The sequence below is a fragment of the Snodgrassella sp. ESL0324 genome (assembly GCF_013344955.1).
Classification (GTDB): Bacteria; Pseudomonadota; Gammaproteobacteria; order Burkholderiales; family Neisseriaceae; genus Snodgrassella; species Snodgrassella alvi.
Genome location: NZ_JAAEDS010000014.1, coordinates 344,793 through 402,463, shown reverse-complemented (window position 1 = coordinate 402,463; position 57,671 = coordinate 344,793). Strand labels below are relative to the sequence as shown.

Below are 57,671 nucleotides of genomic sequence, written 5' to 3'. Positions count from 1 at the left end.
AACGGTGCTCGGAATTCCTATTGGTACCAAAATAGGGGAATTAGTCGGTTGGCGTGTCACGTTTTTATGTATTGGTGGCATTGCTTTTGGTATTTTAGTTTTATTGATTTACTTACTTCCTAAAGTCCCCAGTATTAATACCATTTCAATCAAAAATCTGCCAAAAGTGTTAAAACGACCGGCCTTACTCAATATTTACTTATTAACAGCTATTATTATCACAGGACATTTTACTGCCTATACATACATCACGCCATTTATGATGAAAGTGGGCGGATTCAGTCAGGAAGTTGTTGTCCATCTCTTATTGGTTATTGGATTTTCGGGCATGATTGGTAGTGTTATTTTTACTCGATACGCAAGTAAATATCCGACAGCGATATTAGTTGTCCCCGTAATATTATTGATGGCGTGCTTATTATCACTCTATTTTAGCTCCTTTAGTCTCTACACCGCGATGATACAAGGCGTGATATGGGGATTAGCCATTACCATTATTGGTATGGTAATGCAAAGTAAAGTGATCGATGCAGCCCCTGATGCGACTGACATTGCCACATCTGTTTATTCAGGCATTTATAATATAGGTATCGGTGGAGGAGCCTTTGTCGGCAGCCAGGTATTAGTGAAACTGTCAACTCATTATATTGGATTGGTTGGTGCTATTTTTGTTCTCCTCGCGTTAATACTTTTTTTCTTGTTATCCAGAAAAGCTTGGTAAAAAAAACAAATAAGCGCAGGTATAACCAGCGCTTATTAATTTTGTTTATTGATTATAAGAATGTTTGAATCTATGCCGAAATTTGTTCTTGGAAATATTAGTAGATTGATCATACACAGTATTGGCAACAAAAGTACTGCGGATGGTGTGCGGCTGTGTGATAAATTAAGTAATTATGAAAATGTGGAAGAAACACTTAATAAATTGATTACTTCCAATTTTAAATTTGATGAGTTGTATCAGTTTCATTTTTTTCCTGATTTAGAGCTCAATCCGGTTTATTCCATTATCAAAGCCATGTTTGAGCATACAGATATTGATGATTTTATTAATCAGTCTAAAAATATGGGGCGTTATCTGTATGATAAAAGTAACCATCCGCAAATTAAGCCCGGAGAATTGGGCGTATTTTATCTTGCCGACTGTACAGTAGATGATGAAATAGTGGATTGTATTGGCATCTTTAAATCAGAAAACAAGCAAAAAATTCTGAAAGTTGAAGACCGGCAGAATGGTTATGATTTGGCTGATATTGAAGGATTAAGTATTCAGAAGCTGGATAAAGGCTGTCTGATTTTTAATCTGCATTCAGAGCAGGGTTATCTGGTTGCTGTTGTGGATAATACCAACAAACATGCAGAGGCCAAATACTGGACTGAGGATTTTTTAAGTATCAGACCAGTTAATAATGAATATCATCAGACTACTCAGATTATGGAAACAGCCAAGCAATTTATTGCTCAGACCATGGACGCTGATGATGAGGAGAGTAAATCAGAAAAAATCGGTTTGCTGAATAGGTCTGTTGATTACTTTAAAAATAATGAGCAGTTTGATTTGCAGGAGTTTGAGCAGCGGGTTTTTGCAAATGATGATCTGATTCAGCAATATCAAGATTTCAGCCAGAATTATGCTCAGGAAAATCAATTAGAACCGGTTAAAAGCTTTGCTATTTCTCCCAAAGCGGTAAAAAAGCAGGAGAAGTATTTTAAAAGCGTGGTGAAGCTGGATAAAAATTTTCATATCTATATTCACGGTGGTAAAGATATGATTGAAAAAGGACGGGATGAAGACGGACGTAAGTTTTATAAGATTTATTATCAGGAAGAAAACTGATGATTAAAAGCTTGCGCAGTTAAGTCTGATAAGTGGTCCCGCCGACAGGAATCGAACCTGTATCGCACGCTTAGGAGGCATGTGTTCTATCCGTTGAACTACGGCGAGACTTTTTAAAAACAGGGCTATGGCTGAAATCTGCCATAGCCCGCTATTTTAAGAGATTCGGGCTAAAGATGCCAAGGCTAAATCTCGCATAGCCTGGGTGGTTTCATTAACCGGTAACTCATTCAGGCAGTTAATTGCGGCATCTACGGCTTTTTTTGCCTGCATAGTGCAATAAGCCAGTGCATCAGAGTTGATTACGTGATCGTGAATTTTGTTGAAATAGCTGCGGTCGGCGTGTTCCAGAGCATGGCGTACATCGGCTTTGGCCGCAGCACTGCCCTGATTAAGCAGGTAAATTAGTGGCAGGGTAGGTTTGCCCTCAGCCAGATCGTCGCCGACATTTTTACCAATGGTTTCTACATCACCGGCATAATCCAGTACATCATCGATAATCTGGAAAGCTGAGCCCAGATATGTACCGTAATATTTTAAAGCCAGTTCCTGTTGTTCTGTAGCCTTGGCAAGTATGGCACCTACTTGTGCCGCTGCCTGAAAGAGTTTGGCGGTTTTGTATTCGATTACCTGTAAATACTGTTCTTCAGTGACATCAATATTACCAATATTCATCAGCTGCATGACTTCACCTTCAGCAATGATATTGGTGGCTTCTGCCATCACTTCGAGAATACGCAGGCTGCCGGAGCCAACCATCAGCTGGAAGGCTCGTGTGTAGAGAAAATCGCCCACCAGTACAGCAGCGGCATTGCCAAACAGATTGTTCGCAGTTTCCCGGCCGCGGCGCAGGTCGCTTTCATCCACTACATCGTCGTGCAGCAATGTGGAGGTATGGATAAATTCCACCATGGCGGCCAGTGAAAAAAGCGGGTCTTCTGTATAGCCCAGAGCTTTGCCGGCAAGAATGGTAATTATCGGGCGCAGGCGTTTACCGCCGGCACTGATAATATACTGGCCTATTTGTGAAATCAGGACAACTTCGGATTCAACAGCACGGTTGATTACCGCATTAACACGGTTTAAGTCTTCAGGCAGGTGTTTCTGGAAATAAGGCAGGTTCTCAAGCATGTGTTTAGTGTTTCTGCAACTGGTAATGATGATGTGTTTTAGCCATGTGTCCCCGAAACTGCCGGGCACTTTTGTGTATTATTATACTTGAAATTCATTTGGGAAATGAGAAAAGTTAGATTGGGTTAATAAAGATGCAATTGTGAATCGGACAGGTAAATTATGCTGGTGTATACACAAGCCGGAGCAGAAATTCTATGCTCAAAGCGGTGCATTCGTCACAAATGGTGGTATATCTGGCAGCCGGTTAACAGTTATGCTGTAATACTTGTAAAGTTTTTTTGCGTGTTTGTACGGTAGACCAGAGAGCAAATTTTATGACACTGAATAATTCAGCTTAAGTCTGAGTATGGTAAATTATTAATATAAATCAGTTATGTAGTACTTCGCCATTTTATCCATTAATTTACCGGAACTTAAAGCATTACTTGAAGAAGTTTATGCTAAAATAAATTGCATAAAATCAGGTGCATTACTAATCATGCCGGAACTGCCTGAAGGATAGGTTTCAGGATTAAATATGCGTTTCGGATTATTATAAGATAAAATCCCGTTATTCCAAGATTCATCTAATTGCATGCAATAAGGGCTTGGCATGGGTAATGGCTGCGATAAAGCATCATGATAGTGAGTATCTGGTTGGTGATTATCCGGTAAGGTAAAACCGGTATTTGTCATATTTAAGGGAATGGTCATGGTGCTTTTTATTATTTCCTCTAATGACTGTTGAGTGACAGCAGTTAATACGCCATCTAAGACATCTAATGCCATAGTTTGAGTGGGCTTGCTTTGGCTGTGACTAGTCTGTGAATGTAACGGGTCTTGCATATGCCTGGCAACACTATAAATAGCTTTCGGTAGGGCTTAATTTTTAATTGACTTAACTAATCTGAGCTATATATGCCATGAGATATTTATATGCCATGAGATATTTATTATTGTTTTGACAGTAAAATCATGCGTTGATATAATCGCGAATTCCGTTTTTTGCGGAAATTTAATTTTTGTTTTTAATTGAATTCCTATTGGAGTTGAGTATGTACGCGGTCGTAAAAACCGGCGGTAAACAATATAAAGTTGCCGTTGGCGAAAAATTAAAAGTAGAACAGATACCAGCAGAACTCGACAGCCAGATCGAACTGAATGAAGTTTTGATGATTGCTGACGGTGAAGCGGTGAAAGTGGGCACGCCTTTTATTGAGGGCGCTAAAGTAACCGCTAAAGTGGTTGCACATGGCCGTCACGATAAAGTACGTATTTTCAAAATGCGTCGTCGTAAACACTATCAGAAACGTCAGGGTCACCGCCAGAATTTTACCCAGATTGAAATCGTGGCGATTGCCTAATTGAGTGAAGGAATAACAGAATGGCACACAAAAAAGCAGGCGGTAGCTCCCGCAACGGTCGTGATTCAGAAGCCAAACGCCTGGGCGTTAAAGCCTTTGGTAATGAGCTGATTCCGGCTGGTTCAATTATTGTTCGTCAGCGCGGTACCCGTTTTCACGCAGGTGAAAATGTAGGTATGGGTAAAGACCACACTCTGTTCGCTAAAGTGGATGGTTATGTGGAATTTGCCGTTAAGGGCGCTCTGAACCGTAAAACCGTAAGTGTGCGTCCGTATACCGGCGCAGACGAGTAAGTTTTTACTGATGTTAAGCCCTGCCTTGTCTGGCAGGGCTTTTTTGTTATCAGGTCAGCTGGTGTGAAGAGGCAGCACAGATATTCTGTACTTTGGCTATAATCATGCTATGAGGTGTTCACAAGGGTATTACTGAGACTGGTTGCCCGGCATAAATATTGCAAACTGAGAATGATATGAAGTTTATTGATGAAGCAAAAATCGAGGTAGTTGCCGGCCGCGGCGGCAATGGTGCGGCCAGCTTCCGCCGCGAAAAATTTGTGCCTAAGGGCGGCCCCGATGGCGGTGATGGCGGCAGAGGCGGCAGTGTCTGGGCTGTAGCCGATGAAAATATTAATACTCTGGTGGAATATCGTTTTGTTAAACGCTATCAGGCCAAAAACGGTGAAAAAGGTCATGGTTCAGACCGTTATGGTCGCGGGGCTGATGATATTGAGTTGAGAATGCCGGTAGGTACGCTGATTCGTGATGTTGATACGGAACTGGTTGTGGCGGATTTAACTCATCATGGTCAGAGGGTATGTCTGGCTAAAGGCGGTAAGGGCGGCTTAGGTAATATTCATTTTAAATCATCAGTCAACCGTGCTCCTAAGCAGGCTACACCCGGTGAAGAAGGTGAAGCGCGCAGTTTGTTGCTGGAGTTAAAAGTACTGGCGGATGTGGGTTTGCTCGGTATGCCGAATGCAGGGAAATCTACGCTGATTAGTGCAATTTCGGCTGCACGGCCAAAAGTGGCTGATTATCCGTTTACGACGCTGCATCCTAATCTGGGGGTAGTACGCAGTGATGACAATCACAGTTTTGTGATGGCTGATATCCCCGGTTTGATTGAAGGTGCTGCTGAAGGTGCCGGTTTGGGGCACCGGTTTCTGAAACATTTGTCGCGTACCGGTTTGCTGCTGCATGTGGTGGATCTGGCTCCTTTCGATGAAGGTGTGGAACCGGCAGCAGAGGCGCTGGCGATTATTGAAGAGTTACGCCGTTATGATGAGGCTTTGCACGATAAGCCGCGTTGGCTGGTGTTGAATAAAATTGATATGCTGGCTGATGATGAGCGTGCCGAACGTGTGGCTCAGTTTCTGGCAGATATTGGCTGGGATCACCCGCAGCCGGATGACCAGTTTGAATTTGATCTGACAACCCCGCGGGTATTTCAAATCAGTGCACTGGCGCGTGAGGGTACGCAGGAGCTGGTACAGACCATACAGCGTTATTTGGATGCAAAGCATGAATTACTGGCAAAACAGCAGGCTGAACAACCTGTTGTGGCGGAGGTGCCGACTACAAACGGGCTGATACAGCCGGAATAATTCTGCTATCCGGATAACAGATACAGCCACCTGTTGCAGGTGGCTTTTTTGTATTGGAATGAATCAGAAAATTGATGGTACTGAGAAATTAGTTTGTCTTATTTCTGAAAGAACGGCGGCGGATAAAACGATATATCAATTGCAGGAGCAAGACGCTGACTAAGGCCAGAACGGCAGCCATTGATATCTGGTCTATTGCATATACCGTTGATTTTATCGGTGTGACTGTGCCGGCGGTAGCCTGATAGGTGGCAATGGTAATGCTGCGTGATGTACGCAGGCTGGTTCGTATCAGCTGTTGTTGTGCGGTTTGTTCGATAACTTTATAACTAAAGGTATCGTTATCATTTTTCTGTTTGCTGCCGTCAGGCTTTTTAGCCAGAAAAGTGGTATTGGCCAGTGTGTGCTGCTGAACGTAGGAATAGGGCAGGGCAAGAAAGGAGCCGTCCGGTTCAAAGGCTGCAATAGTCAGATCGGGGTGCCATGGTTTGTGATTGGCCGCAGTTCTGCTGTCCTGACCGGCTAGCAGGAAAATAAATAAAATAAAGAAGCCGCAAAATAAAATCAGTTTAAGCAGTCGCTGTTTAAACTGACCGGAACGCTTCTGAGGCTGACTGGCTGCCGGATTATGCTGAGTACCCATGTAACTAACCACTGCTGATTGATTAAATTCAGCCTGAATAATGGCTGAAAGGTAATTTTACCTAATTTTTGGCCTGTGAAAGCTTATTATATTGTTATTAATACTCTGATACAGGTAAATCATTACCGATTTTATTGATTTTAATGGCATTCTGATTTGATGATTTATTTGTGCTCATCTTTTTTTCTGTGCCCGGTATGTTTGATAATGATGCCTCGCCGATGATAAATAATGGTATGACGGTCAAATGGAATTTGAATTTTCAGATGGAAATTATTATCATTAATTTTGGTTATTGTTAATCTGATACAGGAATGAGTGTATGAGTGAGCAACAGAATGTCGCTGAGCTTCAGGCTGCTGTAACACGTTTACAGCAATTAAATTCTCTGGTTCTGGCTACTGTAGCACAGGATGGTACCCCTCAGGCAAGCTATGCGCCTTTTGCTGAATATGATGGTTGTCTGTATATCTTATTATCCGGTCTGGCACCACATACACAGAATTTGCAGCAACAGGAGCAGGCCAGTGTGATGCTGATTGAAGATGAAGCTTCGGCACGCAATATTTTTGCCCGTGCCCGGCTGAATTATACTATATCGGTTACGGTAATTGAAAAAAACACAGCTGATGGCATTGCCGCTTTGCAAGCAATGAAAACAAAACTGGGCAATACAGTAGATGTGCTGTCTGAATTGCCGGATTTCATGCTGTTTCGTCTGCAACTGGAAAAGGCTCGCCTTGTAACCGGCTTCGGCCGCGCTTATGTCTTTATGCCGGGTAAGGTTGATGGTGCAATACAGCTGACTGAAAAGAATGCTAAAACAGTGTGATGCCGCTGTGCGCAGCGATTGCTCGGTAAAGGTGGTTAAAATCCCGTACAATAGTCGTTTTATTCGGACAAACCGGAGCTGCGTGCATGTGGTGTTGGCCTAAACGAATTTGGGTAATTATCCATACGGTGTATGTATATGGTCTGCTGGATCTGGTTCAGCAGCATGTACATCCGTCATGGCTGCAAAGGCTGATACGTTTACTTCCGCGCGGACGCAAATACCGGCAGCTGGATGCAGCGGTACGGTTGCGTCTGGCTTTGGAAAGTCTGGGGCCGATTTTTGTTAAATTTGGTCAGGTATTATCCACCCGGCCGGATTTAATCCCTGCTGATTACGCGCGTGAGCTGGCCTTGCTGCAGGACAGGGTGCCGCCGTTTGCCAGTGATGTGGCAATCCGGGTGATTGAAACTGAGCTGGGCAGGCCGCTGGCAGAAATTTACGCCCGCTTTAATCCGCAGCCGGTAGCCAGTGCGTCTATCGCTCAGGTTCATGAAGCCTATTTATTCAATGAGGCCGGTGGTATCGGTCAAAAGGTTGCAGTAAAAGTTCTTCGTCCTGACATCGCGCCGGTTATTGATCAGGATTTAGCTCTGATGGCTGTAGGAGCGCGCTGGGTAGAATGGCTGTTTGCAGATGGCAAACGCTTAAAGCCACGCGAAGTAGTCGCAGAGTTTAAGAATTATCTGCATGATGAGCTTGATCTGATGCGGGAAGCCGCTAATGCCAGCCTGCTCGGGCGGCAGTTCAGTAAAAGCACTATGCTGATTATTCCGGCTGTTTACTATAATTATTGTGCGCGTCGGGTGCTGACAATTGAATGGATGGACGGTACTCCGGTTGCCAGTACCGATAAGTTGCGTGAAAAGAATATAGATTTGCACCAGCTGGCACGCTATGGGGTAGAAATATTCTTTACTCAGGTATTTGACAACGGCTTTTTCCATGCGGATATGCATCCGGGCAATATTATGGTCGCAGATGACGGCAGGTATATTGCACTGGATTTTGGTATTGTCGGTACGTTAACAGATTATGATAAGCGCTATCTGGCAATTAATTTTCTGGCGTTTTTCAATCGTGATTATCATCGGGTGGCTGCTGCGCATGTGGAATCCGGCTGGGTACCGGCAGATACGCGGGTAGAGGAGCTGGAAGCAGCAGTGCGTGCTGTATGTGAACCGATTTTCAATAAACCGCTGGCAGAAATTTCTTTTGGTATGGTGCTGATGCGGTTGTTTGAAACCAGTCGTCGTTTTAATGTGGAAATTCAGCCGCAGCTGGTGCTGCTGCAAAAAACATTACTTAATATAGAGGGACTGGGAAGACAGCTGGATCCTCAGCTGGATTTATGGGCAACTGCCAAACCGTTTCTCACCCGCTGGATGCATAATCAGATTGGTCTGAAAGCGCTATGGAAAACGCTAAAGCAGGAAGCACCGGACTGGGCGCAAATGCTGCCTGCACTGCCACGTAAGCTTAATGCCCTTGTAGATGAAAAGCGTCAGCTTGAATGGCGTGATGCCTATATTCATCTGCTGCGTACACAGCGGCAGCAGAATTTCTGGCTGGCGGTAATTGCTCTGGTGATGCTGGCAGTTTTTCTCTTTAAATAAAATTTAACTGTGTTTTCAATGTGAAATTATTGGATATCAGCTTGCGGTACTGAGATGGTAACCGTTATGGTTCAGCTGGTCTTTGTTTAATAATTGTACTGTTTTTATATTGTTCTTATGCTGAAATCTGCTTATAGTTATATACGGTGCTTTAAGGTACGGATTTCGGGTTATAATTTTGTCATTGTTTTAGCTCGCGGTTCATCCGCAGTATCTCATCTGTAAAGGAGTAGCCTTGTGTCGCGTGTGTATCCTTATCCTTTGATTGCTAAGGAAGGCTGGCCGTTTATTATTGGCAGTCTGGTGCTGAGCATATTAACTTTTTTCTGGTGCGGATGGTGGTCGCTGCCTTTATGGGTGCTGACAGCATTTGTGGTGCAGTTTTTTCGTGATCCTGCACGTGATATTCCTGCAAATCCCGAAGATGTGCTGAGTCCGGCAGACGGACGTATTGTGGTTGTGGAAAAAACTACCGATCCGTACCGTGGTGTGAATGCTCTTAAAATCAGTGTATTTATGAATGTATTCAATGTGCATTCTAACCGCAGCCCTATTGATGGCAAAGTGGAGCGTGTTGATTATTTTAAAGGCAGCTTTCTGAACGCTGCGCTGGATAAAGCCAGTGCACAAAATGAACGTAATGCAGTTCTTGCGGTAACCAAAACCGGCCGGCCGGTAACATTTGTACAGGTTGCAGGTCTGGTAGCACGGCGTATTCTGTGCTACGTAAATGCGCATGATTTATTACATCGCGGTGACCGCTATGGTTTTATCCGCTTTGGTTCGCGGGTAGATGTTTATTTGCCGGAAGATGCTACTGCGCTGGTGGCTATTGGTGATAAGGTCAGTGCCAGCAGTACAGTACTGGCAACTTTACCATTGCAGGCTCCTGATATCAGTGCTCAACCGCAAAGTAATACTGAAGAACATGCAAATCTGGTCACAGAAGCTGCTAATCGGGCAGCAGCTGCCGCACGGCATGTACTGTCTCAGGAATAAAGGCTATTAATTGTTATACAGGCTGTTTGCCCTTTATAAGGTCAGGCAGCCTGTTGTCGTTCAAACCGGTAAATGATGAGCAGATTCGATAAGACCAATTTATCTGAGCAGCAGCCAGAGCGGGTGCTGCTGGTAGGGGTATTGCTGGATAAGGATTTTCCGGTTGCTGCCGGGCGCCGGACAGTACTGTTTGAGTCGGCACTGGCTGAAGCTGAGGAGCTGGTACGTGCTACCGGAGCAGATTTAGTGGAAGTTGTTCCGTGTAAACGTCAGCAGCCGGACAGTGCATTGTTTGTGGGTAAAGGCAAAGCAGAAGAACTGGCACAAACAGTAGCTGAAGCCGGAATTGATCTGGTGGTCTTTAACCATGCGCTGACGCCTACGCAGGAGCGTAATCTTGAAAGGCTGCTCCAGTGCCGGGTATTGGATCGGGTTGGTCTGATTCTCGCTATCTTTGCCCGCCGTGCACAAAGTCAGGAGGGGCGCTTGCAGGTGGAGCTGGCTCAGCTGGTTCATTTATCCAGCCGGCTGGTGCGTGGTTATGGTCATTTGCAGAGCCAGAGAGGCGGTATCGGTTTACGCGGCCCGGGTGAGACACGTCTGGAAACTGACCGCCGTCTGATCAGGCAGAAAATTACCCGTCTGCGCCAGCAATTGCAGCAGGTGCGCCGGCAGCGGGCAACTCAGCGTAAAAGCCGGTATCAGGGTACACTGCCGGCCTTTGCGCTGGTGGGCTATACCAATGTAGGCAAATCCAGTCTGTTTAACCGTTTAACCAAAGCTCAGGTTATGGCAGAAGACCAGCTGTTTGCCACCCTGGATAATACAGTGCGCCGTTTGTATCTGAATGACCAGACCAGTGTTTTATTATCCGATACTGTGGGTTTTATTCGCGATTTACCGCACGGACTGGTAGCTGCTTTTGCGGCGACGCTGGAGGAAACTGCGCTGGCTGATGTGCTGCTGCATGTGGTGGATATTACCCATCCGGAATTTGAGCGGCAAATAGATGCTGTGAATACGGTATTACAGGAAATTGATGCAGAAAACATACCTCAGCTGATTATTTATAATAAAATTGATAAATTGTCTGCTGAACAAAGAATGCAGGGGATTGTGCGTGATATACATGGTCGTCCGCAGGCTGTTTATATATCGGTACAGGATGGCAGCGGACTGGATGATTTACGTACAGCTATGATAGAAATGGCAGGTATGAAATATGCACAACATAATAAACAGGATGAATATTAATATTGCCTGTTGAGGATTTAGCTGAATATGACTCAAGAAAAAAATGATGTAATTAAACCAAATCGCCCCCATCGTCCGAACCGGCGCCGCCGGCTGCGAGATAACAGTATTTACTTGCTGCCTAATGCATTTACGCTGGCGGCACTGTTTGCCGCTTTTTATGCCATTACTCAGTCGATGCATGGTCATTATGAAGTTGCAGCGATTGCGGTATTTATTTCTATGCTGCTGGACGGTATGGACGGGCGGGTTGCCCGTCTGACTAACAGTCAGAGTGCTTTTGGTGAACAGCTTGACAGTCTGGCTGATATGGTAAGTTTCGGGGTGGCACCAGCCTTGATTGCGTATAAATGGCAGTTATTTCATTTTGGTAAAATCGGTTATTCGGTAGCATTTATTTATTGTGCCTGTGCGGCCTTGCGGCTGGCATTGTTCAATACTCTGATTGGTAAAGTCAGTAAGAAATGGTTTATCGGAATTCCCAGCCCGACGGCAGCTGCACTGGTAATCGGCTTAATCTGGGTAAGCCATACTTTTCAGGGTTTACCTCATGTAGACTGGCTATGCCTGATTATTACTCTGTTTGGCGGTTTATCCATGGTGGTTCAGATACCTTTCTGGTCATTCAAGGAAATCAATGCTTATCGTAAAGTACCTTTTTTTGTAATGATTCTGGCTGTTATTGGCTTACTGGTAGTGACATGGGAACCATCAGTAGTACTGTTTGCCTTTTTCCTGCTCTATAGTTTGTCCGGTTATGTGATGTTTATCTGGCGCGTGCTGACTAAACGCAAATTTCAGCCGGAATAATGATGAGCACTTTCTATTGCTGAAAAAAATAAGCTGATATATTGATTAAAGGAGAATAGTAATGGCAGTTAATTTGTCCGTGCCTGGTGATGAGCAGATTTTAGCCATTGACGGCGTGCAGGTATTTGTTGGACAGGCCGGAATCAAAAAACCGGAACACGATGATTTAACGCTTATTGTGCTTAACGGGATAAACAGTATCGGCGCTGTATTTACCCAAAACCGTTTTTGTGCTGCACCGGTGCAGATTGCTAAACAGCATCTGGCTACAGACGCCGGAGTGCGTGCACTGGTAATCAATACAGGTAATGCCAATGCCGGTACAGGCAAACAAGGGCTGGATGATGCGCAGTTGATATGTGACAAGGTTGCACAGCAGATTGGTTGCAGTGCATCAGAGGTTTTACCGTTTTCTACCGGTGTGATTCTCGAACCCTTGCCGGTAGATAAAATTGTGGCCGCTTTGCCGAAAGTGAAAGTTGTACACTGGCCGCGGGCTGCTGCTGCCATTATGACTACGGATACTGTTCCTAAAATGGCCAGCCGTACGGTTTATATTGACGGGCATAAAGTACGTTTCACCGGTATTGCCAAAGGTTCCGGCATGATTCATCCGAATATGGCTACTATGCTCGGATTTGTGTTTACTGATGCGGCTATAGCCCAGCCATTGTTGCAGCAAATGGTAGCTGAAGTAGCAGCCACATCTTTTAATGCGATTACTGTTGACGGAGATACTTCTACTAATGACAGTTTTGTGGTGGTAGCCACAGGTAAGTCTCAGCTGGGGCGGATAGAGTCAGTAGCCGGAAAAGATTACTTAGCCGTCAAAACTGTACTGGCTGATCTGGCACTGGAACTGGCACAGGCGATTGTACGTGACGGTGAGGGCGCAACCAAGTTTATTACTATTGATGTACGCAATGCTCTGACTGAAGCAGAGGCCAGACAGGTAGGCTATGCTGTTGCCCGTTCACCATTGGTAAAAACAGCTTTTTATGCCAGTGACCCGAATCTGGGGCGTATTTTATGCGCAATCGGTTATGCAGGTATTGCTGATTTGGATGTGGCAGCAATTAAGGTATATCTGGGTGAAGTGCTGGTGGCAGAAAATGGAGGACGGGTTGCCAGCTATACAGAAGAGGCTGGTCAGCAGGTAATGGCACAGAATGAAATTACAGTAACCATTGATCTGGCACGTGCGGAAGCACGGGCAAAGATTTACACTTGTGATTTATCCAGAGAGTATGTGACGATTAATGCCGATTATCGCAGCTAAGCTGTACTGAATCAGCAATTACTGAACCCGCGTTTAACGCGGGTTCAGTGCTTTAAAGGATTTCTTTTTGTACAGCTGTTAGTTTGATTTCTACTTTCCAGTTTGAGTTAGCCAGAGCAGCCTGTATACAGGCTCGTGCCGGCGCTCTTCCTGGTGTAACCCAGTTATCCCATGCCTGATTCATGCCTTCATATTCCTGCATATTGTTCAGGTAAATTACAGCTTCACAAATATGCTGCTTATCACTGCCACATGCTTCCAGAATAGTATCTATCTGTGCCAGAACATTGGCAGTTTGCGCAGTGATGTCGGCATCTTCATTAGTCGGAACTTGTCCTGCAAGAAATATCAGGCCGTTAACAATGGTGGCTTCTGCCAGGCGGTTACCGCTCTCGTAAAATTTAATACTCATAAAATTCAATACCCATATACTGGTTCTTGTGGAAATAGCCTGAGCTACAATGTTATTTGTTACTGCAAGAATTTATTTTGTGGCCGGGCAATACTGGCCTGAAAAAAACAGACAGCAAAAGAATATAAGCAATGCCTTTTTATATCAATACTATCTTCTGAATCTATCGAGATATCGCTATATGATAACCATCATTTTTCACTAAGTAGTAAAATAATAATCCTTTATCTTTGCCTGAGTTGATGAGAATAATTGATGAGTAAAAGTAAATTTCCGGTTACTCCTGCTATCCGTTTTTTGCGTGCTCACCAGATACCGTTTGAACCGCGTGAGTATGCTTATGTTGAGCATGGCGGAACAGCACAGTCAGCATTAGCGCTGGGCGTAGACGAGCATGCAGTGATTAAAACCATTGTGCTGCAAAATGAGCATAAGCAAGGTTTGATTGTGCTGATGCATGGCGACCGGCATATATCTACCCGTCAGCTGGCACGTGAACTGAGTATGAAGCATATAGAACCAGCCAGCCCTCAGCAGGCTAATAAATGGACTGGTTATCTGGTTGGTGGAACCAGTCCTTTTGGCAACAAGGCCGGATTACCGGTGTATATTGAAAAAAGTATTTATTCTTTGCCACTGATTTATATTAATGGGGGTAAGCGTGGATTTCTGGTACAGATGCAGCCAGAATATCTGGCCTGCCTGCAGCCGCAATCAGTGCAGGTGGCAACAGAGACGGAATAATATTGACTAATGAACACAGGCCGGACGTGAAAGTCTGGCCTGTTTGTTTGCCGGCTAATAAAAATTTTTATTTAATTAGTCCGCGCTGATAAGAGTTATTAAAAGGCTGATAATTATGATCATGCAGCAGCTGGGCTGCTTCGGTTAACCAGTTGGTATTACGTAATAACACCCTTCCTTCCATAATCAAATCTGCCTGACCGGTTTGTAAAATATATTCAGCCAGATCAGGGCTGTCCAGCAGGCCAACGGTCGCTACCGGAATATTGACTACTTGCTTCATGGCAGTCGCAAAAGGTGTCTGATAACCGCCATGCACCGGGATATCCGGAGCGTAATCCATAACACCTCCGGTGGATACATCGATAACATCTATGCCGTCACGTTCTAGCCACTGACATATTTCCTGCCAGTCGGCAATACTGTTTTGCTGACCGGTTTTATCATAGTCGGATAGAGACATGCGTACCCATAATGAACCGGAAAATACTGCACGCATTTCGAGAGTAATTTCGTGCAGCAAACGATAACGATTCACTAAAGAACCGCCATATTCATCGGTACGCTGATTGCTCAGCGGTGAAAGAAATTCACTGATTAAATAACCATGTGCAGCATGGATTTCAATTACATCCACACCGGCTTGCCGGGCTCGTCTGGCTGCAGCAATAAAATCTTCTTTGATTTGTGTGATTTCCGGTTTACTCAATGCTTTTGGCGTTTTCGAGCTGCTATTAAAAGGAATAGCACTGGGTGCAACCGGCTGCAATGCATCTGAAGCTTTGCGTCCGGCATGTGCCAGCTGCACACCTACTTTGCTGTTCAGATAATGTAGTGAATCAACCAGCTGAGAGAATTTTTCTGTCTGACTATCATCCCATAAACCTAAATCGTGTTTGGTAATCCGTCCGTCCGGCTGTACGGCAGTGGCTTCTATAATAATCAGACCGACATTGGCAATGGCACGTGCGCCATAATGTGCAAAATGAAAAGGTGTAACGATGCCGTCTTCCTTTTTTACTTCATACATGCACATTGGTGCCATAACTACCCGGTTTTTCAGATTTAAATTACCAATGGTTATAGGAGATAATAATAATGACATTGATTGTTCCTTTTGATTATCTGATTCCTGATTGGGTGCAGTAAGTAATGAATAAAAACAATATCCAGATTATTTTTATTGATTTATTACTTCTTATCCAGTTCTCTGAATGATATCTGACAGGCAGATACAGCTTGCTATCAGCAGATATTTCATCAAGTCCATCATATAATAGTATCTTGTTTGATAAACATAATTAATTATTATTTACTTACAAATAAAACTTATTTGTAATTTAAATTATCTATAATTTGTGACACAAATCCCCATACATGAATCCCTGCCAGTCTACGTCAATATCTTTTCCAAATGCGATGACTTTAAATAATTCGCCCATTTCATGTGCATCCAGCAGGGTATGACAGGCTGATGCAGTCTGAATGTATGCATTTTCTTCCGGTTTGCCGGTTTTTGCGAGTAATTCGGTTATACCCAGATTAAGCAGAAATGTTGCCTGATTGGTATAACCAATTAAGTCCAGATGATTATCAATGCCGGCATCAGCAATACGGGTGAAATTAACATGAGCGGTTAAGTCAGTGAGTCCGGGATAAAAGAACGGATCATGGACGGTATGATGCCGGTAGTGTCCGATTAACGTACCCTGATGGCGCTGAACATGATAATACTGTGCTGCGTCAAAACCATAATCAATCCATATCATTGCTCCGCGTTTCAGCTTTTGTGCCAGTGTTGCTACAAAGGCATATTGTTGCGGATGCAGCTCAGACTGATAAGGTTCTGCTGTATCAGGGAAAGTTTCCATGACCTGTTGTATTGCTGCGCTGCTAGCAGGTTTATCCTGCCAGACAAACTGGTTATCCAGCCAGCTAACGCCCATTACTGTTATCTGATTTGCCTGACGGCGATAGACAGGAACAGGCATGGCATCCAGAACTTCGTTGCCTATCAGGATACCGTCAAACTGTTCAGGTAACTGAGTCAGGTGTGTAACTTTATGTATCTGATCAGGTGCATGAGTCTGAATATATTCTCTCTGACGCTGCGCCAGTTCTGCAGAAAGTTCAATAATGTAATAGTGCTGAAAGTACTGGCTGTGCAGAGCTGGCAAAACAGATGCTGCCAGATGACCGGTTCCGGCACCGAATTCATAAATATTGCCTGCTGTTTGTGGCAATAGTGCATCTAATTGATGCGCCAGCGTCTGCCCGAACAAAGGAGTCAGAACAGGTGCAGTAATAAAGTCGCCATCACGACCGAATTTTTGTGCTCCGCCGGTGTAATAACCATAGTCAGGCGTATACAGTGCCATTTGCATGTAGTCGGCAAAAGAAAGCCAGTTATTTTGCTGCCGGATTTTCTGCTGAATAAGTTCAGACAATTTCTGCGAACTGATTAATGCGGCTTTTTCAGGAGTGGGTAAATTATCCATAGGATAGATGATGGAAATTGTAAAGAAGATGGTCATTATAAACGCTGATTTTGGCTTATGTTGACCCTGGTCAAGTATCTGAAAAGGCACATAGGGACTGGATTGGATGATTAGTAAAATAATGATTTGATTTAAATATATTTTTGTATTTTAGATTGCTTTTATTCGGCTTCGGAATTTGACTGGATTACATTGACCCTGTATGCAAAATTGCCTTATAGTGTGAATAAGTGTGTAAAGGTGTGGTGAAGTGGGGGATAATCCCGTTATATTGAATAGGAGCTGAACAGTGTTTGGCGGCGCGTATGAATTAAGTATAGACAGTAAAGGACGATTGGCGATTCCGGCCAAGTTTCGTGATTTGCTGGCGCGTCATTTCACTCCGGTACTGGTTGCCACACTGGAAAAGCGCACACATTTGTTACTGTATCCCGAGTCATCATGGCGCAGTGTGGAAGCTCAGCTGTTACAGCTTCCTGTGGCAGGCAACAGAGTATTGCAGGCTTATCAGAATTTACTGTTGCATAATGCGGATACTTTGGATTTAGACAGTGCCGGCAGAGTATTGCTACCGGCACATTTGCGCCGTCTGGTGAATTTTGAACGTGAAGTTTATGTTGTGGGTCGTGCCAACCGCATTGAAGTGTGGGGCAGGGCGCTATGGGAAGAACAGAATAATGCTGCACTGGATATGGATGAAGATATGCTGGCGGCAGAGTTGGGTAAGACTCAACTGCAATTATGAGTGAACAGATAAATAATGGCGGTCATGTTACCGTTTTACTGAATGAAGCAGTTGCCGGTTTACAGGTACAGCCGGCTGGCGTGTATGTTGACGGAACTTTTGGCCGTGGCGGCCATTCGCGTTTGATTCTGTCTCAGCTCGGGAAAGACGGGCGGCTGGTTGTTTTTGATAAGGATCCGCAGGCGATTGCTGTAGCACAGGAACTGGCAAGGCAGGATGCACGGGTACAGGTTGTACATGAAGGTTTTTCTGCATTAAAGCGGTCGTTACAACAGCTGGGTATCAGCCGGATAAATGGCGCCTTATTTGATCTGGGTATTTCCTCTCCTCAGATTGATGATGCAGGTCGCGGTTTCAGCTTCCGCTTTGATGCACCGCTGGATATGCGTATGGATACTACGCGCGGACAGTCAGCAGCCCAATGGCTGGCTGTGGCAGAAGAGCAGGATATACACGAGGTAATTAAAAATTATGGTGAAGAGCGGTTTAGTCGCCAGATTGCACGGACAATTGTGGCGCAGCGGGAACAAAGCCCGATTACCACAACCGGCCAGCTGGCGCGCCTCGTCGCACAGGTCGTCCGTACTCGTGAACGCGGACAGGATCCGGCCACACGTACCTTCCAGGCCATTCGCATCTTTATTAACCGTGAACTGGAAGAAATAACTGTGGTACTGCCGCAAGTGATGGAATGTCTGGTTGCCGGCGGACGGATGGCGGTGATTTCATTTCATTCACTGGAAGACCGGATTGTAAAAAGATTTATGCAGCAGCACAGCAAGCCGGCTCCTTTACCGCGCTGGGCAGTAGTTAAAGAAGCAGAACGTGAGCAGCCGCCGTTGCGCCTGATAGGCAAGGCGCAAAAACCTGCTCCGGCAGAAATTGAAGTTAATCCGCGAGCCCGTTCAGCAGTATTACGGGTAGCAGAACGCAGTTATTAAATAAAGACTAATAGTTGATTAATTATGAATAAAATCAACATTATTTTGCTTATATTGGTACTGGCTTCAGCTTTTGCTGTTGTAACAGTACAGGATCGTTCGCGTCAGTTTTTTATTGCGCTGGATAAAGCGCAAAAAGGGGAAAGTCTTTTGAACGAAGACTTTAGTCGCTTAAAGTTAGCGCAGGCAAAGCTATCTAATCATCAGTTGATTCAGGATGCTTCAGCCCGGCAGAATCTGCATTCGCCGTCATTGGCTGAAACGCAGATGCTGGCTGCGCCGCGCCCGGTTAAGTAATGAAGTGAAGGGTCAGGGATTAATGGAGTACTGCTTCAGGCAGTATTTCCGGCAGTGGAACAAACTACTATGTTAATTAAAAACGATTATAAGCCACGCATGCTGCCCCGTGAGGTAAAACAGGCTAAGCCTGTAACCACTAACGGGCGGATTGTATTGGTATTAGGTGCTCTGGCTATAGCTTTTGCTATGCTAATCGGACGTGGTATCTACTTGCAGACTGAGAAACATGAATTTCTGAAAGAGCAGGGTGATCAGCGTTTTGTCCGTACTCTGCCGCTTACTGCTACCCGTGGCACAATTACTGACCGCAACGGAGCCGCACTGGCCATCAGTGCACCCGCAGATTCTTTATATGCTGTACCCTCTGCCATGGAGCAGATGCCGACAGATACTCAGATTCAACAGTTATCTGCATTAATTGATGTACCGGCGGCAACCATTAAAAGCCGCCTTAGCCGTAATAAAGACTTCATTTATCTGAAAAGACAATTGTCGCCGGAGATTGCAGAAAAAGTTGCTGCGCTGAATATTAAAGGTCTTGCCTTTCAGCATGAAAGTAAACGCCATTATCCGATGGGACCGATTTTTTCCCATATTATCGGTTTTACTAATATTGACGGTAAGGGGCAGGAAGGACTGGAATTATCGCGTGAAGACAGTCTGCATGGTATTGATGGTGCTAAAGTTGTTTTGCGCGACAATAAAGGTAATATTGTTGATAGTCTGGATTCTCCGCGTAACCGTCTTCCTCAGAATGGTACGGATATGGTGCTGTCTCTGGATCAGCGGATTCAGTCAATTGCATATGAATCGTTAAATAAAGCAATGCAGTATCACACTGCATCAGCCGGTTCAGTTGTGGTTCTGGATGGTAAAACCGGTGAAATTCTTGCTCTGGTAAATTCACCGGGATATGACCCTAATAATCCGGGTGCCACCGATAGTGATGCACGCCGTAACCGTGCGGTAACTGATATGATTGAACCGGGTAGTGCGATGAAGCCGTTTACCATTGCAAAAGGGCTGGATAGCGGAAAAATCAAACCAGGAAGCGGTTTTAATACTTTACCGTATAAAATCGGACCGGCGACAGTACGGGACACGCATAATTATCCTTATCTGGATGTGGGCGGCATTATTCAGAAATCATCTAATGTTGGTACAAGTAAAATTTCTGCAATGTTTACGCCCGAAGAAATGTACAACATGTATACTTCTGTCGGTTTCGGACATCGGATGCATTCCGGTTTTCCGGGTGAAACACCGGGAGTAGTACGTGACTGGCATAACTGGCGGCCGATTGAGCAGGCTACTATGTCTTTTGGTTATGGTATACAGATGAGTCTGCTCCAGCTGGCACGGGCATATACTATCTTTACCAATGACGGTGCGCTACTGCCAGTGAGTTTTCTTAAGCTGAACAGCGCCCCGCAGGGTGAGCAGATTATCCAGCCAAAGACTGCAAAGGCAGTACGCCATATGATGATTGCTGTAACGCAGCCCGGTGGTACCGGTTTGCAGGGGGCAATTGACGGGTATGATGTAGCCGCTAAAACAGGTACTGCGCGAATGCTGGTCGACGGACACTATTCTGATTCCAAGCATATGGCTACATTTATTGGCTTTGCACCGGCAGACAATCCGCGAGTTATTGTGGCAGTCAATATTCAGAATCCTACTACTAACGGTTATTACGGAGGACCGGTTGCCGGTCCGGTATTCCATGATGTAATGGTTGGTACTCTGAATGTGCTTGGTGTTTCTCCGAGCAGACCGGTAAAATCCGCGCCACATTCTGAAACGCATTAATCTGAAGACAATCTGTGTGTTTGCACAGATTGTCTGTCTGTTTGTACCCGATAAAAATGTTTGAATCGACAGTATTATGTTTTCCCTGAAAAAAATTTTGCCTGAATATCATTTAAGTGCTGAAACAAGCCGGCTGATTGCCGGTCGTACACTGCGGGTGGATAGCAGAAAGGTGCAGCCCGGAGATGTATTTGTAGCCTGTCAGGGTGAGTATAGTGATGGCCGTGATTTTATACAGGCTGCTATTGATAATGGTGCAGAATTTGTTTTCTGGGATGATGATGGTCAGTTTGTATGGCAGACCGGCTGGAAAGTAGCGAATGAGGCTGTAAAAGATTTACGTCAGCGTGCCGGACTGGTGGCTGCTGCCTGTTATGACTATCCGGGCAGAAAGCTGAATGTCTGGGGAGTAACCGGAACTAATGGTAAAACGTCAGTGTCACAATGGCTGGCGCAGGCTTCAGATATTCTTGGCAAAAAATGTGCCATTATGGGTACGGTAGGGAATGGATACTGGCAACAGCTGCATGATACTACCAATACTACTATGGATGCGGTATCCAATCAGACATGGTTACGTGATTTTGCTGAAGATAATGCTGCAGCCGTTGCCATGGAAGTGTCCAGTCATGGTCTGGATCAGAGCCGTGTCGTTGGTGTCCCTTTTACAAGTGCTGTTTTTACCAATCTGACCCGGGATCATCTGGATTATCATCATAGCATGCAAAGTTACGGTGATTGCAAGGCTTCATTGTTTTACTGGCAGGGGCTGAAACACGCCATTATTAATATTGATGATGAGTTCGGCTATCGGTTATGGCAGGATTTATGCCGTGATTGTCCGCAGTTAACTGTACTGGCTTATGGTTTTCATGCTGATGCAGATATTCATATTAGTCAGTTTCACGCTTCAGCAAGTGGTATGCAGGTGCATTTGCGTACGCCGTGGGGAAACGAAGTAGTACATACACGTTTACTGGGTCGGTTTAATGCTCAGAATCTGGCAGCCTGTATAGGTGTATTGTGTGCTAATGGTTTTACTTTTAATGAGGTAATTGCTGTCTGGCCGCAGATTAATCCTGCTACCGGACGTATGGATTGTCTGATGGGAAGTAATCAGCCGCTAGTGGTGGTTGATTATGCTCATACACCGGATGCACTGGAAAAAGCATTATCGACTTTGCAGGAAATTAAACCTGACGGAGCGCATTTGTGGTGTGTTTTTGGCTGTGGCGGAGACCGTGATGCAGGTAAAAGACCATTAATGGGTGCCGCAGCCGCTGCAGGAGCGGATTATGTTGTCGTAACCAGCGATAATCCGCGTACAGAAAATCCGCAGGCAATTATTAATGATATTTTGCCGGCTGTTGCTGAACCGGCGCTGGTAGAAGCAGACCGTAAAACTGCGATTAATTATGCTGTAAATCATGCAGCAGTTGACGATATCGTTCTTATTGCAGGAAAAGGTCATGAAACCTATCAGGATATCGGTGGTCAGAAACAGCATTTTTCAGACTTTGAAATAGCACGGTCAGCTTTGCAACAGCGAGTCTAAAATTTTGTAATTGCTTAATAATATGCCAAATTTGGATCTTAATTTTATTTATCAGACTTTTGGACAAGTGTTACCTGATAATAATCAGCCGGTCACACGGGTAGTTATTGATAGTCGTCAGATTCAGCCTGGTGATGTATTTGTAGCCATTCAGGGTGAACGCTTTGATGGTCATGATTTTGTTGATGAAGTACTTGCTCAGGGAGCACAGTTGTGTATTGTCAGTCGCACAGAGTGGCAAAATAAGGCGAAATGTCTGGTAGTTGCAGACACAGAAAAAGCGTTGGGAGAGCTGGCAAAGACATGGCGAATGCAGGTCAATCCGGCATTGCAGGTGTTTGGTATTACCGGTTCAGCCGGTAAAACCACGGTAAAAGAAATGCTGGCTGCAATTTTGCGGCATCATGCAGGTACTAGTGCGGTTCTGGCTACTGCCGGTAATTTTAATAATCATATTGGTTTACCGCTGACATTATTACAGTTAAAGCCGCAGCATCGCTATGCTGTGATTGAAATGGGTATGAATCATACCGGAGAACTGAGTTATTTAACTGGTCTGACTAAACCGGACTATGCTCTGGTTAATAACGCACTGCGTGCTCATATCGGCTGCGGCTTCTCAGATGTTGCTGATATTGCCCGCGCTAAAAGTGAAATTTATCAGGGTCTGAATGCGAATGGAACTGGTTTTGTTCCTACTGATGATGATCAGTCAGATATTTATATTTCAGCTTTGCAAGGTAAGCAATGTGTCCGCTTTGGTACAGAACAGGGTGATGTATATGCCAGCAATATTGTACTGCAGCCATTAAGTATCAGTTTTGATTTGTGCAGCCCGCAAGGAGTGGTTAATTTACAAATCCCGGTGCCGGGATTGCATATGGTACATAATGCTGTGGCCGCCTGTGCACTTGCTCTGAGTGCCGGCTTGCCCTTGGCAGCATTACAGGGATTGAATTCATTTGAGAATGCTAAAGGCAGATTGCAACAAAAGCGCAGTGTGCATGGCGCTTTGGTAATTGATGACACTTATAATGCTAACCCGGATGCATTTAAGGCAGCTATCGATGTTCTGGCGGCTTTTCCTGCGCCACGAATTATTGTGATGGGTGCTATTGGTGAGCTAGGCACTAATGCTTCTGCTCTGCATGCAGAGGTAGGTGCTTATATACGGGCACGCGGTATTGATGCGGCATTTTTTATTGGTGACGAAGCACGGTTTGCAGCAGAAGCTTATGGTGTACCAGATGCATTTTATACGGATCGAAACAAACTAATTGATGATTTACGTGCATGGGATCAGCAGACAGCTACCATTCTGGTAAAAGGTTCAAGGTTTATGCATATGGAAGATGTAGTACAAGCAATAACACAGAAATAAATTATTGCTAACTCTCGTCAAGTAGTGCTGAACGACTTAAAATAGCCGTTTTTATCCGGCTCAGGCTATCTGGGTGATTATGCATCATTCATATAGCAATAAATTATTTAATAACGGTTATGGCTTTGGCTGTGACAAGGGAAAACAACCATGCTGTTGTGGTTAGCAGAAATTTTTCACTATTGGATAAATGGTTTCCATTTATTTCAATACACTACTTTTCGTGCCGTAATGGCGGCACTGACTTCCATGGGGCTGAGTCTGGCATTCGGTCCGTGGATGATTCGCAAATTAACTCAGCTCAAAGTAGGGCAGGCTGTTCGCGATGACGGTCCCAAAACCCATCTGGTGAAAACCGGTACACCAACTATGGGCGGTACACTTATTTTACTGGCTATCACTGTTACAACATTATTATGGGCTAATCTGGCCAACATTTATATCTGGATACTTTTGCTGGTTATGCTGAGTACCGGAGCTCTGGGTTTTTATGATGACTGGAAAAAGGTAGTTTACAAAGATCCGCACGGGGTTTCAGCCAGATTTAAAATGATCTGGCAGTCTGTAGTGGCTCTGGTAGCCGGTCTGGTGCTGTTTTATGTGGCACACTTAAGCTCTACAAATACTTTTATTGTACCTTTTTTCAAGGAAATTACTTACCCGCTGGGTGGCATTGGTTTTGTTATTCTGACGTATTTTGTCATTGTCGGTACTTCTAATGCAGTAAATCTGACTGACGGACTGGACGGGCTGGCTGCTTTTCCTATTGTGCTGGTTGCTGCCGGTCTGTCAATTTTTGCTTATGTCAGCGGTCATGCTGAATTTGCTCATTATCTGCAGCTGCCGCATGTCCCCGGTGCGAATGAAGTTATGATTTTCTGCGCCGCTATTTGTGGTTCTTGCCTGGGATTCCTGTGGTTTAATGCTTATCCGGCACAGGTATTTATGGGGGATGTCGGTGCGCTGGCTTTAGGTGCAGCTTTGGGTACGATAGCTGTGATTGTGCGTCAGGAAATTGTGCTGGTAATTATGGGCGGCTTATTTGTTGTTGAGGCAATGTCTGTCATGCTGCAGGTAGGTTCATATAAATTACGGCGTAAACGTATTTTTCTGATGGCACCGATTCATCATCATTTTGAACAAAAAGGCTGGAAAGAAACTCAGGTTGTAGTACGTTTCTGGATTATTACCATGATTCTGGTACTGGTTGGTTTAGCTTCCCTGAAAATCCGTTAGTAGTCAGATAAGCAGGATCAGACGATATACATTTGGGTTAAATTTAATGTAGGACTTAACCATGATTGACTGGCGTAATCAAAAGGTTTTAGTTGCAGGGCTGGGGCGTACCGGAATTTCAATGCTGGAGTTTTTAACTCAGGCAGGTGCTGATGTAGCTATTTATGATGCCCGGCCTGATGCAGAACAATTGCAGTCTTTAACTGAGCGTCATCAGGTTGCCGTATATACCGGAGAGCTGGCAACAGTGTTTGAACAGCACCAGTTTGATATTCTGGCTTTAAGCCCGGGAATCAGTCAGCGTCAGCCTGCTATTGTTGATTTTAAACGTGCCGGCGGTGTCGTACTGGGTGATGTGGCTATTCTGGCTGATTTACTTGAAAGCAGTAACAGTAAAATTATTGCAATTACCGGTTCAAACGGTAAAACCACTACTACCAGTCTGGTGGGTTTTTTATGTGCGCAATGCGGACTTGATACAGTGGTGGCAGGTAATATTGGCACCACTGTACTGGAAGCCTATCTGAAGCGCGCAGGTAAAGCAGCAGATGTCTGGGTTCTGGAATTATCGAGTTTTCAGCTGGAGACTACTCCCTGCCTGAATGCGACTGCTGCCACAGTACTGAACGTATCAGAAGACCATCTGGATCGCTATGATGATTTTCTGGATTACGCGCATAGCAAAGACAGGATTTTTCGTGGTCAGTCCATACAAGTGTTAAATGCCGATGATGTTTTTTGTCGCGCTATGGTACGGCATAACCGGCCGGTGAAATGGTTTTCTTTACAGCAAAATACTGATTTCTGGCTGAATAAAGATATGTTGTGTGCCGGTAATGAACCATTGCTGGCCTGTGATGCCCTGTCTTTACAGGGTACACATAATGCGGCCAATGTTTTAGCTGCATTTGCTTTATGTGAAGCCATTGGCTTGCCGCGTGCACAATTGCTTCAATATGTGCCCACTTTCAAAGGTTTACCGCATCGTGTGGAAAAAGTAGCCGAAGTGAAAGGTGTGACATTTATTGATGATTCCAAAGGTACTAATGTTGGTGCTACCTGTGCTGCATTGCTCGGGCTGGATAAACCTATTGTGCTGATTGCGGGCGGACAGGGTAAAGGTCAGGATTTTACTCCGTTGCAGGCTGCATTACAGGATAAGGCACGTGCAGTTTTACTGATTGGTGTGGATGGTCATCAGCTTGGAGCAGTTCTCGGACAAGCCTCCTATCCGGTAGAGTACTATGACGATTTGCCGCACGCTACTGAACGTGCTTTTGAACTGGCTCATCCGGGAGATATTGTGCTGCTTAGTCCTGCTTGTGCCAGCTATGATATGTTTAAGGGTTATGCACATCGCAGTGAGGTATTTATTGCCAGCGTCCGTCAATTGCAGGGTAGCGCAGCATGATTACTGAATCACGTCTGCTGGATCGCAAGCTATTGCGACGCGGATATACTTTTGATCAGTCACTGTTATGGATGGTGGTATTGATGGCCAGTTTCAGCCTGATCATGGTTTACTCGGCCTCAATTGCATATGCAAAGCATGATGGTGGCAGTACTTATTTTTATCTGATTCGTCAGGCTATTTTTCTATTGTGTGGTGGCGTACTTGGTTGTGTGGCTGCACGTATTCCTTTGCGAACATGGAAAAAGCTGACACCACTGGTGTTGCTGTTCAGTATCGTGCTGCTGATTCTGGTGCTGGTAATGGGAAGAGAAATTAACGGTGCCAAACGCTGGATTAATGTAGGGATGGTTAATATCCAGCCTACCGAAGTTTTTAAACTGGCGATAATTTTGTATTTATCCAGTTTTTTTACCAGACGTGCTGAAATCTTGAAAGAATTCAAAAAAGTCTGGTTTGCAGGTATTCCGGTAGGACTTGGTCTCGGGCTGATTATGCTGGAACCGGACTTTGGTTCATTTGTAGTGGTTTCTGTTATTGCGGTAGGCTTGCTTTTTCTGGCTGGTTTACCGTTTCGCTGGTTTATGGCCGTAGTAGGTTTTGGTTTGCTGGCCATGGTTATGCTGGTGCTGTTTGAGCCTTACCGTATGGCACGTGTAGCCGGTTTTCTTGATCCGTGGGCAGATCCTCTGGGTAAAGGTTATCAGCTTACACATTCATTAATGGCAATTGGGCGCGGTGGCTGGTTTGGTGTCGGACTGGGAGCCAGTCTGGAAAAACGTTTTTATTTACCTGAGGCTCATACGGATTTCATTCTTGCGGTCATTGGAGAAGAATTCGGTTTTACCGGTATTCTGGTATTAATGTTTTGTTATATCTGGCTGGTAGTCCGTGCTTTTTCCATTGGTAAACAGGCCCGGGATTTAGAGTTGTTTTATGGTTCTTTCGTCGCCAAGGGTATTGGTATCTGGCTGGGTATTCAGAGCTTTTTTAATATTGGTGTTAATATCGGCCTGTTACCCACTAAGGGGCTGACTCTGCCTTTACTGTCATATGGTGGTTCAGCTGTTATGATTATTTTAATCAGTGTGGGTTTGCTGTTGCGAGTGGATTATGAGAACCGGCGTGTGATGCGTGGATTCAAAGTATAAATAATCACAGAACTCTGATAGTTTTGACGGGAAAATAATGAGTGTAAAAACTTTCATGGTCATGGCCGGCGGAACAGGCGGTCATATTTTTCCTGCGCTTGCAGTTGCTCAGGCATTACAGGCACAGGGTCATCGTATTATCTGGCTGGGTAGTGACGGGGCGATGGAAACCCGTCTGATTCCGCAGTACGACATACCACTGGAAACCCTGGCTATCAAAGGAATACGCGGTAACGGGCTAAAGCGTAAGCTAATGCTACCTTTTACCTTATTAAAGACCATTGCGGCAGCACGTCAGATTATTCGCAGGCATCAGGTAGATGCAGTCATCGGTTTTGGTGGTTTTGTTACTTTTCCGGGCGGTATAGCTGCAAAGCTATGCGGTTTACCATTAATTGTCCATGAACAGAATGCGATTGCTGGTTTATCCAATAAAGTGCTGGCTCATTTTGCCAATCAGGTAATGTATGCATTTCCACAAGTATTCGCAAATGAAAACGGACTGGTAGGTAATCCGGTACGTGCTGATATTGCTGCATTACCACCACCGCCACAGCGCTTTAACGGTAGAAATGGTGAGCTGAATATTCTGGTAGTTGGCGGAAGTCTGGGCGCTGATGTATTAAATCAGATTGTGCCGCAGGCTGTGGCTTTGTTACCGGCTGAACAGCGTCCGCGACTGCTGCATCAGTCCGGACGAAATAAACTGGCACAGTTAGAGCAGAATTATGCTCAGTGCGCAGTAGAGGCGCAATGTGTTGAATTTATCACAGATATGGTATCAGCTTATCGTAACGCCGATTTGGTGATTTGCCGGGCCGGTGCACTGACAATTGCTGAATTAACCGCTGCCGGAGTCGGGGCAATTCTGGTGCCTTATCCGCATGCGGTAGATGACCATCAGACAGCTAATGCACAGTTTATGGTTAAAGATGGTGCGGCAATATTATTACCGCAGACGAATCTGAATACGCAGACATTAATGACTACGCTGGCCGATTTATCGCGCGAACGCTGTTTAGACATGGCGATTAAAGCACGTGCGCTGGCTCAGCCTGACAGTGCGGCTAAGGTTGCGGCAGCAGCGCTAGCGAGTATCCGTTAAATTTTGATTGAGCCGGATGAATTGTTGCAGACTCGAGCTGTCAATCACAATTCAGACTGGCAGGAAAAGTTATAAAGTATGAAAGAAAACATGAAAGACCGTATACGCCATATTCATTTTGTAGGGATTGGCGGAACCGGTATGTGCGGTATTGCAGAAGTTTTACATAATGAAGGTTATCAGATAAGTGGATCTGATTTGGCTGATAATGCCGCAACCCGGCATTTACGGGCAATCGGAGTACATATTTGTTCTGGACACAGTGCTGAAAATATTACTGGTGCAGATGTAGTAGTGACATCAACAGCCGTTAAAAAAGATAATCCGGAAGTGGTAGCGGCGCAAGAACAAAAAATTCCGGTAATTCCGCGAGCCATGATGCTGGCTGAAATCATGCGCTTTGGTCGCGGTATTGCCATTGCCGGTACACATGGTAAAACCACAACAACCAGTTTAACTGCTTCTGTACTGGCAGCAGCGGGGCTGGATCCGACTTTTGTTATTGGCGGTCGGTTAACTGCAGCCGGAACCAATGCCAAGCTGGGTAAAGGTGAATATATTGTTGCGGAAGCAGATGAATCAGATGCTTCGTTTCTATATCTGACACCTTTATTTACGGTCGTTACCAATATTGATACCGATCATATGGATACATATGATCATGATGTAGAAAAACTACATCAGGCGTTTGTGGATTTTGTGCATCGTATGCCGTTTTACGGCAAAGCCTTTTTATGTATTGACAGTGAGCATGTGCGCCAGATTTTACCGTTGATTCAGAAACCTTTTGTTACCTATGGTCTGGATGAAAGTGCTGATTTATATGCAACTAATATTGTTGCCGATGGTGCACAAATGCATTTTGATGTCCATACGCGTAAAAAAGGCATAAAACCGTTTAGTGTGACGGTCAATATGCCGGGGCGGCATAATGTTCTGAATGCACTGGCTGTCATCGGGATTGCCCTGGAAATTGGTGTCTCAGTACCGGCAATTCAGCTTGGGCTGGAAAGTTTTGCAGGTGTGGGTCGCCGTTTTCAGCAGTACGGTGAGATTGCATTACCGAATGGTGGCGAAGCATTACTGATTGATGACTATGGTCATCATCCTGTTGAAATGTCTGCAACCATAGCTGCTGCACGAGGAGCCTACCCTCAGCGTCGTCTGGTCGTAGCATTCCAGCCACACCGCTATACACGTACACGGGACTTGTTTGAAGATTTTGTTCAGGTTTTGAGTAAAGCTGATGGCGTGGTTTTAACGGAAGTGTATTCTGCTGGTGAAGACCCGATTGTGGCGGCTGACAGTAAGGCATTAATGCGTGCGATCAGAGTGCTGGGTAAAGTTGAGCCGATTTATGTAGCAAACGTAGACGAAATGGCGCCCACGTTATTAAATGTCTTGCAAGATGGTGATGTTTTGCTCAATATGGGTGCCGGCAGTATTAACAAAGTACCTGCCATGCTTACCGGAATGTCTGCTGCAGTATAATTACTGCAGTTTAATTATTTTACATACTGTTCTTATTAAAAGAAAAACAGGATTAATGACAAACAATGAGTGATTTTGGTAAAGTTGCCGTACTGATGGGCGGTTTCTCCAGTGAGCGTAAAGTTTCACTGGCTAGTGGTGCATCAATTCTTACTGCATTGAAAAGCCGTGGTATAGATGCACATGCATTTGATCCGTCTGAGCGGCCATTGTCTGAACTGGTCAGTGCCGGCTTTGACCGGGCTTTTAATATTCTGCATGGCTCTTATGGAGAAGACGGAGTCGTACAGGGGGCATTGGAAGCATTTGGTATTCCTTACACCGGTTGTGGTGTTGCGGCCAGTGCGCTGGGTATGGATAAATTCCGTAGTCGTCTGGTCTGGCAGGGAGTTGGTTTGCCTTGCGTACCATTTATTGTGCTGCATGATGATAGTGATTTTGCTGCAGTAGAAGAAGAACTGGGTTTACCTTTATTTGTTAAACCTGCAGCAGAAGGCAGTAGTGTGGGTGTAGTGAAAATCAGGCAGGCTGGTGAGCTGGCACGAGTTTATCTGCAACTGAAACAGTACCATGGTGAAATTCTGGCTGAACGTGCAATCGAAGGTGGTGAGTATACGTGTGGTATTCTTGGTGAACAGGTATTGCCCAGTATTCGCATCGTACCGGCAACGGAGTTTTATGATTATGAAGCTAAATACCATCGCGATGATACCGAGTATCTGTGTCCGGCTGATCTGACACCAGCGGATGAGCAGTATATGCGTGATTTGACAGCCCGTGCTTTTAAAGCATTGGGTGGTCGAGGCTGGGGGCGTGTAGATTTTCTGCGTGATGCGGACGGTACAATCTATATTCTGGAAGTTAATACTGTACCCGGTATGACCGGACACAGTCTGGTGCCTAAAGCTGCACGTGAAATTGGCTTGAGTTTTGAAGATTTGTGTGTTGAAATTTTAAGTCATGCGACTTTGGGATAATGCACAAGCCTTAAAACGGCTTTACCGGTGGTTATATGTATGTGTATTGTTCTGCCTGCTGGCAGCAGGCGGATCGTGGCTGGTGCATTCGCCATATTTTCCTGTCCGGCAAATTCAGGTAATACATCCGTTGAAGCATTTGCAGTCGGCCGAAATTGAACAAATCAGCAGACAGTATTTGCAGGGTAATATTTTTACTGCAGATGTGAGTGCGGCACAATCTGCACTGGCTAAACTACCCTGGGTATATAAAGTACAGGTAAAACGAATCTGGCCGGATACGGTACAGCTTGATATCAGGGAACGGGACCCTGTTGCACGCTGGAATGACCAGCAGCTGGTGGATACTGACGGACAGATATTTAATGCAGTAGTTCATGAGCAGCTGCCGGTATTTGTTGGAAGCAGCGGTTCTGCTCGCTACATGACCGTACATTTGTTAACATTCGAAAATTTGTTGCAATCAACAGGTCTGCATATTCAGCAGTTGCAGTTAAGTAATCGTTCTGCCTGGCAGCTGACCTTAAGCAACGGAATAACCCTGAAACTGGGGCGGGAAAAGGTAGAACAGCGTTTGGCTCATTTTGTCTGGGCATGGCCACAGGTTTTACAGAAACAGGCCAGTAATATCGATTATGTAGATTTGCGTTATCCGGATGGTTTTGCGTTACGGTACAAAAATAAGGCTAATTCAGCTGTAAGTACCAGAGCAGTAAATGCATCTGAAGTGGCGGATCAGTATGAAGCAAATCTGGATTGATCCGGACAGACCGATTGATTATTTGATTTTAAAGTGATGACCATGGTTAAAGGTAAAAAATACATCAGTGCACTGGATATCGGCACTTCAAAAGTAATCGCTCTTATTGGTGAGGTTCAGGAAGATAATGAAATCCACATTGTTGGTTTAGGACAGGCTCCGTCGCGCGGTTTGAAAGCAGGTATGGTGACCAACATTGAAACCACTGCACAAGCAATCAAGCAGGCCATGGAAGAAGCGCAGATGATGGCTGATGTACAGGTAGACTGTGTAACAACCGGTATTGCAGGTAATCATATTCGCAGTTTCAATTCACAGGGTGTGGTTAAAATCAAGGACGGAGAAGTTAGTCAGGCCGATATTGATCGTGCAATTGAAACGGCAAAAGCTGTCAATATTCCGCCGGATCACGATATTTTACATACAGTGGTACAGGAATTTATTATTGATAATCAGCCGGGTGTGCGTGAACCCATTGGCATGAGCGGGGTTCGTCTGGACACGCGCATACATATTATTACCGGTGCGGTAACAGCAATGCAGAATATCCAGAAGTGTGTCAATCGCTGTGGTTTGCAAATCAATAAAATGATATTACAGCCACTGGCCAGTGGTCAGGCAGTACTGACTGAAGATGAAAAAGATCTGGGTGTCTGTGTTATTGATATCGGCGGCGGCACGACAGATATTGCCGTATATACTAACGGAGCTATCAGGCATACAGCCGTTATTCCGGTGGCAGGGGATTTGATTACCAAAGATCTGGCACAAGCGTTGCGTACACCCCACAGTGCAGCTGAATACATCAAAATCAATCATGGAGTGGCACTGGCAACCATGGATGGTCTTGATGATATGATTGAAGTACCCAGTGTGGGCGACCGTAATCCACGCCAGATTTCGCGCCGGACACTGGCAAGTGTAATTGGTCCGCGCGTGGAAGAGATTCTGGAACTGACATTGAATGAATTGCGCCGTTCCGGTTTTCCTGAGGATGTGCTGACTTCAGGCATAGTTCTTACCGGCGGAGCATCATTATTACCCGGAATGGTTGAGCTGGCAGAGGATGTATTTAATCTACCAGCCCGAATTGGTGTGCCGCAGGAAATGGGTGGTGTCTCAGAACGGATTCGCAATCCACGTTATGCTACTGCTATTGGTCTGTTACAGTCTGCCTGTGAAGAAGAGAACAAAACAGACATGCCCGTGGCAGCAGCTTCTGAACCGAAAGATTCATGGCTTAAAAAATTACAGACTTGGTTTAAGAACAATTTTTAACTCAACTAAAACATTAAATGACAGAACTTTTGCGCATTGTATATAACTGTCTATATAATGATAGCTATACAAGGGCAGATGACGTTTATGCATAGGTTTTGTCAGGAGACATAAATGCAATTGGTATATGATGTTGTGGAGACGGTAGTCGGTGCTGCAGTTATCAAAGTCATTGGTATCGGCGGTGGTGGCTGTAATGCTATTAACAATATGGTGGAAAATGCGGTTGCCGGTATTGAGTTTATCAGTGCCAATACTGATGCACAGTCTTTACAAAACAGTAAAGCATCTAAACGCATTCAGCTGGGCAATAATCTCACCCGTGGTCTCGGCGCAGGAGCCGATCCAGAAATTGGCCGTAACGCCGCAATGGAAGACCGCGAAGCATTATCTGATGCTATTCGCGGAGCGAATATGCTGTTTATCACCACCGGCATGGGTGGTGGTACAGGTACAGGTGCGGCGCCGGTAGTAGCTGAGCTGGCAAAAGAGATGGGTATTCTGACTGTTGCTGTTGTTACCCGTCCATTTGAATATGAAGGAAAACGTATTCACGTTGCTAATAACGGGATTGAGATTCTTAAAAATACCGTTGATTCACTCATTGTGATTCCGAATGACAAATTAATGTCGGCACTGGGTGAAGATGTGAGTATGCGTGAGGCTTTTCGTGCGGCAGACAATGTATTGCGTAATGCAGTAGCCGGAATTGCTGAAGTCATTACTAATCCGGGTATTATTAATCTGGATTTTGCCGATGTGAAAAATGTCATGAGTATTATGGGTATGGCTATGATGGGTTCAGGCAGTGCACATGGTGTTGACCGTGCCCGTATTGCTACTGAACAGGCTATTGCCAGCCCGCTTCTGGATGACGTGACTCTGGATGGCGCACAGGGTGTGCTGGTTAATATTACTACCGCACCAGGCTGCCTGAAAATGTCTGAATACAAAGAAATTATGTGCATGATTGATGAATATGCACATGATGATGCCGCCCTGAAATACGGTACTTCTGAAGATGCCAGTATGGAAGAAGGCGAAATCCGCGTAACCATTATTGCTACCGGATTGCAGGAACACAAAGCTTTACATCACCAGCAACCAAGCAGTTTGCGTGTTTTGCAAACCGTACAAGCCACTGGTACTGAAGATGCCTATCCGGATATCGGAAGTGTGGTACGTTCAGGACGCAGTGCACGCGGGATGAATCTGGCTGCTGCTGATTTCTCAAATCAGTCTGTGCTGGATGACTTCGAAATTCCGGCAGTCATTCGCCGACAAGCTGATTAATTGATTAAAGTTATTAAAGCTGTCCGGGCTAAGCTCCGGACAGCTTTTTTATTTTTAAAATCAATATATATAATTTAAATACGATATATTGCCGGCATAAGAAAATTTTTTTAAAAAATTAGATAAAAAGTTTATTCTTTAGAAAAAAGTGCAATTTCTGCAAAGTTTGTGTTGTATTAAAACCAACAATATTTTACTGAAATGATAATGGTTTTTATAACATGCATTTCTGTTTTGTTATTTCATCAAACCAAAAGCAGTAGTTTTGGGTATAAAAGCAAAATCCTTTACAATAGGTAGCTTAGATAATCTGTTCCACAGAAGAATTTAATTAAGTCAGAATAAGTATGAGTGAATCTATTCAACAATCAGACCGCAGTGATGATCATCTGTTACTTGGTCAGTATGCAGAACGTGCTTACCTTGCCTATGCCATGAGTGTGGTAAAAGGGCGGGCATTACCGGATGTGGCTGACGGGCAGAAGCCGGTTCAGCGACGCATTCTGTATGCTATGAAAGATATGGGATTGGCTCATGGTGCCAAACCGGTAAAATCTGCCCGTGTGGTTGGTGAGATACTAGGTAAATATCATCCGCATGGTGATTCATCTGCTTATGACGCTATGGTTCGGATGGCGCAGGATTTTACCTTGCGTTACCCTCTGATTAACGGTATTGGCAATTTTGGTTCACGTGATGGAGACAGTGCGGCAGCTATGCGCTATACCGAAGCTCGTTTAGCACCAATTGCTGAATTGCTGTTATCGGAAATCGATATGGGGACTGTGGATTTTGTGCCCAATTATGATGCCAGCTCTGCTGAACCCTCTGTATTACCGGCACGCCTGCCAATGATATTGCTTAATGGCGCCTCAGGTATTGCAGTAGGTCTGGCAACTGAAATTCCTTCACATAACTTGCGCGAAGTCAGCGCAGCTGTTGTGGCTCTGTTGAAACAGCCTGAGCTGGATTCGGCAGCTTTAATGCAGTATTTACCTGGTCCTGATTTTGCCGGTGGTGGTCAGATTATTACTGCACCAGAGGATATTCAGGCAATTTATGCACAGGGTAAAGGCAGTATACGTGTACGTGCCCGTTATGAAATTGAAAAACTGGCACGCGGACACTGGCGGGCTATTGTCACGGAATTACCTCCCGGTACTTCTGCGCAAAAAATTCTGGCTGAGATAGAAGAACAGACTAATCCCAAACCGAAAGCTGGTAAAAAAAATCTGACTCAGGAACAGCAGAATACGCGCACATTAATGCTATCACTGCTTGAGCGGGTGCGTGATGAATCAGATAGTCAGGCACCGGTGCGTCTGGTGTTTGAACCGAAATCCAGTCGTCTTCAACCTGAAGAATTTATGAATACTTTGCTGGCACAAACCAGTCTGGAAGGGAATGTGCCGGTCAATCTGGTTATGATGGGGCGGGATAATAAACCGGCACAAAAGAATTTATATCAGATTCTGCGTGAATGGCTGGATTTTCGGATACTTACTGTAACCCGGCGTTTGCAATACCGCCTGGCACAGGTGGAAAAACGTATTCATATTCTGCATGGGCGGCAAACGGCATTTCTTCATATTGATGAAGTCATCAGGGTTATCCGTGAATCAGATGAACCCAAAAATGAATTGATGTCTGTATTCGGTTTAAGTGAGATACAGGCGGATGATATTCTTGAAATCCGTTTACGTCAGCTGGCCAGACTGGAATGGATTAAACTGGAAACAGAACTGAATAAACTACAGCAGGAACGTGATCAGTTAACAACCCTTCTGGAAGATGATAAAGCTAAAAAACGACTGATTATCAAAGAAATTGAGTCAGATACCAAAATCTATGGAGATGACCGGCGTACACTGATACAGCCGGCAGAGCGGGCGACGCTTACACGAACTACTGCAGATGAACCAGTTACGCTGATATTGTCACAGAAGGGCTGGCTGAAAACGCGTGTCGGACACAATCTGGATTTAAGCCAGACTACTTTCAAGGAAGGTGACGGTCTGCTTCAGGCAGTAGAGGGACGTACAGTCTGGCCGGTAATTTTACTTGATTCGCACGGGCGAGCATATAGTGTGGACGCCGCCAGTATTCCGGGCGGACGCGGTGATGGTGTGCCTGCAGGTTCATTGGTTGATTTAGATAAAGATGCCAGAATTGTAGCTATGCTCAGTGCCTTGCCGCAACAGCATTATGTACTGAGTAACAGTGGCGGATATGGATTTGTGGTTGCATTTAAAGATATGGTCAGCCGTACTAAAAACGGTAAAGTTGTTATGACGGTTAATAGTGATGAGACATTGCTGCCGCCACTTCCTGTACCGTCTGCCTGTCTGTCTGTAAACGGGCAGACTCAGCTTATAGCCATCTCCAGTGCCAATCGCCTGCTGGCCTTTCCATTACATGAATTGAAAGTAATGGCTAAAGGCCGTGGTCTGCAAATTATGAGTTTACCGGCTAATGAGAAACTGCTTTATTTTACTCTGACAAATAAATCGGAATTTAAACTGGAGACTCAGGGTAAACGTGGCGGACGCTATCAGGAAACCTTACGCGTTCAGGATATTCTTAATAAACGCGGACATAAAGGTAAGGAATTAAGCGTTTCGGGTGATATCGTTGCCGTCTATGGTGATCTGGATAACGGAAACTAAGCCGGTATGAAAACGCATATAAATGGCTGGCCGCAATATCTGGACAGGCTTTCAGCTTTGCTGAATATTGCGCGTATAAGTCTGCTGTTTTCAATTATGACGTTTTATTTGCTGACCCGCAGCATGGATGAACCCGGTCTGGCTGTACCTATATTCAATAAAATTGAACTGTATAGCTGGGCAGCGCTCTACGGTATTCTGATTGTCTTTTCCATGCTGGTACCACGCTGGCAGAATCAGCCGGATGCACTACCAAATGTTAATTCTGCTGTAGACATTACCATGATTGCCTGGCTGATGAATATGGGTGGAGGAGTGGATAGCGGTTTTGGTATTTTACTCCTGCCATTTGTCGGTTCGGCCTGTTTGTTCAGCCGTGGCCGGTATCCGATGATTTATGCCGGTTATGTAACTTTACTGATTGTCATCATTACCTGGTTACAGCTAAGCCGTAATGGTTTTGCTAATCACAGTATGCGGATATGCATTATTGCCATTATGCTGATTGCCGCTGTCTTTCTTGTGGCCGGTCTGACTGCCTATGCCGCTACTTTACTGGCGCGTTCACAAAGTTTGCAAGATCAGCAGTCAAAAATGCTGGACAGTTACCGGAATCTGCTCGTCCGTGCTTTTAATTATGTACAGGAAGGGGTAGTTGTACTGGATGAAAGCGGTCTGGTGTGGCTGATTAACCGGAAGGCGCAGAATTATTTCCCGATGCTGCTGGTTGATAAACAAACTGCTTTATTTCGTCAGGTTATGCATTACTGGCATACTGAACAGAAAAATATTTTCGAAATAAACTGTACACTGAATAATTGGCCGATGAGGGTGCATGCACGCTTGTTACAGGAAGCAAATACGCCTTTACTGATGTTATCAATGCGTTCGCGTACTGAAATTGATAAGGAGGCTATGTCCATTAAACTGGCCTCATTAGGCCAGTTAACGGCTAATCTGGCTCATGAAATTCGCAATCCGATGTCTGCAATAAGACAGGCCAATGAATTGTTACAGGAAGAAGAATATGATTCGACACGACTGCGGCTGTTTAATATTATAGAAAACAATATCAGTCGTATTGATAAAATGCTTGAAGATATCAGTATGCTGAATAAGCGGGATAAAAAAAATAAACAGGCAATTGATTTGCGGGTATTCTGGACTGCCTTTATGCAGGAATTTATACTGATCAGGCAGCAGGCTGTGGATTGTATTGAACTACAAGCCGATAAAGGGGATTTAATCGTCTGGTGTGATTCGGTACACTTGCAGCAGATTATATGGAATCTGATGAATAATGCCTGGCGTCATAGTTTGCAGAATAAAAATGCTATTCGTGTTATTTTTTGTATAGAAGAGCAAAATGAAATTTCCATTACCGTAATTGATAATGGTGCTGGTGTCAGTGCGGAAAATCAGTTGTATTTGTTTGAACCATTTTTTACGACTGAACCCAGCGGCACCGGTCTTGGATTGTATGTGGCGCGCGAGCTGGCTCAGGCTAATCATGGTCAGTTAATTTATCGCCCTGAAGTTAATGGATTTGAATTAACCTTGCCAAGGATGGTTGATGAATAATAATAATCAGATGGACTTAGAAAAGCCGGTACTGATAATAGATGATGAAGCCGATATTCGTGATTTAATGGAGTTAACCCTGATTAAAATGGGTTTGTCCGTAAAAACTGCCGCTGGCGTAGCTGAGGCAAAAAAAGCTTTACGTACGCATGCTTTCTCTCTGGTGCTAACGGATATGCGTATGCCTGATGGCTCCGGGCTGGAGATTGTTGATTATATTACTGCCCATAATCTGGATATTCCGATTGCAGTTATTACTGCTTACGGAAATGCAGCGCAGGCTGTACAGGCATTGAAAAATGGTGCTTTCGATTACTTACAAAAACCTATTACACTGGCGCAGCTACGTACTCTGGTTAAATCTGTTATTACAATCAATAATACTGCCGAAACCGAAATAGATAATAAAATGGTAACCGCATTTAAACAGTCTGAAAATAAACAAAAAAATGAAGATGTTTCCGTAATGGTTAACGAACAGCAGGTACGTGAACGTTTATTGGGTAATTCTCCGTTAATAACAGAAGTACGTCAGTTGATCAGCAAGCTGGCTAAAAGTAACGTGCCGGTATACATCGCCGGAGAATCAGGCAGTGGTAAAGAGCAGGCAGCGCGCAGTATTCATGAACAGTCAGAACGCAGAGACAAGGCATTTGTTGCTGTAAATTGTGGTGCCATACCTGAAGCATTGATGGAAAGTGAGTTTTTTGGTTATAAAAAAGGCAGTTTTACCGGAGCAGAATCAGACAGGGCCGGTTTTTTCCAGCATGCGGACGGCGGAACATTATTTCTGGATGAGGTAGCTGATTTACCACTATCGATGCAGGTTAAATTATTGCGGGCCATTCAGGAACGTGCTGTACGCCGGATTGGCGAAATGGAAGAAAAGCAGGTTGATGTCCGTATTATCTGTGCAACCCATAAAGATTTGAATGCTCTGGTTGAATCAGGTCAGTTTCGTCAGGACTTGTTTTATCGTTTGAATGTTGTATCTATTACCATGCCGCCATTACGTGAATTACGTGATGATTTGCCGCAGTTAATTCGGGTTTTACTGCAACGAATTTTGCATGATGAAACCATGACATTAACACCGGAAGCAAAAAAAGCACTGTTGCAATACAGTTATCCCGGTAATTTCCGTGAATTGGAGAATATTCTGGAACGTGCTATCGCACTGTCGAAAAATCATATTATTGAGGTAGATGATTTACAGATTCATAGCTATCACCTGGATAATCCGCGTACTGAATCTGCAGAGAATGACGGCAGTAATCTATCCGCAGATAGTAATGAGGAAATTGAGGATTACCAGTTCGGAAAAACTCAGATACAGGATTATCTGGATGAAATAGAGAGAAAAATCCTGGAACAGGCTTTAGCGCAAACCCGATATAACCGAACACAGGCTGCCAAATTACTGGGTATAAGTTTTCGTTCTATGCGTTACCGGATGGAACGGTTAGGGATTGTCTGATGGTAAAGCCTCTGATTTTAACCGGTCAGATAGCAGATAAAACTGATCTGATCACTCCTTTACAGAAATTGCTGGCCAGTAAAAAACTCTGTTATCAGCAACAACCACCAGAACAGGGATTATATCTGATATACGAAAATGACAGTCTTGCTTTAGCTAAAGCCGGGCAAAAAGGGGTCGTGCGGGTTGATTTTGTAGAAGGTACTGCACGACACCGGCGGCTTTTTGGCGGGAGAGAATTACTGGCACGTGCTATTCAGGCCAAAAACCGGCCGCTTGTCTGGGATGCTACCGGAGGTTTAGGTCGGGACGCTTTTGTAATGGCATCATTGGGACTGAAAGTTGTGGTATTTGAACAGAATCCTTATGTATATGTCTTATTTGCGGATGGACTGAAACGTGCGATGGTTGATGAACAGACTGCGCATATAGCACAGCAGATTCATCTGCATTATGGCAGTATCACTTTACCGGACGCGGAACAAAAGCAGATACCATTGCCTGATGTGGTCTATCTGGATCCGATGTATCCGCAAAAGCAAAAAGCGGCGGCAGTAAAAAAAGAAATGGCTTATTTTCATGAATTGCTGGGTAATGCAGATATAGATAATGATTTGGCTTTATTACTTGCAGCACAGAAACTAGCCCGAAAACGGGTTGTGGTAAAAAGACCGGCGAATGGGGCAGTTTTAGCAGGAAAGACGCCGGCATTTCAGTATTTTGGTAAAACGACTCGATTTGACGGGTATATGCCTTTGTAACTTTAAAAAGAAGTCAATTTTGTGAATCTGAATTATTCTGTTTAAATTTAATACAGGGGAGAATAACAAATGGCTAGAAAAATCTGGGCATATGCTAAAGATAAAAATCAATGTTTTATTTGCGAAAATCAATCTTTGCAACCAAAAATTTTTTATATCTGGGATGTTCTGAGATTAAAAGAACAAAATTTTAAAAAATATCAGGAATTAACGTTTTACTCAACGGAATACGATGAAATTAATCGTCTGGAGTTAATTCCAACAGAACATGGCTTTTTTCGGTATAAATCCGACGAAATTGATGAAAACAATAAAGAGTCTATTTATCATTCTGCAGCGACAGTGATATTACTGGAAATGCCTGTAATTAAATTTACTATTGATAAAAATAAATATGTTTTAAATTTTTCAAAATTTTTAGTTGAGCCGTGTCTTCGATTTAAGCATTTTGATCAAGATGAGGAAAAATATTATCCTGACCTTGTTGGCTATTTTTCTTCTGAGTGTGAATTACAGGAAAAATGGAAAGGATGTCTGGCTATAGAGGTTGTTTATACTAATGCTTGTTATTCTAAAAAAATACACTCTTTTGAAAAGAATCATATACCGATCATTGAAGTGAGTATTTCAAAAAAATTAAAACTAGAGACAGAATTTGGCGGTGAAATAAAATTTACAGTTGCAGATGTTGAAAACTATTATTTCTCACTAAAGAAGATTTTTGAAAAAAACGTATATGGCAAAATACGTTCAGATCCGGTGAATCATAAATTTTATACGGATAAGATTATTTCTCTTGAAGACGCATATAAGCGTGAATTAGAAAATAAGCAGCTATTAAATGATAATGAACAAGCAAATTTAAAAAGAGAGCTTAATTATATAAATCTAAAGTATGAAGAAATGAAATCTGAAGTATCACATTTACACAATTTACTTGAACAAATGAAACAACAGGAATGGCACTTAAATAACCGGTTAAATAATTATGCAGTAATGGGATTTTGGCAGAAACTAAAATTTTTATTTAATATTTCTGCAGATTAAATAATAAAGCTGCTTAGTAATTAAGGCAGCTTTATTATTTCCTGGCAGATATTTAATCATTTTGATTTATTCAGAAGGTATAACCTGTCTGAGCTTCTTCTGAGCCAATTAATTCAGTAATTAATTGCAGTAGCGGGCGCAATTCACCATAACGGCGGCTGGTTTTGCGTAAATATTTCAGGAAGCGATGAATTTCACCGCGATATTTATCTTTACCATCACGGTAATATAAGCGGGCAAAGATACCGGCAACTTTCAGATGGCGCTGTACACCCATCCATTCAAAATCACGGTAAAACTGATCAAAATCAGTACATACCGGTAATCCGGCAGCTCTTGCTTTTTCCCAGTAACGAATGACAATATCAAGTATAAATTCTTCGTCCCATTCGATAAATGCATCACGTAGTAGTGATACTAAATCATAAGTAATCGGACCATACAATGCATCCTGAAAATCAAGAATACCAGGACGGTTGCGGGTGAGCATGATGTTTCGAACAATAAAATCACGATGTACATAGACCAGTGGCTGTGACAATATTACCGGTAATATATTGTTAACTGTCTGCTGCCATAACTGTTGCTGTTTTTCAGTCAAAGATAAACCAAGTTCTTTCTGAACATACCATTCAGGAAAAAGTTGCATTTCTCTTTTTAGTACGGCTTCATCATATAATGGTAGTTGCTCCGCCTGGCTTGAAAGTTGCAGTTTGATAAGTTCATCAATGGCTTCCAGCAGCAATACTTTGTGTACTTCAGTACGTTTATCCTGTTGCAGTGCGGCCAGATAAGGGGTATTACCAAAATCTTCCAGAGCCATAAATCCTTGCTGTGTATCCAGATGATAGATTTCGGGAACATTAAGAGCCTGAAAAAGCTTTTGTATCTTAATATATGGCAGGATACTCATTTTATCCGGTGGGGCGTCCATACAGATTACTGTACGGTTATCAGTAAAAGTAGCGCGGAAATAGCGTCGGAAATCAGCATCAGCAGCTGCAAAGCTAAGAACAAATTCCTGTTGCGGATAGCAGGTATGAAACCATTTTTTTAATTCAGATTCTCGTTGCATGACATTTTTCAGGTTAAAATAAACACTATTTTAACTGGCAAAGCCGTTTAGGTGATACTTTGTCCTACTTATTCTCTCCAAAACCATTAGCTCTGGCCTTAACAACGGTTTTTTGTACTTTGCCCGGGTTTGTTCTTGCGGCCTCACCTTTGTCTATGGGCGAAGGAAATGTTTGTACAGCGCCACAGCGTCCGAAAAATTTTGTTAAACCTGTACAAAGCAGCGGAGAAGCTAATCCGGGTACTGATGTTACCCGTGTTGTGGCTGACGATGTCAACGGGCAGTCACAGGTTCAGGTACATGCAAAAGGGAGTGTCATTATTGAGCGTAATGATGTCACTTTGAATTCAGACTGGGCTGATTATGATCAGGAAAGCCAGATTGTTAAAGCTGGTGATCACTTTACTTTAGATAATGGTAAGGGACGTGTTACCGGTGAACATGTCACTTACGACATGGCTAAAAGTACAGGTGTCGGCGATGCCGGCCGCTTTGAAATGGAAAATGATAACCGGCGTCTGCAAGGTGTCGGGGATGAGATACAGATGGGTGGTAAAAATCGCTATCGTCTGCAAAGTGCTAAATTCAACACCTGTAATCCGGGCGATGACAGCTGGTATATCCGTTCAGGCAGTATTGATCTGGATTATGATAAAAATGTCGGGGTAGCCCGTAATGCAACGCTGGTATTTGGCGGTGTTCCTCTGTTTTATACACCATGGATCGATTTTCCGTTAAACGGCAATCGTAAAAGCGGGTTTCTGACGCCTACACTTAAAGGAGGATCTGACGGTTTTGAAATAATGGCTCCTTATTATCTGAATCTGGCTCCTAATTATGATGCAACTATCCGGCCGCATTTTATTAGCAGCCGTGGTCTACAACTGGGCGGTGATTTCCGTTATCTGCAGCCGAATTATCAGGGACAGATTAGTGCTGACTGGGTGCCGAATGATCAGAAAAGCAGTCACAAAAATCGTGCTGAAATTGATTTTACCCATTCCCAGAGACTGGCAAAGGGATTAACCGGCGGTATTGACTATCATCAGGTCTCTGATGATGATTACCGGCGTGATTTCTGGAGCGGAGATAATGGCGGTTCTAATCTGAACCGGCAGGCATGGCTGAATTACAACCGGGATTTATGGGGCGGGACATTTGATGGTAGTTTAATGGTGCAAAAATATCAAACACTGGCCTCAATCAGTGGATATAAGGATCAGCCTTATTCACGTTTACCCCGTTTATCTGCTACGTGGAACCGTTATTTTGGTAATCATTACGCAGTCAATGTCTATGCTGAAGCAACTCGTTTTGAGGGCAGGGAAACTGGACATAAAGATTGGTGGATACATAAATATCCCAATGGTACCCGTCTGGTGTTATTGCCGACATTTACTGCTGACTATTCCAATAACTGGGGTTATATCCGGCCAAAACTGAGTTTTCATGCCACTCATTATGATATGAACCGACAGGATAATCAGGAAAGCCGAAGTATGGATCGCGCCGTACCTTTACTTAGTGTGGATTCAGGCGTGACCTTTGAGCGTTTATGGAAAAACAATCGATTAAACAAGGGATATATTCAGACACTGGAACCACGTCTGTTTTATACCTATATACCGCGACGTAATCAGAATGATATGCCTTTGTTTGATACCGCCGAAAACAGTTTTACCTATGATCAGTTATTTCATGAAAACCGTTATTCAGGACAGGACAGAATCAATGCGGCTAATTTTATGACAACGGCGCTGCAATCTCGCATATATGATAGTACTAACGGTATTGAACGTTTCGCAGCCGGTATTGGTCAGCGCTTTTATTTCCGTGATGATAACGTTAAACTGAATGACAACACGCCTAAAAATAAAGAACGCAAACGCTCTGATATGGTGGCTTTTGGACGTGCTTCCCTGAGCGAGCACATCACAGCTGAAACTAATTGGCATTACAATCAGGATTTAAAAACATCTGAAAGTTATAACTTTGGCATCCGCTATACACCGAATGCAGGTAAAACTATCAGTGTTCGCTATAAATATGGTCGTTATGAAAATTTATACGATGATGTTTATGGCAAAATGCGTACAATAGATGTCGGTGTTCAATGGCCGCTAACCCGTAATTACTATCTGGTTGCACGGCAGGATTATGATTTTAATAGTAGTACATCTCTGAATCAGACAGTAGGGATAGAGTACCAGAGTCCGTGTCATTGCTGGAGTGCCGGACTGGTAGGTTCCCGTTATACAGATGATTACAAAAAACGCAAAACCGCCGTATTATTCCAATTGCAGTTGCGTGACCTGACAGGTATGGGAAATGGTTCCCTCAATCAGCTCACTTCACAAATTCCCGGTTACAGCAATACTTATGAGGTAAAACATTAATGAAAAAGATACATTCCTGGCTGGCAGCAACTATGCTGGCTGTAGTATTGCCTTCGGCAATGGCATTGGATATCAAACCAGTTGATAACATTGTGGCAGTTGTCAATGATGATGTAATAACACGTCGCGAGCTGGACTTAGTAGCAGCCCAGATGCGTTCACAGTTGCCGAAAGGACAAAACATCAGTAATGCAGATTTACACGAGCAGGCACTTGCACAGCTGATACGTAAGGATTTACTGGTGCAAGCAGCCCGGCGTTCCAATATCCGCCTGACCAATGCCGATGTAAACGAAGCAATTGAACTGTTTGCTTCACAACGCCATATGACAGTTAAAGAGCTGATTCAGCGCATTGCTAAAGAAGGCGTGAATGAAGATCAGCTGCGCCGCACCATAACGGAAAACCTGCTGGCACAGAAAATTGAACAAAGTGAAGTAATGGGCAAAAGTCAGGTCAGTGATGCAGAAGTAGATGATGCTATTGCACGCGCACAGCAGGAAGGGCGACCATTGCCGCCTCCGGTTACAGCCTATTCCTATCATGTGCAACATATTCTGTTGAAAAACGATAACGATATCACACGAAAACTGATTGAACAGATTGCTCAGCAGGCACGTTCCGGTGCCTCATTCGATCAGCTGGCACGGCAGTATTCTCAGGATGGCAGTGCACAAAATGGCGGAGATCTGGGCTGGATTATCGATGGTGAGACTGTACCGCCATTCGAAGCTGCGGTGAAATCATTGCAGCCCGGTCAGATATCCATGCCGGTGCGTACTCAGTTTGGCTGGCACGTAATCCGTCTGGTGGCTGTCAGAAGCAATGACAGCCCGCAAGAACGTCAGCGTAACGGGATGCGTGCAGTACTGGTGCAGGAAAAACGCGAAATTCTACTGCAGAATTTCCTGAAACAGTTACATGATCAGGCTTATATCAGTATTCGTCCTTTGGATTAACCGGATAAAAACAATTTTTCTGCAATGCGTGCAGCCTGTATCAGTGTCGAAATGTCGAGTTTGCATATTCTGATAGCAAAGTATTTTTTATTGATTTTTCTGTGAAAAATATCATTATAATTCTGGCTTATTTTTATGAAGAATCAGCTAATTATTGCTGTTACTAGCGGAGAGCCGGCAGGTATCGGTCCGGATATCTGTCTGGATCTGGCCAGCCAGGACTGGCCGCAACGCATTGTGGTATTGGGAGATATGCAATTATTGCAGCAGCGTGCGGCACAACAGAATAAAAAAATTACCATACAGGCTTATCAGCCTGATAGTAACAAACCTGTATCCGGAGTACTGGAAGTTTGTCATATTCCGGTTCAGGTATCTGTTCAGGCAGGAAAATTAAACGTACAAAATGCTGCTTATGTATTGCAATTACTGGACAGAGCATATACTGGCATAGAACAGGGTGAATTTGCTGCTATAGTCACTGCTCCGGTGCATAAAGGAATTATCAACGATAGCGGTATTGCTTTTAGCGGCCATACGGAATATCTGGCTGCTAAAAGTGCTACTTCTCAAGTAGTAATGATGCTTGCCGGTGGCGGTCTGAGAGTGGCGTTAGCCACTACTCACTTACCACTGCGGGCAGTTGCTGATACCCTGACACTTGAATTATTAACCGAAGTACTAACTATTCTGCATCATGATTTGCAGACAAAATTCGGGCTGATACAGCCGCGTATTCTGGTTGCCGGTCTCAATCCGCATGCTGGTGAAGGCGGTCATCTTGGAAATGAAGAAAATGATATTATTATTCCGGTAATCAGCCAGTTACAACAGCAGGGTATGCAAATAACCGGACCATTTCCGGCAGATACACTGTTTCAGCCTTTCATGCTTGAACAGGCTGATGCTGTTCTGGCTATGTATCATGATCAGGGATTGCCGGTATTAAAATATGCAAGTTTTGGAGAGGGCGTTAATATCACTCTGGGACTGCCTTTTATCCGCACTTCAGTGGATCATGGTACTGCGCTGAATCTTGCCGGTACTGGTGAAGCAACCAGCAGCAGTTTATTTGCAGCAATTCATGCTGCTGTGGAGATGAGCAGGTACTGGAAAGCAGGGCAGTAATTACTCACTTGTATTTGATAAATACCAACAGACATCATAAAATCTAAATTGCTATACGGCATGGGAATTCTCAATATGGCTACGCCGTTTATTGAAATGAAAGATGTGGTTTTCGCTTATGGCGACCGACCCATTTTAAAAAATATTAATTTTAAACTGGAACAGGGTAGTTTTACCGCTATTATGGGTAGTTCCGGAAGTGGTAAAACAACTTTGTTGCGTTTAATCACCGGCCAGATCAGTGCACAACAGGGGCAAGTATTGATCAATGGCCGTGATATTGCCGAATTCAGCCGTGAAGAACTGTATTACCATCGCCGTAACATGGGCGTACTGTTTCAGTTTGGTGCTTTGTTTACGGATTTATCAGTATTCGATAATGTTGCTTTTCCAATGCGGGAACATACTGATTTGCCGGAAAGCATGATACATGATCTGGTGGTCATGAAACTGAATGCAGTTGGTTTACGCGGGGTAGAGCAATTAATGCCGTCCGAGCTTTCCGGTGGTATGGCAAGGCGAGTAGCACTGGCTCGTACAATTGCACTTGATCCGGCATTATTGCTATATGATGAACCATTTACCGGCCTGGATCCGATTTCACTCGGGGTAATAGCCAGTCTGGTAAGTAAGGTCAATAAAGCCTTACAAACTACCAGTGTAATGGTGACACATGATATCCAGCAATCTCTGGATATTGCCAGCCATGTGGTTTTTCTGGCACACGGTGAAATTATTTTTTCCGGTTCACCACAACAAATGCGTGAACTGGATTCACCATGGATAAATCAGTTTATTCATGGTCAGGCAGACGGCCCGGTAGCATTTCGTTATCCGGCTACCACCACCTTACAACAGGATTTAGACATCGCGTGATGAAAGCAATCGAACAACTGGGTGCAAAAACCCTGAGTTTTGTCCAGCATCTGGGGCGGGCAGCATTATTTCTGCTTGCCGCCTTGCTGCGCAGCGGAACAGTTTTACGCCGTCCGCGCCTGATGATCCGGCAAATGTATTTTTCCGGTGTTCTTTCTATTGTCATTATCGCAGTATCAGGACTGTTTGTCGGAATGGTACTGGGGTTACAGGCCTACACACAGCTGGCTAAATTTAAATCTGCAGATATTCTTGGTTATATGGTGGCTGCCGCCATGCTGCGCGAGCTTGGTCCGGTACTGGCTGCGATACTGTTTGCCAGCAGTGCCGGTGGTGCAATGACCAGTGAAATAGGTTTGATGAAAACCACTGAACAACTGGAAGCCATGAATGTCATGGCTATTGATCCGGTGGCGAGAGTTATCGCCCCACGTTTCTGGGCAGGTGTACTTTCCATGCCTTTACTGGCTTCAATATTCAATGTGGCCGGCGTTTATGGTGCTTATCTGATTGGCGTAAAATATTTTGGCATGGATAACGGCGTATTCTGGGGGCAAATGCAGAATAATCTTGATTTTTACTATGATGTTGTGAATGGTTTAATTAAATCATTGGTATTTGGCGTAGTTGTTACTCTGATAGCCGTTTATCAGGGTTTTTATGCAAAACCGACATCAGAAGGTATTTTGCGTGCCAATACACGTACTGTTGTATCCAGCTCACTAACTATTCTGGCAGTGGATTTTATGCTGACTGCTCTGATGTTTACCAAATAGAGTGCAGATTAACAAGGTAATGATATGAAAAAAAACAGTCTGGAAATGCTGGTTGGTCTATTCGTTTTAATAGGCATAGTGGCAATTCTATTTTTATCTTTTCGGGTAGCCGGCGGTAATGGTATCGGCTCTTCCCAGCCTACATATACTTTATCGGCCTCGTTCAGCGATATTGGCGGTTTAAAAACACAGGCGCCTGTCAAAGCAGCCGGTGTTGTGGTTGGCCGGGTAGACAAAATTGTGCTTGATCCGAAAACTTACTGGGCTAAAGTGACTTTAAAAATTGATAAACAGTACCAGTTTAGTACTGATACCTCAGCGCAGATTCTGACTTCAGGTTTGCTTGGCGATCAGTATATCGGATTGGAACAAGGCGGTGACCCGGATAATCTGGCCGATGGGGATAATATTACTATTACCAGTTCAGCTTTGGTGCTGGAACAGTTAATTGGCAAATTTATGACCAGTTTTGCTGAGGGTAATGCCAAAAGCGATAATAAAAAAACAGATACTGCTGCTTCTGCAAGTGAATAAGTAAAAGTAACAGTAGATAAACAAATCTAATTTAATTAAAGGAATATTTAAATGAAACTGAATAAATCTTCATTTATAGGGGCGGTAAGTATTGCCATTATGAGCATTAGTATGGCATTTGCCTCACCACAGCAGGCAGTTAGTCAGCTTAAAGACAATGCTACTCAGGTATTGAATATTTTAAGTTCTGCCAATGGTAAAAATGATAATCAGGTACGCCGTCAGGCTGAAAACTATGCAATTCCGTATTTTGATTTTGAGCGCATGACTGCACTGGCAGTAGGTGCTCCGTGGCGTACAGCCAGTACTGCACAGCAGCAGGCATTAACTCAGGAGTTTAAAACCCTGTTAATCCGTACTTATTCCGGCACTATGCTGAAATTTAAAAATGCTCAGGCAAATGTATACAATAATCCTGTCGTTAATAAGGGCGGACGCGAAATCATTGTGCGTGTAGATGTTACTACACCTAACAGTAAACCAGTACGTATGGATTACACCCTGTATCAGGCAGGCAATATATACCGTATTTACAATGTAGCTGTAGAAGGTGCCAGTCTGGTGACTGTATACCGCAACCAGTTTAATCAGACTATCAGCCAGAAAGGCATAGATGGTTTAGTAGCGGATTTACGTGCCAAAAACGGTAAATAATCATGCAAACCAACGTGCAGGGTAAAACCCTGATGATTCATGACAAGGTAACTATGGGTACAGTAGGAGAAAACGATTTCAAACGTTTCTGTGACTGTATCCGAACCGGACAAATAGAAAAAGTGGACGTCAGTGGTGTAACCGAAGCCGATTCTGCCTGCGTGGCATTGCTCGTGGCGGCTAAGCGGCTGGCGCACAGACAGAAATTTATGTTGCACATCGCCGGTGTGCCGGCGGGACTCATTACCCTGATGGCACTTTACGGTGTAGAGGAATCATTACAATGAGTAGTAAGAAAAAGTTGCTAACAGGCTGTGTATTGCTTATGCTCAGTCAGGCTGGCTGGGCGGCAGCAGAACAGACCTATACTTATAAAGATCCGTATGAGGGTTATAACCGGGTGATGTTTAATATTAATGATCATCTTGATCGTTATATCATGACACCGGTTGCCCGCGGTTACCGAAAAGTCACTCCTTCACCTGTTCGTACAGGCGTTAACAACTTTTTCAATAATTTGCGCGATGTAGTGAGTTTTGGCAGTAATCTGCTGCGACTGGATATTGAGAAAGCCAGTACAGATTTCGTGCGCGTTGGTATTAATACTACATTTGGCCTGGGCGGTTTACTGGATATTGCTGATGCAGGCCGGATTCCGAACAACAAAAATACCCTTGGTGATACCTTTGCCTCATGGGGTTGGAAAAACAGTAATTACTTTGTTTATCCTCTTTTGGGTCCGTCGACAGTACGTGATAGTATCGGAAGTACCATTACTGATGTATTCCCGATAGAAAATGCTATTTTCAAGGAAGATGCTGTACGCTGGAGTCTTACCGGCCTGAATGGAGTAGCCTCGCGTGAAGCATTGCTGGATGTAACCGATAGCTTGAATGATGCTGCACTGGATCGCTATACATACATGCGTGATGTATATATGAAATTGCGTAACAATCAGGTAGGCGGCTCATTGTTTCCGGCAGATGATGAAGATGATGACGATATAGATAATCTGGTAGCTCCGGGTAGCGATAATGCCGTTACCCAGCCGGCTTCTGTATCATCAAGTCAATCTGTTAAAAAAGTAACTGAATCAGATGATAATGTTCCGGCAACAACTGATTCAACACCAGATAAAAATACAGGCGACAATTTGACTGAATCTCCGGTTTCGGCAAGTCAGCCCTATTGGAATGTGCATTAAACGTTAGTATTTTATAACAGTAAAAAGTATCATTCCGAAAACTGAAATTCAGATCAGTATAAAACAAGGAATAAGACTATGTATGAAGTTAACCGCAGTGTATTTTTGCTTGTTCCGCTTGAACCATTCTGGGTCTGGTTGCAAAAATTACCTGATATTGATCTGGAACAGTTATCTCTGGATATTTTGCAACAGGATGCCAATGCCTATCTGACTTCCGCCAGTGAAGATATAGATAGCTTGTGGGTTGAAATCGAACAGCGTTATGAGGATATCTTTGCAGCAGAACTGGCTGACTGGTGTGAGGATGAAAGCTTGTGGCCTGATTTGAGCTTTGAAAATTTCAGAAACTGGTTTGGTGTACAATTTTCCACAGTAGTAACTGATCTGGTACAGGAAGAACTGGCGCGTGAAGCTTTTGTACCGATCGCTCTGAGTTAAACAGTTCAGCTGTTATATCATGAAAAAAGCCAATATTGATATTGGCTTTTTTCTTTAAAACAGTTGTCTGATATGGATTCTGTGGATTGAAAAACTCATATTGTCATAAAAAATACTGTATAAACTTTAAAATATCTAACTATATTTAATATAATCAATTAAAATTACCTATCGTAATCTTGCAATCAGTTTGTATACAATACACAAACGGAATTAAATTATATGCCGTACAGAAATAAATCTGTCTCGCGACGCCGGCTGTTACAGGCAGGCGGTGCTTCCCTGCTGGGGATAGCTGTGCCGCGTATGGTGCTGGCAGGTGCACAGCGTGAAGAAACCCTTTCTGATGATGTTGCTTCGATCATGCGCAATGCAGTTAATAATGCCAATCCTCCGCGCCTGATTTTTTCTTCGCCTTCAGAGGCCAGCCGCTGGCTAAATGCCATGTCGGGTCGTCTTGCTTCACATATTCCTGATGATTATGCACGAAAACGTTTATTAACCAATATTCAGTATGAATCAATGCGTGCCGGTCTGGATACACAGGTTATACTTGGCCTGATCGAAGTAGAAAGCCGTTTTCGTCAATATGCTATCTCCGGAGTAGGCGCCCGCGGTTTAATGCAGGTAATGCCTTTCTGGGTAAAACAAATTGGTCGTCCGGAACATAACTTATTCGATATTCGCACTAACTTACGTTACGGATGTACTATCCTGCGTTATTATCGAAATCGTGAGAATGGTAATATGGTAAGAGCGCTGGCGCGTTATAATGGTAGCTTAGGGCGTAGTGCTTACTCGAATGCTGTTATCAATGCCTGGCAACGGCACTGGCAATGGGCCTGAATTCCCGGCATTCTGCGATATTTGTAATCTGTTAATTATGGGTTGTCATCTTGGACAGCCTGTATTCATTATTAGGAAACCACCATGTCTGTTAATAAAGTCATCCTGGTTGGCCGTCTGGGTCGTGATCCTGAAACACGATATATGCCCAGCGGAGATGCAATAACCAATTTTTCCATAGCTACCGATGAACAGTGGCGTGACCGTAATGGTGAACGCCAGACTCGTACTGAATGGCATAATATTACTCTGTTCGGTAAATTGGGTGAGATAGCCAGCCAGTATTTGCGTAAAGGCAGCCAAGTGTTTATTGAGGGCAGGATTCAGAGTCGTAAATATACCGGTAAAGATGGTATCGAACGCACCGCATACGATATTATCGGCAGTGAAATGAAAATGCTGGGTAGCCGCAATGACGGGGCTTCCGGCTCAGGTAATAGCTATGATCAGATGAATGGCGGAAATAACTATGCACAGGGAGGTAACTATAATCAGGATGGTTATGATGCTGCACCTGCTGCTTCCAGTCCGCCACCGGCAGCTCCACGCCGTCAGGCACCACGGCCGGCACCTACTCCTGCTCCGGTAGATGATATTGATGACGATATTCCGTTCTAATAACAAAGAATAGCATTGAATCTACTTTAAGCTGATAAAATCCTGATGATTTTATCAATCAATTTTATACCTTTCAGAGAAATATCTTTGAAAGGTATTTTATTTAATGAAATATTAATACTTAGATTGGATAGTATATATTTTTATGTTGATTGGATACCGATCAGATGAAATAATTAAATTTAGCTCTTAAGATATAGTCTGGACTATTATTTATATAATAAATTAATATTTAATGATTAAGTAAATGTTTAAAATAAAGCATCTTTATGCCAGATGAAATGGTCTACCAGAACCCATTGATGCTGTTTTTTCTCATACCAGATAGTTAAATTTTCATCTTTATTGCTAGACCATGTAACTTCTCTGATTAGAATGTCTCTGTTTTCAATTTCTTTTTCTGTATATGTGTTTCTTAAACCAATTCTGAATTCTGAAATCACACCATCTCCTTTGCCTAAAATAAAAGTACTATCTGTTAATGGCGGGTATTTTGATACTAAAGTATTAACTGGTATCTGTTGTATTTGATTTAAATTTATATTTTTTTCAGTAATAAATTCTGTATTTACATTCAGAGTATCTGTTTTGTAGCTTTCTTCTAATGATTTGGTTTTATTACAGGCAGATAACAATATTACTAATAGCATAGCTACAAAATTTTTATTTGTTTTAAATAGATTCATATTGAAATAATTTTGGATTTTTAAACGGGATTATTTGATTAGATATAAAACAAGAGCGAAAGGATATACTAATAGCCTAATTTAAATCTAATTAGCGTAGTGATGTTGAGTATTTTATCAAAAACCAATTAATGTATATATTTTTTAAATAGTTAGTAGCATTATTCTTTATGGTAATTTTGTTCTGATAAATTTCAGCAAAAAATTTATATCTGGTTAATTCTCCTTATCAGGTGAAACTGAATTTTTTAAACTTCATAAAAGAAAACTGAATTGATTTACTATATATTATGAAATAACTAAAAGATTAGATAACTGAGGCATAAATTAATAAATGAATTAAAATATGTATACATTTGTTAAATATATTTAAATAAAGTTTGGGATTTAGATAAATCTGGCGATGATTGGTTCGATTAATCAGATTAATGAACATACAAAGCCACAGTATTGATGATGAATATTATGGCAAATTAAATTAGCTGATTATTCTATGAAATAGTCGTTATAAACGTTGCTATTTTATACCGGTCTGCTAAAATAGCACCTATGGAACAGCGCAAGCCGCCAAAATCGGGCGGCTTGCTTTTTGTTATTAATACGAAATACCGTTGATGCATTCTGCAGCGGTATCTTGGAGAAATATGATGCAAAAAATTCCGTTGACCGTAATTGGTGCTGATTTGCTGAAACAAGAGCTGCAAGAGCTTAAAAGTGTAGCTCGGCCGGCTGTAATTGAAGCAATTGCTGAAGCACGTTCGCATGGCGATCTGTCGGAAAATGCAGAATATGAAGCTGCTAAAGAAAAACAGGGCTTTATTGAAGGCAGGATTGCTGAAATTGAGCACAAGCTTTCCCTGGCGCATATTATTGATCCAAAAGAAACCAACGCTGATGGTAAGGTGGTTTTTGGTGCTACAGTGAAAATGCAGGATCTGGAAACCGAAGAAGTAGTGAGTTACCAGATTGTGGGTGAAGATGAGGCAGATATTAAACAGGCTAAAATTTATGTCGGTTCACCTATAGCACGTGCTCTGATTGGTAAGGAAGAGGGTGATGTGGCAGAAGTTCAGGCACCGGGCGGTATCCGTGAATATGAAATTCTTGAAGTGTTTTATATTTAATTTATCTGCATTTAAAAAATTGTTTACTGCTTTACAGTAACTAGCCGGATAAAATAAAAGCGATTCATGTAATGAATCGCTTTTATTTATTCTGCCGGATTCTCTTTGCGGCGGAATAATATTAGTTGTTTGCCAATATGCTGAATTAATTCGGCATGAGTAGCTTTACATAGTTCTTCTGCAATGGCTATACGCGCTGCACGATCGTCACCTGCTACCTGTACTTTAATCAGTTCATGTGCATCAAGATTACGATTGGTTTCGGTGATTACTTCAGTAGTCAGTCCGTGCTGACCAATCAGTACTACTGCATGTAATTGATGTGCACGAGCTTTTAATGCCATTTTTTCTTTACTGTTTAATTTATCTGTTGCCATTTTACTTTCCGGATTAATTACGATCTGATTAGCCTGTTATTCAAGTTAGGTTCAGAGTTAAGCTATTTTAAATGAGACAGACGATTTTTTATAGTTGAGAGGGTCTGTATATCTGCATTGAAAATAAAAATTCAAAATCAGTATATTAATAAGGTATTTCTTATTTTAATTAAAATAGTAATTTATAAAACATTCAGGTATATTTAATTTCTGTGATATTTGTTTATTGTTGGTAATATTTATTCTATTTTAATTAGTTAGCAAAAATTAATATCTTTTTCGTTAAGTCATTATAATTATGAAATTTTCGCAGATTTTGTGCCTTGGCATACTGAGAGTTCTGGATACCTTTATTTTCAGATTAGTTGCAGGGCTTGGATTGTGCGTGGTTTGTCTGCATTTAGTGTCGCATATATATACTAGAAGCAGCATCAAAAACCAATCTCATTATCCTTTTGAAGTTGCGGTATTTCAGTCTGATGGTACTTTTACTCAGGTAAATTATAGTACTAATAGAGATTTTAAACCGGAAAATACGTCATTTCTGGCCAAATTCCCCAGTGGGCAGGATAAATCATCAGATGGTAATTATTCCTTCAGTTATAAAGTACTTAAAGAGGAGCCACAGCTTCAATTGATTGAGATTGAAACTATTGACCTGGAAAATGATAGAAATACATGGGCAACATATGTTGCTACGGCCGATACTATCATGCCATTGAGTACCAGAATTGAAACCCCTGCTTATCTGCCGCTATGCGCTCTTATAGCTTTTATTCTGGTGCAGCTAATGAAACAATTTATCAGATATGTGCGCTGGTGTTTCACTATGTCAATTTATTCAGATGAGTAACTTACACTACAAAAAAAGATTTGGAATAAAACCTGAGGAACAGGTCTGATTAATTGCTGAGTATAGCCGGCGGATAAAATTATTTATGCTGATGAATTTATCTTTTATATAAGGGGAAATGCTGTATTCTGCATCAATTTCACGATACAATGTGGTGATTTTTTCAAGAATTTGCATCATGGGTGTTCGCTCTAAATCTTCCAGTGCATGGCTCAACGAGCATGTTAACGATCATTATGTTCATCTGGCTCAGAAAGAAGGCTACCGTGCACGCGCAGCCTATAAGTTGCTGGAAATCAATGATAAGGATCATCTGATACGACCGGGTGCGGTAGTGGCTGACCTTGGCAGTGCTCCGGGTAGCTGGTCGCAGGTTGCGGCCAGGCTGGCTGGTGCGGCAGGACAGGTATTTGCACTGGATATTCTGCCTATGGAACCAGTGACGGGTGTACGTTTTATTCAGGGTGATTTTCGCGAGAATGACGTGCTGGCAAAGTTTGAAACTTTGCTGGATGGTTGTGAACTGGATCTTGTAATTTGTGATATGGCACCCAATATGTCTGGCAATAACATTACTGATCAGGCACGCAGTTTTTATCTGGCAGAATTGGGTCTGGAGTTTGCTCAGGCACATCTCAAACCGGGTGGTGATTTTCTGGTGAAGGTGTTTCAGGGAGCAGGTCTGCAAGAGTTTCAGCAGGCTATGAAGGATTGTTTTGCTCAGGTAATGGTTCGCAAGCCGAAAGCATCCCGTGACCGCTCGAGCGAAATTTATTTGCTTGGTCGCGGTAAAAAATAGTAGTTATAGCCAATGCTATGTGAAGATGTGGCTATATTAACTATTCTGAACAACAATTAATTAACCTCCTTAGGAGTTTCTGACAGTGCGGAATACCGTAAAGAATCTTTTGGTCTGGCTGGTGCTGGCGTTAGTATTAATGGCCGCATTCAATGCCATTACTGAGAAAAAAGAGAGTAAACAGCAAATTGAATACTCTCAGTTTATTCAGCAGGTTAACAAGGGTGAGATTGCCAGTGTAAATATTGAAGGTTCAGTGATTAATGGTCTGCAGCTGAAGGGCCAGCGTCATGATAAATCTTCTTTCATTACCAATGCACCGACACCGCTGGAAAATAATTTTGTTAGTAATCTGA

Annotated in this window: 57 protein-coding genes and 1 tRNA gene (2 of these 58 cut by a window edge); 48 read left to right on the top strand and 10 right to left on the bottom strand. The window is 43.4% G+C overall.

Translation table 11 applies throughout. The features are described 5' to 3' along the window. Positions 1 to 721: the 3' portion of a sugar transporter gene (locus GYY70_RS08870; RefSeq protein ID WP_084565529.1), read on the top strand. 443 nt of this gene lie to the left of the window's left edge; 721 of the gene's 1,164 nt are visible here — the last part of the coding sequence; its start codon lies beyond the left edge, outside the window; it ends in the stop codon at positions 719 to 721. A gap of 60 nt (positions 722 to 781) precedes the next feature. Then, complete coding sequence (locus GYY70_RS08865; protein WP_202984463.1) at positions 782 to 1,837, top strand: nucleoid-associated protein; 1,056 nt, start codon at positions 782 to 784, stop codon at positions 1,835 to 1,837. A 33-nt stretch (positions 1,838 to 1,870) separates the two neighbouring features. Here GYY70_RS08865 and GYY70_RS08860 read toward each other — a convergent pair. From GYY70_RS08860 to GYY70_RS08850, 3 genes are all read right to left on the bottom strand, one after another. Further along, a tRNA-Arg gene (locus GYY70_RS08860) sits at positions 1,871 to 1,945 on the bottom strand. Between the two features lie 48 nt (positions 1,946 to 1,993). Then, positions 1,994 to 2,968: a polyprenyl synthetase family protein gene (locus GYY70_RS08855; RefSeq protein ID WP_174832091.1), complete on the bottom strand. Its 975-nt coding sequence runs from the start codon at positions 2,966 to 2,968 to the stop codon at positions 1,994 to 1,996. 438 nt (positions 2,969 to 3,406) lie between these two features. Beyond that, positions 3,407 to 3,739, bottom strand: coding sequence for a serine hydrolase (locus GYY70_RS08850; protein WP_174832090.1), 333 nt, complete (start codon positions 3,737 to 3,739; stop codon positions 3,407 to 3,409). A 266-nt stretch (positions 3,740 to 4,005) separates the two neighbouring features. Between GYY70_RS08850 and rplU the strand changes: the two genes are divergently transcribed. From rplU to obgE, 3 genes are all read left to right on the top strand, one after another. Beyond that, positions 4,006 to 4,314: a 50S ribosomal protein L21 gene (gene rplU, locus GYY70_RS08845; RefSeq protein ID WP_025331258.1), complete on the top strand. Its 309-nt coding sequence runs from the start codon at positions 4,006 to 4,008 to the stop codon at positions 4,312 to 4,314. A 20-nt stretch (positions 4,315 to 4,334) separates the two neighbouring features. Next, on the top strand, positions 4,335 to 4,607 hold the full coding sequence (rpmA, locus tag GYY70_RS08840; protein WP_025331257.1) for a 50S ribosomal protein L27: 273 nt from the start codon (positions 4,335 to 4,337) through the stop codon (positions 4,605 to 4,607). Positions 4,608 to 4,783: 176 nt separating this feature from the next. Beyond that, complete coding sequence (obgE, locus tag GYY70_RS08835; RefSeq protein ID WP_174832089.1) at positions 4,784 to 5,917, top strand: GTPase ObgE; 1,134 nt, start codon at positions 4,784 to 4,786, stop codon at positions 5,915 to 5,917. Positions 5,918 to 6,005: 88 nt separating this feature from the next. Here the strand turns inward: obgE and GYY70_RS08830 are convergent, their stop codons facing one another. Next, positions 6,006 to 6,560 carry a hypothetical protein gene (locus GYY70_RS08830; protein WP_174832088.1) on the bottom strand — a complete coding sequence of 185 codons (555 nt, stop codon included), beginning with the start codon at positions 6,558 to 6,560 and terminating at the stop codon, positions 6,006 to 6,008. A gap of 322 nt (positions 6,561 to 6,882) precedes the next feature. On the opposite strand from GYY70_RS08830, the gene GYY70_RS08825 reads away from it, so the two are divergent. The 6 genes from GYY70_RS08825 (at position 6,883) to argJ (ending at position 13,350) form a co-directional block, all read left to right on the top strand. Then, positions 6,883 to 7,392: a HugZ family protein gene (locus GYY70_RS08825; protein WP_174832087.1), complete on the top strand. Its 510-nt coding sequence runs from the start codon at positions 6,883 to 6,885 to the stop codon at positions 7,390 to 7,392. Positions 7,393 to 7,478: 86 nt separating this feature from the next. Further along, a complete protein-coding gene (gene ubiB, locus GYY70_RS08820) occupies positions 7,479 to 9,008 on the top strand; it encodes a ubiquinone biosynthesis regulatory protein kinase UbiB (protein ID WP_174832086.1) in 1,530 nt (509 codons plus the stop codon). Positions 9,009 to 9,245: 237 nt separating this feature from the next. Then, complete coding sequence (locus GYY70_RS08815; protein ID WP_174832085.1) at positions 9,246 to 10,007, top strand: phosphatidylserine decarboxylase; 762 nt, start codon at positions 9,246 to 9,248, stop codon at positions 10,005 to 10,007. Positions 10,008 to 10,082: 75 nt separating this feature from the next. After that, on the top strand, positions 10,083 to 11,261 hold the full coding sequence (gene hflX, locus GYY70_RS08810; RefSeq protein WP_174832084.1) for a GTPase HflX: 1,179 nt from the start codon (positions 10,083 to 10,085) through the stop codon (positions 11,259 to 11,261). Positions 11,262 to 11,288: 27 nt separating this feature from the next. Beyond that, the gene (pssA, locus tag GYY70_RS08805; RefSeq protein ID WP_041878862.1) at positions 11,289 to 12,071 is read left to right on the top strand and encodes a CDP-diacylglycerol--serine O-phosphatidyltransferase; all 783 of its coding nucleotides are present in this window, start codon (positions 11,289 to 11,291) and stop codon (positions 12,069 to 12,071) included. A gap of 61 nt (positions 12,072 to 12,132) precedes the next feature. Next, positions 12,133 to 13,350 carry a bifunctional glutamate N-acetyltransferase/amino-acid acetyltransferase ArgJ gene (gene argJ / locus GYY70_RS08800; RefSeq protein WP_174832083.1) on the top strand — a complete coding sequence of 406 codons (1,218 nt, stop codon included), beginning with the start codon at positions 12,133 to 12,135 and terminating at the stop codon, positions 13,348 to 13,350. A gap of 52 nt (positions 13,351 to 13,402) precedes the next feature. On the opposite strand, the gene GYY70_RS08795 is transcribed toward argJ, so the two are convergent. Beyond that, complete coding sequence (locus GYY70_RS08795) at positions 13,403 to 13,762, bottom strand: RidA family protein (RefSeq protein ID WP_174832082.1); 360 nt, start codon at positions 13,760 to 13,762, stop codon at positions 13,403 to 13,405. Positions 13,763 to 14,017: 255 nt separating this feature from the next. Here GYY70_RS08795 and GYY70_RS08790 point away from each other — a divergent pair, with 255 nt between their 5' ends. Beyond that, on the top strand, positions 14,018 to 14,506 hold the full coding sequence (locus tag GYY70_RS08790) for an aminoacyl-tRNA deacylase (protein WP_174832081.1): 489 nt from the start codon (positions 14,018 to 14,020) through the stop codon (positions 14,504 to 14,506). Positions 14,507 to 14,573: 67 nt separating this feature from the next. Here GYY70_RS08790 and GYY70_RS08785 read toward each other — a convergent pair whose 3' ends face one another. After that, entirely contained in the window at positions 14,574 to 15,611 is a 1,038-nt protein-coding gene (locus tag GYY70_RS08785; protein ID WP_174832080.1) for an NADH:flavin oxidoreductase/NADH oxidase, read from the bottom strand. A 244-nt stretch (positions 15,612 to 15,855) separates the two neighbouring features. Beyond that, the gene (locus GYY70_RS08780) at positions 15,856 to 17,040 is read right to left on the bottom strand and encodes a class I SAM-dependent methyltransferase (RefSeq protein ID WP_370521170.1); all 1,185 of its coding nucleotides are present in this window, start codon (positions 17,038 to 17,040) and stop codon (positions 15,856 to 15,858) included. Positions 17,041 to 17,293: 253 nt separating this feature from the next. On the opposite strand from GYY70_RS08780, the gene mraZ reads away from it, so the two are divergent. The 20 genes from mraZ (at position 17,294) to GYY70_RS08680 (ending at position 41,969) form a co-directional block, all read left to right on the top strand. Then, positions 17,294 to 17,749 carry a division/cell wall cluster transcriptional repressor MraZ gene (gene mraZ / locus GYY70_RS08775; RefSeq protein WP_025331245.1) on the top strand — a complete coding sequence of 152 codons (456 nt, stop codon included), beginning with the start codon at positions 17,294 to 17,296 and terminating at the stop codon, positions 17,747 to 17,749. Further along, the gene (rsmH, locus tag GYY70_RS08770; protein ID WP_174832079.1) at positions 17,746 to 18,690 is read left to right on the top strand and encodes a 16S rRNA (cytosine(1402)-N(4))-methyltransferase RsmH; all 945 of its coding nucleotides are present in this window, start codon (positions 17,746 to 17,748) and stop codon (positions 18,688 to 18,690) included. Before mraZ ends, rsmH begins: the two co-directional genes overlap by 4 nt. A gap of 24 nt (positions 18,691 to 18,714) precedes the next feature. Further along, positions 18,715 to 18,987, top strand: coding sequence for a cell division protein FtsL (gene ftsL, locus GYY70_RS08765; RefSeq protein WP_041878843.1), 273 nt, complete (start codon positions 18,715 to 18,717; stop codon positions 18,985 to 18,987). A gap of 69 nt (positions 18,988 to 19,056) precedes the next feature. After that, on the top strand, positions 19,057 to 20,799 hold the full coding sequence (locus GYY70_RS08760; protein ID WP_174832078.1) for a penicillin-binding protein 2: 1,743 nt from the start codon (positions 19,057 to 19,059) through the stop codon (positions 20,797 to 20,799). A gap of 76 nt (positions 20,800 to 20,875) precedes the next feature. Then, complete coding sequence (locus tag GYY70_RS08755) at positions 20,876 to 22,354, top strand: UDP-N-acetylmuramoyl-L-alanyl-D-glutamate--2,6-diaminopimelate ligase (protein ID WP_174832077.1); 1,479 nt, start codon at positions 20,876 to 20,878, stop codon at positions 22,352 to 22,354. 22 nt (positions 22,355 to 22,376) lie between these two features. Further along, on the top strand, positions 22,377 to 23,735 hold the full coding sequence (gene murF, locus GYY70_RS08750; protein WP_174832076.1) for a UDP-N-acetylmuramoyl-tripeptide--D-alanyl-D-alanine ligase: 1,359 nt from the start codon (positions 22,377 to 22,379) through the stop codon (positions 23,733 to 23,735). A 150-nt stretch (positions 23,736 to 23,885) separates the two neighbouring features. Further along, positions 23,886 to 24,971, top strand: coding sequence for a phospho-N-acetylmuramoyl-pentapeptide-transferase (mraY, locus tag GYY70_RS08745; RefSeq protein WP_025331240.1), 1,086 nt, complete (start codon positions 23,886 to 23,888; stop codon positions 24,969 to 24,971). Positions 24,972 to 25,035: 64 nt separating this feature from the next. After that, positions 25,036 to 26,382 carry a UDP-N-acetylmuramoyl-L-alanine--D-glutamate ligase gene (gene murD / locus GYY70_RS08740; protein ID WP_174832194.1) on the top strand — a complete coding sequence of 449 codons (1,347 nt, stop codon included), beginning with the start codon at positions 25,036 to 25,038 and terminating at the stop codon, positions 26,380 to 26,382. Next, complete coding sequence (ftsW, locus tag GYY70_RS08735) at positions 26,379 to 27,533, top strand: putative lipid II flippase FtsW (RefSeq protein WP_174832075.1); 1,155 nt, start codon at positions 26,379 to 26,381, stop codon at positions 27,531 to 27,533. Before murD ends, ftsW begins: the two co-directional genes overlap by 4 nt. 37 nt (positions 27,534 to 27,570) lie before the next feature. Next, positions 27,571 to 28,638, top strand: a complete 1,068-nt coding sequence (murG, locus tag GYY70_RS08730; RefSeq protein WP_174832074.1) for an undecaprenyldiphospho-muramoylpentapeptide beta-N-acetylglucosaminyltransferase — start codon at positions 27,571 to 27,573, stop codon at positions 28,636 to 28,638. Between the two features lie 78 nt (positions 28,639 to 28,716). Continuing rightward, positions 28,717 to 30,129, top strand: coding sequence for a UDP-N-acetylmuramate--L-alanine ligase (murC, locus tag GYY70_RS08725; RefSeq protein WP_238791892.1), 1,413 nt, complete (start codon positions 28,717 to 28,719; stop codon positions 30,127 to 30,129). Positions 30,130 to 30,194: 65 nt separating this feature from the next. Further along, positions 30,195 to 31,106, top strand: coding sequence for a D-alanine--D-alanine ligase (locus GYY70_RS08720; protein ID WP_174832073.1), 912 nt, complete (start codon positions 30,195 to 30,197; stop codon positions 31,104 to 31,106). Next, complete coding sequence (locus GYY70_RS08715; RefSeq protein ID WP_174832072.1) at positions 31,090 to 31,866, top strand: cell division protein FtsQ/DivIB; 777 nt, start codon at positions 31,090 to 31,092, stop codon at positions 31,864 to 31,866. The genes GYY70_RS08720 and GYY70_RS08715 overlap by 17 nt, the downstream gene beginning before the upstream one ends. Positions 31,867 to 31,908: 42 nt before the next feature. Next, entirely contained in the window at positions 31,909 to 33,144 is a 1,236-nt protein-coding gene (ftsA, locus tag GYY70_RS08710) for a cell division protein FtsA (RefSeq protein WP_025331233.1), read from the top strand. A 114-nt stretch (positions 33,145 to 33,258) separates the two neighbouring features. Beyond that, complete coding sequence (ftsZ, locus tag GYY70_RS08705; protein WP_174832071.1) at positions 33,259 to 34,437, top strand: cell division protein FtsZ; 1,179 nt, start codon at positions 33,259 to 33,261, stop codon at positions 34,435 to 34,437. A gap of 347 nt (positions 34,438 to 34,784) precedes the next feature. Then, positions 34,785 to 37,103, top strand: coding sequence for a DNA topoisomerase IV subunit A (gene parC, locus GYY70_RS08700; RefSeq protein ID WP_174832070.1), 2,319 nt, complete (start codon positions 34,785 to 34,787; stop codon positions 37,101 to 37,103). Between the two features lie 6 nt (positions 37,104 to 37,109). After that, entirely contained in the window at positions 37,110 to 38,684 is a 1,575-nt protein-coding gene (locus GYY70_RS08695; RefSeq protein ID WP_174832069.1) for an ATP-binding protein, read from the top strand. Then, a complete protein-coding gene (locus GYY70_RS08690; protein ID WP_174832068.1) occupies positions 38,677 to 40,161 on the top strand; it encodes a sigma-54 dependent transcriptional regulator in 1,485 nt (494 codons plus the stop codon). Before GYY70_RS08695 ends, GYY70_RS08690 begins: the two co-directional genes overlap by 8 nt. Beyond that, positions 40,161 to 40,922 carry a class I SAM-dependent methyltransferase gene (locus tag GYY70_RS08685; protein ID WP_174832067.1) on the top strand — a complete coding sequence of 254 codons (762 nt, stop codon included), beginning with the start codon at positions 40,161 to 40,163 and terminating at the stop codon, positions 40,920 to 40,922. Before GYY70_RS08690 ends, GYY70_RS08685 begins: the two co-directional genes overlap by 1 nt. A gap of 69 nt (positions 40,923 to 40,991) precedes the next feature. Beyond that, positions 40,992 to 41,969: a hypothetical protein gene (locus tag GYY70_RS08680; RefSeq protein WP_084563377.1), complete on the top strand. Its 978-nt coding sequence runs from the start codon at positions 40,992 to 40,994 to the stop codon at positions 41,967 to 41,969. A gap of 70 nt (positions 41,970 to 42,039) precedes the next feature. On the opposite strand, the gene amgK is transcribed toward GYY70_RS08680, so the two are convergent. Next, entirely contained in the window at positions 42,040 to 43,044 is a 1,005-nt protein-coding gene (gene amgK / locus GYY70_RS08675; RefSeq protein ID WP_174832066.1) for an N-acetylmuramate/N-acetylglucosamine kinase AmgK, read from the bottom strand. A gap of 59 nt (positions 43,045 to 43,103) precedes the next feature. Here amgK and GYY70_RS08670 point away from each other — a divergent pair, with 59 nt between their 5' ends. The 12 genes from GYY70_RS08670 (at position 43,104) to GYY70_RS08615 (ending at position 53,476) form a co-directional block, all read left to right on the top strand. After that, positions 43,104 to 45,440 carry an LPS-assembly protein LptD gene (locus GYY70_RS08670; RefSeq protein ID WP_174832065.1) on the top strand — a complete coding sequence of 779 codons (2,337 nt, stop codon included), beginning with the start codon at positions 43,104 to 43,106 and terminating at the stop codon, positions 45,438 to 45,440. Continuing rightward, positions 45,440 to 46,399: a peptidylprolyl isomerase gene (locus GYY70_RS08665; protein WP_084552063.1), complete on the top strand. Its 960-nt coding sequence runs from the start codon at positions 45,440 to 45,442 to the stop codon at positions 46,397 to 46,399. The genes GYY70_RS08670 and GYY70_RS08665 overlap by 1 nt, the downstream gene beginning before the upstream one ends. A 135-nt stretch (positions 46,400 to 46,534) precedes the next feature. Next, positions 46,535 to 47,527: a 4-hydroxythreonine-4-phosphate dehydrogenase PdxA gene (pdxA, locus tag GYY70_RS08660; RefSeq protein ID WP_174832064.1), complete on the top strand. Its 993-nt coding sequence runs from the start codon at positions 46,535 to 46,537 to the stop codon at positions 47,525 to 47,527. Positions 47,528 to 47,602: 75 nt separating this feature from the next. Further along, positions 47,603 to 48,403: an ABC transporter ATP-binding protein gene (locus GYY70_RS08655; RefSeq protein WP_084563372.1), complete on the top strand. Its 801-nt coding sequence runs from the start codon at positions 47,603 to 47,605 to the stop codon at positions 48,401 to 48,403. Next, positions 48,403 to 49,179, top strand: a complete 777-nt coding sequence (gene mlaE, locus GYY70_RS08650; protein WP_078475685.1) for a lipid asymmetry maintenance ABC transporter permease subunit MlaE — start codon at positions 48,403 to 48,405, stop codon at positions 49,177 to 49,179. Before GYY70_RS08655 ends, mlaE begins: the two co-directional genes overlap by 1 nt. A gap of 24 nt (positions 49,180 to 49,203) precedes the next feature. Continuing rightward, entirely contained in the window at positions 49,204 to 49,713 is a 510-nt protein-coding gene (gene mlaD / locus GYY70_RS08645; RefSeq protein WP_084547255.1) for an outer membrane lipid asymmetry maintenance protein MlaD, read from the top strand. A 57-nt stretch (positions 49,714 to 49,770) separates the two neighbouring features. Then, the gene (locus GYY70_RS08640) at positions 49,771 to 50,367 is read left to right on the top strand and encodes a phospholipid-binding protein MlaC (RefSeq protein WP_084547262.1); all 597 of its coding nucleotides are present in this window, start codon (positions 49,771 to 49,773) and stop codon (positions 50,365 to 50,367) included. A gap of 2 nt (positions 50,368 to 50,369) precedes the next feature. Then, entirely contained in the window at positions 50,370 to 50,654 is a 285-nt protein-coding gene (locus GYY70_RS08635) for a lipid asymmetry maintenance protein MlaB (protein ID WP_174832063.1), read from the top strand. Further along, entirely contained in the window at positions 50,651 to 51,571 is a 921-nt protein-coding gene (locus GYY70_RS08630) for a VacJ family lipoprotein (protein WP_370521166.1), read from the top strand. The genes GYY70_RS08635 and GYY70_RS08630 overlap by 4 nt, the downstream gene beginning before the upstream one ends. Positions 51,572 to 51,649: 78 nt before the next feature. Next, complete coding sequence (locus tag GYY70_RS08625; protein ID WP_174832062.1) at positions 51,650 to 52,012, top strand: VacJ; 363 nt, start codon at positions 51,650 to 51,652, stop codon at positions 52,010 to 52,012. Between the two features lie 222 nt (positions 52,013 to 52,234). Continuing rightward, the gene (locus GYY70_RS08620) at positions 52,235 to 52,858 is read left to right on the top strand and encodes a lytic transglycosylase domain-containing protein (RefSeq protein ID WP_174832061.1); all 624 of its coding nucleotides are present in this window, start codon (positions 52,235 to 52,237) and stop codon (positions 52,856 to 52,858) included. Between the two features lie 84 nt (positions 52,859 to 52,942). Then, on the top strand, positions 52,943 to 53,476 hold the full coding sequence (locus GYY70_RS08615) for a single-stranded DNA-binding protein (protein WP_174832060.1): 534 nt from the start codon (positions 52,943 to 52,945) through the stop codon (positions 53,474 to 53,476). A 251-nt stretch (positions 53,477 to 53,727) separates the two neighbouring features. Here the strand turns inward: GYY70_RS08615 and GYY70_RS08610 are convergent, their stop codons facing one another. Next, entirely contained in the window at positions 53,728 to 54,162 is a 435-nt protein-coding gene (locus tag GYY70_RS08610) for a hypothetical protein (RefSeq protein ID WP_174832059.1), read from the bottom strand. Positions 54,163 to 54,809: 647 nt separating this feature from the next. Here GYY70_RS08610 and greA point away from each other — a divergent pair. Beyond that, positions 54,810 to 55,286, top strand: a complete 477-nt coding sequence (greA, locus tag GYY70_RS08605) for a transcription elongation factor GreA (RefSeq protein ID WP_084552056.1) — start codon at positions 54,810 to 54,812, stop codon at positions 55,284 to 55,286. A gap of 86 nt (positions 55,287 to 55,372) precedes the next feature. On the opposite strand, the gene yhbY is transcribed toward greA, so the two are convergent. Next, positions 55,373 to 55,663 carry a ribosome assembly RNA-binding protein YhbY gene (gene yhbY, locus GYY70_RS08600; RefSeq protein WP_041881436.1) on the bottom strand — a complete coding sequence of 97 codons (291 nt, stop codon included), beginning with the start codon at positions 55,661 to 55,663 and terminating at the stop codon, positions 55,373 to 55,375. Positions 55,664 to 55,961: 298 nt separating this feature from the next. Between yhbY and GYY70_RS08595 the strand changes: the two genes are divergently transcribed. The 3 genes from GYY70_RS08595 to ftsH all read left to right on the top strand — a co-directional run. Then, positions 55,962 to 56,516: a hypothetical protein gene (locus GYY70_RS08595; RefSeq protein WP_143555283.1), complete on the top strand. Its 555-nt coding sequence runs from the start codon at positions 55,962 to 55,964 to the stop codon at positions 56,514 to 56,516. 178 nt (positions 56,517 to 56,694) lie between these two features. Next, entirely contained in the window at positions 56,695 to 57,315 is a 621-nt protein-coding gene (locus tag GYY70_RS08590) for an RlmE family RNA methyltransferase (RefSeq protein WP_041880460.1), read from the top strand. Between the two features lie 85 nt (positions 57,316 to 57,400). Next, positions 57,401 to 57,671 carry the 5' portion of an ATP-dependent zinc metalloprotease FtsH gene (ftsH, locus tag GYY70_RS08585; RefSeq protein ID WP_174832058.1) on the top strand. The gene runs 1,772 nt beyond the window's last position, so 271 of the gene's 2,043 nt are visible here — the first part of the coding sequence; the start codon lies at positions 57,401 to 57,403; its stop codon lies off the right edge, out of view.

Coding starts and splice junctions, on each gene's coding strand:
- ftsW (WP_174832075.1), top strand. CDS start 26,379: ATGATTACTGAATCACGTCTGCTGGATCGCAAGCTATTGCGACGCGGA.
- GYY70_RS08825 (WP_174832087.1), top strand. CDS start 6,883: ATGAGTGAGCAACAGAATGTCGCTGAGCTTCAGGCTGCTGTAACACGT.
- rsmH (WP_174832079.1), top strand. CDS start 17,746: ATGAGTGAACAGATAAATAATGGCGGTCATGTTACCGTTTTACTGAAT.
- greA (WP_084552056.1), top strand. CDS start 54,810: ATGCAAAAAATTCCGTTGACCGTAATTGGTGCTGATTTGCTGAAACAA.
- murC (WP_238791892.1), top strand. CDS start 28,717: ATGAAAGAAAACATGAAAGACCGTATACGCCATATTCATTTTGTAGGG.
- GYY70_RS08635 (WP_174832063.1), top strand. CDS start 50,370: ATGCAAACCAACGTGCAGGGTAAAACCCTGATGATTCATGACAAGGTA.
- rplU (WP_025331258.1), top strand. CDS start 4,006: ATGTACGCGGTCGTAAAAACCGGCGGTAAACAATATAAAGTTGCCGTT.
- GYY70_RS08625 (WP_174832062.1), top strand. CDS start 51,650: ATGTATGAAGTTAACCGCAGTGTATTTTTGCTTGTTCCGCTTGAACCA.
- murG (WP_174832074.1), top strand. CDS start 27,571: ATGAGTGTAAAAACTTTCATGGTCATGGCCGGCGGAACAGGCGGTCAT.
- hflX (WP_174832084.1), top strand. CDS start 10,083: ATGAGCAGATTCGATAAGACCAATTTATCTGAGCAGCAGCCAGAGCGG.
- yhbY (WP_041881436.1), bottom strand. CDS start 55,663: ATGGCAACAGATAAATTAAACAGTAAAGAAAAAATGGCATTAAAAGCT.
- rpmA (WP_025331257.1), top strand. CDS start 4,335: ATGGCACACAAAAAAGCAGGCGGTAGCTCCCGCAACGGTCGTGATTCA.
- ftsZ (WP_174832071.1), top strand. CDS start 33,259: ATGCAATTGGTATATGATGTTGTGGAGACGGTAGTCGGTGCTGCAGTT.
- GYY70_RS08780 (WP_370521170.1), bottom strand. CDS start 17,040: ATGACCATCTTCTTTACAATTTCCATCATCTATCCTATGGATAATTTA.
- ftsL (WP_041878843.1), top strand. CDS start 18,715: ATGAATAAAATCAACATTATTTTGCTTATATTGGTACTGGCTTCAGCT.
- GYY70_RS08795 (WP_174832082.1), bottom strand. CDS start 13,762: ATGAGTATTAAATTTTACGAGAGCGGTAACCGCCTGGCAGAAGCCACC.
- GYY70_RS08685 (WP_174832067.1), top strand. CDS start 40,161: ATGGTAAAGCCTCTGATTTTAACCGGTCAGATAGCAGATAAAACTGAT.
- parC (WP_174832070.1), top strand. CDS start 34,785: ATGAGTGAATCTATTCAACAATCAGACCGCAGTGATGATCATCTGTTA.
- ubiB (WP_174832086.1), top strand. CDS start 7,479: ATGTGGTGTTGGCCTAAACGAATTTGGGTAATTATCCATACGGTGTAT.
- GYY70_RS08615 (WP_174832060.1), top strand. CDS start 52,943: ATGTCTGTTAATAAAGTCATCCTGGTTGGCCGTCTGGGTCGTGATCCT.
- GYY70_RS08865 (WP_202984463.1), top strand. CDS start 782: ATGTTTGAATCTATGCCGAAATTTGTTCTTGGAAATATTAGTAGATTG.
- obgE (WP_174832089.1), top strand. CDS start 4,784: ATGAAGTTTATTGATGAAGCAAAAATCGAGGTAGTTGCCGGCCGCGGC.
- GYY70_RS08695 (WP_174832069.1), top strand. CDS start 37,110: ATGAAAACGCATATAAATGGCTGGCCGCAATATCTGGACAGGCTTTCA.
- GYY70_RS08595 (WP_143555283.1), top strand. CDS start 55,962: ATGAAATTTTCGCAGATTTTGTGCCTTGGCATACTGAGAGTTCTGGAT.
- GYY70_RS08690 (WP_174832068.1), top strand. CDS start 38,677: ATGAATAATAATAATCAGATGGACTTAGAAAAGCCGGTACTGATAATA.
- GYY70_RS08760 (WP_174832078.1), top strand. CDS start 19,057: ATGTTAATTAAAAACGATTATAAGCCACGCATGCTGCCCCGTGAGGTA.
- murF (WP_174832076.1), top strand. CDS start 22,377: ATGCCAAATTTGGATCTTAATTTTATTTATCAGACTTTTGGACAAGTG.
- GYY70_RS08610 (WP_174832059.1), bottom strand. CDS start 54,162: ATGAATCTATTTAAAACAAATAAAAATTTTGTAGCTATGCTATTAGTA.
- GYY70_RS08715 (WP_174832072.1), top strand. CDS start 31,090: ATGCGACTTTGGGATAATGCACAAGCCTTAAAACGGCTTTACCGGTGG.
- mlaE (WP_078475685.1), top strand. CDS start 48,403: ATGAAAGCAATCGAACAACTGGGTGCAAAAACCCTGAGTTTTGTCCAG.
- GYY70_RS08790 (WP_174832081.1), top strand. CDS start 14,018: ATGAGTAAAAGTAAATTTCCGGTTACTCCTGCTATCCGTTTTTTGCGT.
- GYY70_RS08630 (WP_370521166.1), top strand. CDS start 50,651: ATGAGTAGTAAGAAAAAGTTGCTAACAGGCTGTGTATTGCTTATGCTC.
- pssA (WP_041878862.1), top strand. CDS start 11,289: ATGACTCAAGAAAAAAATGATGTAATTAAACCAAATCGCCCCCATCGT.
- mlaD (WP_084547255.1), top strand. CDS start 49,204: ATGAAAAAAAACAGTCTGGAAATGCTGGTTGGTCTATTCGTTTTAATA.
- GYY70_RS08850 (WP_174832090.1), bottom strand. CDS start 3,739: ATGGCATTAGATGTCTTAGATGGCGTATTAACTGCTGTCACTCAACAG.
- GYY70_RS08590 (WP_041880460.1), top strand. CDS start 56,695: ATGGGTGTTCGCTCTAAATCTTCCAGTGCATGGCTCAACGAGCATGTT.
- GYY70_RS08680 (WP_084563377.1), top strand. CDS start 40,992: ATGGCTAGAAAAATCTGGGCATATGCTAAAGATAAAAATCAATGTTTT.
- amgK (WP_174832066.1), bottom strand. CDS start 43,044: ATGCAACGAGAATCTGAATTAAAAAAATGGTTTCATACCTGCTATCCG.
- ftsA (WP_025331233.1), top strand. CDS start 31,909: ATGGTTAAAGGTAAAAAATACATCAGTGCACTGGATATCGGCACTTCA.
- GYY70_RS08720 (WP_174832073.1), top strand. CDS start 30,195: ATGAGTGATTTTGGTAAAGTTGCCGTACTGATGGGCGGTTTCTCCAGT.
- GYY70_RS08665 (WP_084552063.1), top strand. CDS start 45,440: ATGAAAAAGATACATTCCTGGCTGGCAGCAACTATGCTGGCTGTAGTA.
- GYY70_RS08620 (WP_174832061.1), top strand. CDS start 52,235: ATGCCGTACAGAAATAAATCTGTCTCGCGACGCCGGCTGTTACAGGCA.
- argJ (WP_174832083.1), top strand. CDS start 12,133: ATGGCAGTTAATTTGTCCGTGCCTGGTGATGAGCAGATTTTAGCCATT.
- mraY (WP_025331240.1), top strand. CDS start 23,886: ATGCTGTTGTGGTTAGCAGAAATTTTTCACTATTGGATAAATGGTTTC.
- pdxA (WP_174832064.1), top strand. CDS start 46,535: ATGAAGAATCAGCTAATTATTGCTGTTACTAGCGGAGAGCCGGCAGGT.
- GYY70_RS08655 (WP_084563372.1), top strand. CDS start 47,603: ATGGCTACGCCGTTTATTGAAATGAAAGATGTGGTTTTCGCTTATGGC.
- GYY70_RS08855 (WP_174832091.1), bottom strand. CDS start 2,968: ATGCTTGAGAACCTGCCTTATTTCCAGAAACACCTGCCTGAAGACTTA.
- GYY70_RS08830 (WP_174832088.1), bottom strand. CDS start 6,560: ATGGGTACTCAGCATAATCCGGCAGCCAGTCAGCCTCAGAAGCGTTCC.
- GYY70_RS08785 (WP_174832080.1), bottom strand. CDS start 15,611: ATGTCATTATTATTATCTCCTATAACCATTGGTAATTTAAATCTGAAA.
- GYY70_RS08755 (WP_174832077.1), top strand. CDS start 20,876: ATGTTTTCCCTGAAAAAAATTTTGCCTGAATATCATTTAAGTGCTGAA.